Source organism: Planctomycetaceae bacterium (genome assembly GCA_041398825.1).
Classification (GTDB): domain Bacteria; phylum Planctomycetota; class Planctomycetia; order Planctomycetales; family Planctomycetaceae; genus F1-80-MAGs062.
On sequence record JAWKTX010000006.1, the window covers coordinates 346,027 to 403,697 of the forward strand.

Sequence of the window (57,671 nt, forward strand, 5' to 3'; positions counted from 1 at the left end):
GCATCGTAGCCAGCTTCTTTATGGAGGCAGCACAAGCTCAACCTGCATTGCCGGGAAGAAGTACTTGATAATGTAGTAGACCGATCCGATCCAGAACCCAACCCAAATCATTCGAACGTACCACGGAATCACGTTGCCACGATAGTGGTGGTATACGTGCTCTGCCTCCGGCGAATCCGGATCCGCAACCGCGGCTTGAGACACTTCAGTCATGGCAATCCAGCTCCCGTTCATTCTGCAGCATAAAGTGCTTTGGCTGTTCCAGATCTTTAAACATTCCATTGACGGCTGCCCACAGCAGCAGGAAGAAAAAGCCTGCACTGGCCAGTAGGTAATTCACGACAGGGGTTATGGCAAATCCACCTTCTGTGCCGGACTTCGAAAGATTCTTCGTCAGCTCCATCAGCTCGGCAAACTTCATCACGAAGCCCAGCATGCTCGGAATCAGAATCAGGATTCCGAAGCCAATTGTCACGGTCCAGGCCATCGAGCGATTGTTAATCGTCCCCGGCGGCATCGATTCCTGTTCGTTATTCATTTTCATCTTCGCCTTCTGCATCAGGCGAGGCCAGTTTGGTTTCGACATAGGCCTCATAGTAGGGATACTCATCCAGCCACGACCCAAGCCACTGAATGTAGGTCAACATCGCCAGGCCCTTCTTGTTCGGCTTGTCGGGAGCGCCGTCGAAGAACCACGGGTACTCCGGCATCGGAGAGCCTTCCGACAAGTCCAGCGGACGGTAGAAGTGCACCGCATGCCAATCGTTTGATCGGCGTCCACCTTCGCGGCTGAGGTCCGGACCGACCCGACGAGTTCCGAAAAGAACTGGTCGCTGAAGTTCGTTCTGGTATTCCCACGAGTGCGAGACCGGCCCAAACCGCTCTTCCTCATTTGAGACAGGTCGGACGAACTGACTGTGGCAGTGCCAGCATCCTTCTCCAACGTAAATCTTGTGTCCGTATCGAAGTGCTTCGGCGCACTTTTCGTCCCAGAACTTTTCTGCCTCTGCCTCCGCCTCCGGAATCTCTCCAAAAGCTTCCCTGAAGGAATCGGGGAACCGACGTGCAAGGTCTTCGAACTGGTATCGCAGGTTCGGAGACACCAGTTCTTCGACGGTGAGTTCCTTTTGATTCTTGTACATCAAAGCGGGAACCAGGGCGTTGGAAACAAATGCCAGCGCGAAAAAGCCCAGGCCTGCGACGTACAGAATACCTGACTTGCTTTCAAACATGTCTGATGATCCAAATGGGCTGATTGCTTTCGCAATTCAACTGATGTCGTGATCAGAGTGGAAACAGGAGTATCTACGCGGTATCCAATTCTCAGGCGGCTGCTTTTGCAGCTGCCGCGGCTCGAGTCGTCAGCCAGATGTTCTGCAGGAACGCAATCAATCCGGCAAACATAGCCAGACCGGCGAAAACCCGGATCACCCAGAACGGATACGAAAAATCAACCGAATAGTCCCACGGTTCAAGGGCGGCCCATGACCAGCCCTGAAAAACCCCAAGCAGGATCAGGTCAGCAGCCATCAGGCCGACTCCCAGTGTGGAAGCCCAGTAATGCCATGCCAGAAGTTTCTGGCTTTCCCACGGACGTCCCAGCATTCGGGGATACAGATAGGTCATGATGCCCATGATCCACATCGAAAACACACCGAACATCACCATATGTGCGTGACCGACCACCCAGTCACTGAAGTGGATAATCTTCTGAAATGTCAGTGTTACCTGAAATGAACACTGGAGACACGTCAGGAAGTAGTAAACCATCCCCGTATAGAACCACCGAATCGGCATGTTGGTCTTTACGGCACTGGGAGTGCCCCAGAGTGTGCCGATGAAGTTAATGACAACAGTTGTCACGACAAGCTCAACTGCAATCGTTGACACCACGGCACCATACTGCAGGAACATCGGGATAGGGGTGTAGAGGAAGTGGTGGATCCCCTGAAGCGGATAGAAGAATGCCAGGCCCCCAGAAGCCAACCGGCGAAAGTCCGTGACTCCAGATGGGCTTCTTCAGAAGGATCGGCACAAAGTAATACATCCAGGCCCCAACCAAGTGGAGTTACGAACAATCCCACCAGGTCATGAATAAACAGACCGCCGACCGCCCCCGCACTTGTTCCACCGACAAAGTATTCCGGAATGAAGTTGCCCATCGCGTACGTCAGAAATGTCCAGACGAATGCGGCGAGGAAGTACCAGAGCGTGACGTAGATAGGGCCTTTCATACGAGCAATTGGCGTCATGAAATTGATGGCTACAAGCAGAAGACCCAGCTGCGCAACGGGGTCGATCCAAACCGGCGTTTCGCCCCATTCCAGTGCCTGAGCTTCGCCAAGCAAAATACCAACCGCCGTGGCCCCGACGACAATTTGCCAGGCAGCGTAGATCAACCATGAAAGCCTCTTATCCAGAACCGGCTGAAGGGTCAGTCGCGGCACAACCCAATGCAGGCAACCAAGAAATCCATTCGCCAGGAAGCCGTAGGCCACGGCGTTGGTGTGAACCATCCGCCATCGTCCGGGCGAAAACAGTTCGATCCCCTGAAGCGGATTATGGCGAATCAGCTGAAACGCCATCAGTAAACCTGCCAGCATTGATGTGGTCAGGAAGATCAACGCAGTGATGAAATAGGTCCGCACTAGCTTTTCGTCAACCAGTTCGCTGTGCGTCCTGACTTGCGTCTGAGCGGGAGATGCGATTGTCGCTTCACTCATGTCTTATTGCTCGCGTGCTGTGAATTCGTGCTCGTCAGTTCCTGACGACCGAAAGAAGAACTCAGGTTTCGAATCGTTGATGCCGCAATCTCGGTTTCCAGCCCAGGCTAGTGCTGTTCGGTCGGCCGCTGGTAAGGAATGAACTTTACCATAAGGAGCAAGCAGGGCCATGGTCCACCCAAAAACAAGGTGTGTCGACAACGCCACCCACCACGGAAGAATGCTGTTGTCCGTGATCCAGTTGCCGCCGAACAGGGCAGGCTGCAGCCAGGCAAGAATCAGGTAGTAGTTGACGAGCCAGACTGCGACAGCGAGACGCGTATCCCCCAGATCAGTCGAGGAATTACGTTACGGGTCAACGCGAATCGAGCGATGCCCCAATGGAACACCGTGCCCAGCACCATACCGGTTCCGATGTACAGACAGCACCCCAGCGCCAGAATCACACCATCATCGATCACGTAGGCACTGCCCTCTGCGGTCTGCAGTTTCAGAGCCTGCTCACCCAGCGGGAACGTCAGATAAACTCTGATGATTTCCAGGGAATGCTTGCCCGCAATCGTGGACCCAATAACGTTAAACAGCAGACTCATCATGGCCGCCACGCCACCGAGCAGGAAACCTACGGTTACATAGAAACCCGTGTAAAACTGTTCCGGATTCCATTCGCTGCCAACACTGGCTCCGCCAAGCTCTGCCTCCAGTGAGGCCATCTGCTGCCTGAGCGATTCCAGGGTTTGACGCTTTTCTTCGAGGGATGTCTGATCCGCCATATCAAGTCATCTCAGTGAAAGTAATTGCAGTGAATCCAACAATCAAACAGTGAAGGCTATTCAGCCCCACCTTCCGACGATCCGCTTTCGGCGTTATCAGCTTCTGACGACGCTGTCACAAACGGCTTCACCAGACCCGCGGGAATATCTGCCTTTGCTCGCCGCTGCCCCGATGTATGCAGCACAAAGCTGACAAGATTCCAGATGGTGTCGGGTTCACTTTGCAACGCGCTCTTGAAACCGGGCATCGGGCTTCCGTTGATTCCGTTCAGAATGCGGCGATAGACGTCGATCGGCTCCTGACCTCCATGCAGCATGCCGGAAGTCAGATCCGCAGCTCGAGTGGGGTGCCCCCAGGAATCGTTGCCGATATTGTCCTTGGTTTGCCCGCGGCCGTCTTCGCCATGACACTTGCTGCAGCCCTTGCTCAGAAAGGCCTGGCGCCCCAATTCTACCCGTTCCATCGTCAATTCAGGCTCCGGAGTCAGCGGCTGGGTGAGTGAGGATTTGGCGTCATTCCAGCGGCGAGTCACATCTTCCGCAAATTCGGGGATGTAATCCGGATCGAGCTCTTCTGCGGCTTCAGCCTCCATCGCCAACTGATACTCAAGCTCGCCACGCTGAGAAAGCACGACCACGTAATCCACCACTGCCTCCAGATCCTCCTTTGGCAGAAGATTGAATGCAGGCATTGATGTCCCCGTGACCCCGCGACGAAGCGTCGCCATCAAGTCCTCGTGCCGCGGCTTGTAGCCATACGGGGTGGAAGTGAATTTGAAGATACCACGGGTGTAATCACGAGGCCGCGGATACATAAACCTGGCAACAGGCCCTTCGCCGTCCCCATTCACCCCATGGCATTGCACACAGCGATGCATGTAGACCTTCTGGCCATGCTTGAGCGTCAGCTGCCTCGCAAAATCCGGCTCACCTTCGCTGACCAATTGCGGCTTCGAAGCCGTTCCGGCATTCCTGACGACAATTCCATGGATTTCCTCCTGGAGGTCGACATCCAGCTCCTGAACCTTCAGGCTGGACGTCCATTCCAAAGGTTCCGCACGTTCACATCCACTTGAACTCAGCAGTAACGGCACCACTAACAGCGACACCTGTGCCATCGACTTCAAACACATACAACCCGTCCAGTCTGGTTATGTTCGGACAAGATTCGCGGACGCCTGACCCAACCTGCTCATTGGTCAAGGTTAGTCTAAATGGCCGTCCCCTGCAAAACGCACACTGCAACTGTTTCCTGAAGTGAGCGATCGATGTCGTCAGCTCCTTGCATCCGTCGTACCAATTGGCAGGCGAATTTCACAACAGACTTTTGTCTCGCTGAGTCGCACCAGAATTACTGAAGAAATGCATGAGAGGAATCGGCCGCGTGAACCGTTTATTGATCAGGGGAATCCCTGCACATGTCGCATCCGGCTAAAGTCGCAACGATCAGGATCGGGACGCATGCGCGCTCATTCGCACAACCGCACACTGCAATGTTCGACAGGCGTGCAGCCCTGGACCGCATTGTCGTCTGTGTGCGGGCTCTCTGGTTTGCCCGGACGACACTGCCAGAATGGCCGCACGCACATAAGGCGGACCGCGGAATTAGTGTCTGCCCTTCGCACCGGATGATTGTGTGATTTGAAAAAGTACTTAATCTTCTGACAGTTCCGGATATTTCTCGCCAAACAAATTCTCACCACACGTCCCGCCCGCCAACTGGGCCAATGCTTCATGAGGAACCCAGCAATGGCAATCGTATTGCGTCCTGATTCCCGTCAGAAAACCCGCCGCACTTTGACAATCTTCGCTTTCTTCACCGGCATTTGCCTGTTTGCTTTGCCAGGCAGGGCTGCAGAACCAGCCAGCGGGCCTGAAATCAAAGTCTCTCAGGGAGACTGGCCATGGTGGAGAGGACCCGGGCATGACGGGATTGCCGAACCTGCGCAAACACCGCCGATCACCTGGAGTGACAAGCAGAATATTGCCTGGGTGGCCCCCGTTCCTGGTCGCGGCCATGGTTCACCGATTGTGGTTGGAGATCAAGTTGTGCTGGCTACGGCTGACAAAGACAGAGACGTGGAATCCGTACTCTGCTTTGATCGCACAACCGGAAGGCAAGTCTGGGAGTCGGTGGTCTTTCAGGGAAAACTGCCGAAGAAAATGAATGAAAAGGCATCTCTGGCTTCCTCGACAGTGGCTTGTGACGGAGAACGATTCTTCATCAATTTTCTGAATGACGACGCGGCGTGGGCCATTGCCCTGGACAGGCAGGGCGGGAAGTTGTGGCAGACTCGATTGACAGATTATGTGATTCATCAGGGCTATGGCTCCTCGCCCCTGCTTTACGGGGAACTTGTGATCGTATCAGCCGACAACAAGAGCGAGAGCGGTGGTGTCATCGCCGCATTGAATCGTTTGACAGGAGAAATTGTCTGGAAACGGAATCGACCGTCGAAGCCCAATTACCCGTCTCCGACGATTGTTCATGTCAATGGCCGCGATCAGCTGATAATGACTGGCTGCGACCTTGTCACGAGCCTGAATCCATCCACTGGTGAAGTGCTTTGGGAGATCGATGGGGCCACCACCGAATGCGTGACAACGACCGTTACTGACGGCACACACATTTTCACAAGTGGCGGCTATCCCAGAAACCATATCTCGGCGGTTGTCGCCGATGGTTCCGGCAAAGTGGCCTGGGATGAACCAATCCGAGTCTACGTACCATCAATGATCTGCAGCAGGAAACGCCTGTTCGGCGTGATGGATGCTGGCATAGCGATCTGTCTGAAGAGCGATTCCGGGGAAGAATTGTGGAAAGGCAGACTTGCCGGAACCTTTAGCGCCTCTCCCGTGCTGGTCGGCGACCTTATCTATGCGACCAACGAACAGGGAGAGACGTTTATCTATCGGGCGTGGGGCGAAAAGTATCAGGAAGTCGGTCGCAACCAACTGGGTGACAGCGTGTTCGCCACTCCCACCTTCTGCGGAAATCGCATCTATATGCGGGCCGCGAGTACTGTTGATGGGAAGCGGCAGGAATACCTCTACTGCATCGCCGAATAGCCGCCACCTTCAGAAACGTGGTCTCAATCGCATCGACGACTTGGGTGCGGCCCCATACGACCAAATTCGTGACGAGGACAAGTCGTTTTTCTCCCGCAGAGATGCCTGCAGGCGTCTGCGGGATCAAATCCCTTTCCAAATGTTTCGAATGCAAGCCCTGAGAATCGCCCGCGATTCCATTGGTTATTCTGAATGGTGAATTGCGGTTGCCATTTGGTAATCGACGGAGACCACAAATGCATGACCAACGAACGCTGCCGAAAAACATTGCCGGATACCAATCGTGGAGCGACCTGACCTTTCTTCACTGGAGAATTGAACCAGAATCTATCCAAAAGCTGCTGCCGCCCGGATTGACTGTCGAGACATTCGATCATAGCGCGTGGGTTGGTATCGTGCCTTTTTCGATGGAGAAAGTTCGTCCGTGGTGGGCACCAGCCGTTCCGGGTATTTCATGGTTTCTGGAAACCAACGTCAGAACGTATGTGAGGCATACGAACGGCGACACAGGCGTTTGGTTCTTTAGCCTGGACGCAAATTCTCGCTTGGCGGTCAGGGTCGCGAGAACTTTTTGGCGACTTCCTTACTTTTACTCTCGCTTGAAACGTTTGAGTGACACCACCGGGAAAGATGAAAGCCGGACCTACACTGGATCCCGAGCAGATCGACAGTCAACCTCTTACAAGATCCGTATCGAATTCAAACCCACCGAAGAACTTCAGGAAGCGCAGGACGGCACGCTCGAGCATTTCCTTCTGGAGCGTTACCTGTTGTTCGCAGCCGGAAAGACAGGTAGCGAAATCTATTCCGGACGCGTGCATCATGTGCCATATCAGTTCCGGAAGTGCACCGTCCATGAGTGCTCCCAGCAACTGCTGACAGCTTCAGGAATTACATGCGATAATGGCCTGCCCGTTCATGCAGCCCATTCGCCGGGCGTTGAGGTCGTTGTGTCACCCCTGCAGAAACTCTGATGTGAATCAGCGTCTACTCGATGGCCTGCATGAAATAGAGGCATCGAATGAATGATGACGCGAATGCCTCGAAAACCTCCATTCTCTTCGGCATTTGAGTCTCGTTTTCCGCGATTCGTCAAAAACGGCATTTATCTTTTAAGTGGAAAGCAACAAAATGCTTGACGAATCACACCGATGGTGGATTCTTGATGCGTCACGCATATTTTTCGGCGTCTCTGGACAACTCGATGTCTGCCTTGCTCAACATTACGACGATGATTGCATTCGCAACCCATGCCTTGCTGGGCTGTTGTCTGCACCATAGTCACCACCGATGCGTGGGTATCCTGAGCTCTGTTGACACTGAGAATTCATCCCCGGCCGCGACCAAAACAAGACCAGACGGTCATTTCCGCCAGACTGTGGGGCAGAAGCACGCGTGTCGTCATCGCCATCAGACCTGCGGTTCCAGTCGCGCCAACCCGGCGAGTGGGCAGGACGTCCCTGATAGTCCGCAGTGTCCTCACGAATGTGACGGATTTGACTGTGGCCTGGTTGCAGCGAATTCGATTCGTCACGCGGTCGATCTCGTGCTGTGCGGCCATACCGTCTGCTCTCGTCTGTGCGTCCTGACGCCTGAGATCACAACGCATTGCGCTGTCAGTGTCACCCACGATCTGGTCATTCTGGACGCACAAAGTGGCACTGCTGTGTCGCGTTGTGCGCAGAATTCTGTCTGGCGCGTCTAGAAGCCCCGCATTGATTGCTCGTGCCTCTCTCCAGCAGGCGCGACTAGCCCTCGTTGGTGTGAGCTCGAATCCGGTTCACCAGCCAGCAGCCTTCGTTCCTTCCGGCCCCACTGGCTGCACGCACATTGGTTGCTTGGGTCTGCGATACAACTTTCGCATCCCGGGCGATCATATGCTGGCATCTGTAATCAAACAGTCAGGCTGGTTTGCGCACAATTCATTTCCACGGAGACATTCCGATGAGTACTTCCAATAACGCTTCAGCAGTAAAGGCTTCGCGTGTTCGACGCGGTGTGCAGTTGACACTGATCGTGGTTTGCCTTGTTGTAGCTGCCACTTTCGTCCAATGGTATCCAACCCTGGATCAGGCGATTTCCAGAGTCATCTCCTCCCGTCGACCGCAGGCCTCGGCCCTTGACAGTCACAGCGAAGATCATGGCGGGCATGATCACGCTGGAGGTAAGCATACTGATAGTGAACATGCCGGACACGATCACAGTGCCGCGGATGCCGGGCTGGAACTTTCGGCCCAGGCCAGAAAAAACCTGGGGCTAACAAGTGACTACATCGACATGGTGAGGCTCACGAACTTCAGGCGTTTCGTCACCGTTCCCGCGATAATTGCAGCACGCCCTGGGCGAACTCAGGTGCATGTTGCCACGCCGTTGAATGGAGTGATCACGCATGTGCACGCGGTGACAGGCGAATCCGTCATGCCCGGGACATTGTTGTTCGAGATACGATTAACACACGAAGACCTTGTTCAATCGCAAACGGATTTTCTGAAATCTCTTGGCGAGCTTGATGTGGAGATGACAGAAATGCAGCGGCTTCGAGCAGCTGCACAAAGCGGAGCGCTGTCCGAAAAGACGCTGCTTGATCGACAGTATGCTATCGACAAGCTGCAATCGCTGCTGACCGCGCAGAGAGAAGCATTGCATCTGCATGGATTATCGGACCGACAGGTTTCGGAGATCGAGACATCACGCAGACTGCTGCGCGAATTACGTGTTTTCGCGCCGATGATTGATGAACATGATCATGGGGACGAACTGAAACTGGCCGACGATTCCATGATTCCGGTCGCGATTTCAAAGCAACCTGCGACCAGGGCGGATAGGCTTCGGGATGAACAGGAGGAAAGGCTTGATAAGGAGAATCAAGCCTTGGACCAATCCCTGGAGGCGACCATGGTTCCACTGGTGATTGAGCAATTGAATGTTCACAAAGGGCAGGCGGTCGCTGCCGGTGACATGCTTTGTACAGTGGCTGACTACAGCAGACTTTACATTCAGGGCGACGCTTTCGAACAGGACATTCATTGGTTGAGCGATGCGCGAAAGAATGGCTGGCCGCTGATGGCAGTCTTCGACGCCGGACAGGGTAAGCAGGAACTAAACAACCTGAACCTGTCTTACATTGGAAATGTGGTTGACACTCAAAACCGAACGCTCCCCTTTTATGTGGACCTGAAGAACGAGATTCTTGAAGATCAGTTCAACGACGAACACCAGAGATTTGTCGTCTGGAAGTACCGTCCTGGTCAGCGACTTCAGTTGCGTGTGCCAATGGAAGAATGGGTCGATCAGATTGTTCTGCCCGTTGATGCGGTTGCGCGAGACGGTGCAGAGGCATTTGTCTTCCGACAGTACGGTGGGCACTTTGATCGAGTACCGGTTCATGTGGTTTACTCGGATCAGCGGTCTGTCGTCATCGCCGCAGATGGAGAATTAAAACCGGGGGCAGTTGTTGCGTTGAAGTCTGCCCATCAGATGCAGATTGCCATGAAGATCCAGGCTGGCGGTGGTGCGGATCCACATGCCGGACACAACCACTAACAGTGGCTGGCAGCCTGTTGAAAAACGGGACCGGCTCGAGCAGGAGACCTTAAAACACGATGGTTTCCGTTCGTCCTGCGTGCCTGCCCCGGTTTTTCAACGGACAGCCAGCAGTTTATCTGCCACTTATCAGTAACTGATTTGTTGAATTACTCCATCGATTGGATGCGAGATCATGTTAAATGCGATCATTCGCTTCGCTCTACACCAGCGATTACTAGTCATTTGCTTCGCTGTGCTGATTAGTGGTGCGGGCATGTGGCTTTCGACACAAACCAGCATCGATGTGTTTCCGGACTTGAATCGTCCGCGTGTCACGGTGATGACCGAGGCCCCCGGGTTAGCTCCAGAGGAAGTTGAAGCACTCATCACCTTCCCGTTGGAGACGGCACTCAACGGAGCCAGCGGCGTACAGATGGTCCGCAGTTCATCGGGAGTCGGGATTTCGGTGATCTATGTTGAGTTTGACTGGGGGACAGACATCTACGTTGACCGGCAGGTCGTGAATGAGCGAATTCAGCTGGTTCAGGATCGTCTGCCGCCAGGGATCCGTCCGCAACTCGCACCGATCTCCTCCATCATGGGGCAGATCGTGATGCTTGGAATGTGGGCCGATCCTTCAGCAAAGAATGATCTTTCAAGCGATTCTCCTTCCTCTGGTCCTGAATCGGCGAAGGGGGGAACATCCGTCATGGAGCTGCGTACGCTCGCCGACTGGGTGGTCGCTCAACGGCTGCGCAGCATCGATGGTGTTTCACAGGTCTTTACGATGGGGGGACAGCGAAAGCAGTTTCAGGTACTGATCGATCCGGACGCTCTGATTCGAATGGGTGTGACTTTGCAGGAGGTTCGAGATGCGGTCGTGAAGAGCAACGTAAACACGACGGGAGGCTATCTTGACGAGCAGGGTCCCAATGAACTGCTTGTCCGTGCAATTGGTCGCGTGCAAACAGTTCAGGACCTGGAAAAGGTTGTCGTCAGCGTTCATGATGGTCGCCCCATCGCTTTGACGCAGGTTGCACGTATTGTCGAAGCCGGACAGGTCAAACGTGGAGACAGTTCCGCGTTTATTCGCAACGAATCTGATGGAACCTTCTCCGGTGGAAAGGCCGTCGTGCTGACCATCAACAAGCAGCCGGATGCAGATACCAGAACTGTCGACCAGGCGGTGAGAAAAGCCGTCGAAGACCTGCGAGTGGCACTGCCTGAAGACATTCGTATCGAGCCGCTCTATGCACAGCGATCATTCATCGAACGTGCCATCGCGAATGTTGTGGAAGCTTTGCGAGATGGTGGCATCCTGGTCGTCATCATTCTGTTTCTTTTCCTGCTGAATCTGCGGACAACACTGATCACGTTGACGGCAATCCCCTTGTCGCTGGCGATCACCGTCATTGTGTTTCATCTGTTTGGTTTGTCCATCAATACGATGACGCTGGGAGGATTAGCGGTCGCCATCGGGGAACTTGTCGACGACGCGATTGTGGACGTTGAAAACATCTTCCGGAGACTGAAGGAGAATGCTGAAAAGGAACGCCCCGAAAGCACGCTTTACGTTGTGTACGAAGCCAGCCGTGAAATTAGAAATTCCATTGTCTTTGGCACCATGATTGTCGTTCTTGTCTTCCTGCCACTATTTGCTTTGACGGGTATGGAAGGTCGGCTGTTCGCTCCGATGGGAGTCGCCTACATTGTCTCAATTCTTTCGTCGCTGCTGGTTTCGCTGACAGTAACTCCCGTGCTTTCTTACTGGTTGCTTGGAGGTCAGAAAAGTGAGTCGGAACACATCGATGGATTTGTTGTTCGGATTCTGAAGCGGGTGGCGGATCACGTGATTCGGTTTAGTCTCGCCTGGCCACGCCTGAATCTGGTTGCAACCACCATTGCAGTGACTGTCGCTGCGATGTTTGTTGTGCGCCTGGACCGCGACTTTCTGCCCCCGTTCAATGAAGGTGTGATTCAGCTGAACGTGGTGCTGCCGCCGGGCACGTCGCTGCGAACCTCCAATGAAATCAATGAGGTCGTGGAAACGCGTTTGCAGAAAATTGAAGACATTGTTCGCTGTAGTCGGCGCACCGGACGTGCTGAACTGGATGAGCACGCGGAAGGCGTCAACATGACAGAATTCATCATCGAACTGAATCCTTCATCCCCCCGCAGTCGCGAAGAGCAGCTTGAAGAAATCCGCGAGGCGATGGCTGACATTCGCGGGATTGTGACCGCCGTGGAACAACCGCTGGCCCACTTGATCTCCCACATGTTGAGTGGTGTGAAAGCTCAGATTGGAATCAAAATCTACGGTGATGATCTGGACGTGCTTCGTCGCCTGGCCAATACCGCACAGCAGAAGATCAGCACCGTCGCCGGAGTCAAAGATCTAATGATTGAACCACTGGTTGTGATTCCCCAGCTACGCATCAAACCGGATCGCGACAAATTGCTGCAGTACGGCTTGAACATGGCGGACGTCAATCAATTTATTCAGACCGCCATGAACGGCGAAGTTGTTTCAGAGGTTCTTGCCGACCAGCGTACATTCGACCTGCTGGTTCGCCTTGATGATCGCTTTCGGGAAGATAAGACCGTGCTGGAACGGCTAACGATCGAACTGCCTGACGGCGGTCATGTTCCTCTGTCTGCGGTTGCTTCCATCATTCCGTCAGGCGGGCCAAATGCAATCAATCGGGAAAATGTCCGGCGAAGAATGGTGATTCAGTGCAATGTCAGCGAACGAGGCGTGGTGGACGTTGTGGGAGACATTCAGGCCGCCCTTGCGGAACTTAACGAGGATATGCCGGAGGGTTATTTCATCGAATATGGCGGACAATTCGAGAGTCAGCAGGCAGCCAGTCGCGTGATTGGTGCCTTGTTTCTCGTATCGATGTTTGCCGTTTTTCTCGTTCTCTTCAGCATGTTTCGTTCCGTCAATCTGTCACTTCAGGTGATGGCCGCGCTTCCGATGGCTTTCATCGGCAGTGTTGCTGCTCTTGTGTGGACAGGTCAGACGCTCACGATTGCTGCCATGGTAGGATTCATTTCGCTGGCCGGAATCGCTTCACGAAACGGAATCCTGCTGCTGAACCACTACCTGCACCTGGTTCAGCACGAGGGCGAACAACTAAATTCATCCATGATTATCCGAGCCGGAAAGGAGCGACTTGTTCCCGTCCTGATGACGGCGCTGACGTCCGGAATTGGATTGGTTCCACTCGTGATGTCGCCTGGTCAGCCCGGACGAGAAATTCTTTACCCTGTAGCCACGGTCATTCTGGGTGGATTAATTAGTTCCACGATGCTGGATTTCTTCGTGCATCCGGCACTCTTCTGGCTGTTCGGACTTAAGTCGGCCAGAAGCGTGATTGATTCAAGCGAACAGGAATTCTGATCGGGGAACGATCTACTGTGCCGTTCAACAAATGCGTGGAAAGGGCGGCTTCAAATTCAACTTCAAACAGTACCCCCACTGATGAATTCGGTTTGGTGTGCAATATTCAATGGTTTCGGTAACCTGTTCATCAAGCGACTCCATTGGCGAGTTGGCTCAGGTAGTTCCCATTCATCTCAGGTAACTACCATTGATATCGAACTGGGAAACTTCGCCGGGAAGCGATGGAGACGAATCAAATGGCCGGATATGACTGTGTACGAACCTTGCCTCCCGGAAGACGGATTCAGGCACTGATTCGACGACTGATTCTGTCTGTGTTTTGCCTGACGACCGGGGCCATTGCATCCGAGCGACCCAATTTCCTGTTCATTCTGACAGACGATCAGTCCCCGTACACTCTGAGCACCTACGGGAACAATGTTTGCCAGACGCCAAACATCAACCGGATCTCAACGGAAGGCATGACGATTGTAGACGCCCATCACATGGGGTCGTACACAGGAGCTGTTTGTTTGCCGTCCCGGACGATGATCATGACAGGCCGAACCGTGTGGCGAATTCCACACCGCAGAAGTGGGCGCAATGCGAAGCAAGATGATCCGCAGGCGTCACCAGACTTCATTGAAGAAGCTGCCGGAAACAGCATGGCGGCTCTCTTCAACAATGCAGGCTACGATACGTTCAGAACCTGTAAAAAAGGAAATACATTTGGACCAGCCAACCAAAAATTCAAAGTTCTTCACGAGGCCGACAAACGGGAAGGTGACGATGAGAATGGAAGTAAGTGGCATGGAGACCGTGCGGTTGATTTTCTGAAGCAGCGAATTGCTGACCGCGACGACGATCCTTTCCTGATGTTCCTTGGATTCTCTCACCCGCACGACCCTCGCAATGGCAAACCAGAGCTACTGAAGAAGTATGGAGCAGAGAATCTCAGACAGCCGCCATCTCGACTGAACCCCGCGGCGCCGCCGCTACCTGTTGAATATCTTCCGGCTCACCCTTTTCACCATGGCCACCCCGGCCTGCGCGATGAAACGACGGTGCAGGGGGTTCTGACAGATCGCTCGGAAGCGACCATTCGTAATGAACTTGGACGCGAGTATGCCTGCATTGAAAATATCGATGTGCAGGTTGGACGCGTTCTGGATCTCCTGCAGCAAACGGGGGAATTGGATAATACGTACGTATTCTTCACATCTGATCACGGCATTGCAGTTGGGCGGCATGGACTTACCGGAAAACAGAATCTCTACGAGCATACCTGGCGGGTTCCATTCCTTGTACGTGGACCCGGCGTGAAGGCAGGAAGTCGCGCCTCCGGGTTTATTTATTTGCTGGATGTGTTGCCGACGATGTGTGATCTGGCCGGAATTCATCGCCCGGAAAAGATGGAAGGTCTGAGCTTTCGAAATGTGCTTGATGGCAGCCAGAATCGGATCCGCGACACACTCTACGGGGTGTATTGTGGGGGCACAAAACCGGGGATGAGGAGCGTCAAGACAGCCGATGGATGGAAACTGATCAAATATGATGTCATGGATGGACAGGTTCGTGAAACCCAGTTGTTCAATCTGAACGAGAACCCTTTCGAACTGCTGGGCGATCATCATGCATCGACGGTGATTTCGATCACGGGAAATACTCCGCTGCCCCATCAAAAAAATCTCGCGGATGACCCGCGATTTGCGGCAAAGCGTCTTCAGCTTGAGGCGGCTCTTCTGGCGGAACAGGTTCGGCTGGACGATCCATACAGACTTTGGGATCAGCCACAGTTACCTCAATAGCCGTTGTGCGTTCGTTGAATACGCCTCCTGAATCAGGAAAGCACATCGGAAGGAGTGTCTCCCGCACGACGGGCCGGTCCGGCTGTTGCGCCGAACTGGGGCATTATCGCTGTTTAAGTTAACGGCGCAATTGCGACTTCCGTGCGCAGTTGCTAAACCTGTCAACCAGTCCGTAGTGGATGAAAGTTTATCTCTGTGCTTCTAAACTGCTTCGAAGGATTTCATTGATGAAGAGTCTCAACCGGCGCGGCTTCACTCTCATTGAGTTGTTAGTCGTCATCGCCATTATTGCAATCCTGATTGCCCTCTTACTCCCGGCAGTGCAACAAGCTCGCGAAGCAGCGAGACGCACACAATGTAAGAACAATTTGAAGCAACTGGGACTGGCGCTTCACAACTACCACGACGTCTACAATCATTTCCCAATCAACTACAGCACCACGTTCACACTCGACAACACAACCATGAGCTGGCTGGTTGGAATTCTACCCTACATTGAACAGGCGAACCTGTTTAATCAGGTGGACCCTAACTTCGGAATTAACAACGATCCTCGGTCACCGACCCCGAACACCGTCACTCCCGTCAACCCAAGCAATGGATGGGTTGCAAAACAACCGATTCCGGCATTTCGCTGTCCGTCCGACACCAGTGATGCACTATTGGGTGGTCGAGCGAATTATGGTGGCACCTGGGCGGTCAACAGTTACAAGGGTGTTGCAGGAGCCAACTGGGCGTGGGGCAGCTGGACGTCGCCAGCAGCATTCAACAACACGCGGTGGGGGACCTCAAACAACGGACTGGATCGAGGAAACGGTATCTTGTTCCGGGGCAATGGATTTCCCTACTCAAATAACATGAGCAAGATCACTGACGGGACCAGCAATACACTTGCGATCGGTGAAGTGGTTGCTCGCTACTGTACGCATACCTGGTGGTGGTGGTTCAACGGAAGTACGGCAACGTGTTCAATTCCACTGAATGCCCCCGGGGTCTGTGCCGGCGCCGCCAATGTCACCAAGGATCAGGGTTTGGTAAACTGTGCAGGCGACTGGCCGAACAACTATTCATTCAAGAGTCAGCATGTTGGTGGCGGGCAATTTGCTTTGTGCGATGGATCCGTGAAATTCATCAGTGAAAACATCGACCTCAACCTGTACCGAAGTATCGCGACCATTGCAGGCGGCGAGACAGTCGGCGAATTCTAGCAGCCTGTTGAAAAACGGGACTGGCTCGAGCAGGAGACCATAAAAAACCATGGTTTCCAGTCGTCCTTCGTGCCTGTCCTGGTTTTTCAACGGACAGCCAGCTTCTTCGGAATGCTGAAGCGTACCTCGCATTCGGCCCTTGCGGCTGAGTTCTCCCTGCGCGGACGGGGAATGGTTCAACGGCGGGCGACTCTGCATCGCCCGCTCATTTTTTTAACCAATCGTAACACGGTAGATGTCCATGAATCGTGCAATCCTGACTTCATTCCTTTGCTTGTGCAGCATTGCTGGCTGCGGTGAGGCGAGTGACGCTCCCGCGACGGCCCCAGTGAGCGGAGTGGTCATGCTGAATGGCCAGCCACTTCCTGAAGCGGTTGTGACCTTCCATCCCGAATCTGGTCCGTCAGGCATTGGCCTGGCTGATGCGAACGGCAAATATACCGTGAAGACAAATGGTCGCAACGGAGCTCCTGTTGGTAAGTGCAAGGTGACCGTGGCTGTTGCGAATGGCCCGGAAGGCTTCCCGGAAGCTGATGGAAACGAAATTCAGCTGCTGGAAAAACCTCGACTGAACGCCAAGTACTCCAACCCGGACACCACCGACCTGATCGTGGAAATCACGGCAGAAGGTACGAAGGATCTGCAACTGGATCTTGATAGCTGATCCAGTCCGACGCTCAAAGCAGGCCTCAGGCCGTTGGAAATGCCCAAATCTTTCCTACGGCTGCCGCTTTTCTTCCGCGTAACTGCGGCGGATGTACAGCGGTTCCAGAGCGTTCACGTTTTCGACAACGTCCTTCAGTCGCTGAGCGGCTCCGATCTGTGCGACCGTGTATGCTCGCGGCTGCCAGAACCTGGCGTCGACAACTTGAAATCGATCGTTGAGAGAAACCTGTTTCGTCAGTGCGGGCCCGGAAAGTGGAATACTCGTAGATAGCTGCCCCGGGCCAATGATGGTGACGGGGTGGTTTGAACAGCGCAGCTGACTTTCGGGATCAAAGCCGTATTCGTTCCAGAACAATTCGCCACGCTGAGCATCGCTAATGGCGGCAACGACCGGGATATCAGCCGGGACCTGCTGTGCAATTGCCTGCAATGTGTCGACGGTCACCAGTGACGCTTTGTTGATCCAGGCAAACGTCTTTGCGAATGTCAGCCCCACGCGAAGCCCGGTAAAGCTGCCCGGCCCGATGCTCACTGCGACGGTGTGAATTTCCCCCGGAGTAACACCCTGCTCGCACAGCAGCCTTTGAACATCCGCCACAAGAGTTTGGGCGTGTCGGCGTCCTTCTGAATCCAGAAGGAGTTCAATGATCTCACCATCATCGCTTCGCAACGCGATGGAACCAATCATTCCGGACGTTTCCACAGCCAGCAGATAGCCAGCCTCACCATTGGTACCATTCGGTGGCTGATGCACGCTATTCACCGACCGAAAGTATCTCATTGAAGATGAACGGCTGAACGCCGGTATCCATCGAATCCGTCATCTCGCCAGCATGATAGCTACTGCGAACAAAAGGTCCGCTGGCGACCATTCGGAAGCCCATTTCGCGAGCGATTTGCCCAAGCTCGTTGAATTCCTCCGGCGGCAGATATCTTTCGACGGGAAGGTGATCGGGAGTTGGCTGAAGATACTGGCCGAGCGTAAGAATATCACAGTCGACAGCGCGCAGATCGGCGAAGACCTGAATCAATTCTTCCCGAGTTTCACCCAAACCCAGCATCAGGCCGCTTTTCGTTGGCATTTTCGGAGCTTCGCTTCGAACCTGACTCAGCAGGTCTAACGTTCGCTGGTACTCAGCATTCCTTCGAACACGATGATAAAGCCGCGGGACTGTTTCTGTGTTGTGATTAAACACGTCCGGCTGAGATTCGATGACGCGGCTGATAGCCGCGCGGTTTCCCATGAAGTCTGGCGTCAGCACTTCGACCTGAGCTCCCGTTCGGCGGCGGACCGCAAGGACCGTCTGGTACCAGTGCTCTGCGCCGCCGTCTTTCAGATCATCTCGCGTGACGGATGTGATCACGACATATTTGAGGCCCAGCCGTTCAGCTGCTTCAGCAACACGTTCAGGTTCATCAATCTGAAGTTGTTCTGTCTTGCCACGTGGTACCGAACAGAAGCCGCACGGGCGAGTGCAGACGTTTCCGCCGATCATGAATGTGGCGGTTTTCTGCGACCAGCATTCTGTGCGATTCGGGCATTTAGCACTTTCGCAAACCGTCTCCAGTTTCAGGTCTTCGATGACATCATTCGTGTATGCCATGCCAGCCTGAGGCAACGGCCGTTTCAGCCATCTCGGCAAACGTCGAACGTGCCCCGTCGGATTGGAAGCCTGCAGCTGACTCGATACTTCAGGATTCGCCGTGGCGGAGCAACAGTCTGATCCACTGCTGCACTGCCCACCCGACGAGCATGAGCCGGAATCAGACGGATTAATGATCGGTAAACTTGTCATTGACCTGCACCCTGGTTCTCTTCAGGAATGGATGCCCCGAATGAATATGATATTCAGGGTAGCCGAGTTCTTCACATAAATTCTGAATCAGCGACGCCCGTACTTGTGACATTTGAGTGGGCCGCACTCGCTCTGCGTCGAGAGATGAGATTTTCTGCCCGAGCAACCCCCGACCAATCTCTCGCTGTTCATCAAGTCGACTGCTTACGTTCAGGCAGATCCCAAAACTCGTAACACCGTCTTCGACACGAATGCCGATTTCGCTGATCACTCCGTGTCGACCTTCAACCACGGAATCGTCCGTCAGACCGGGGCGGGCTGAAACCTGCTGCTCTCGACATGACAGTACAACCGCACGAAGGAGATGGTCCCGGTATTCCGCTGCGTTCATTCCACACTCCGGAAGCGAAATCACGACATAGGCGATCAGTTGCCCGGGTTGGTGCAGGATCGCATGGCCATCGCGTTTGACGCGGTGAACCGAAATTAATCGTGCTTCCAGCTCTCGTGGATCTGCCGGCAGTTCCAGCAGGTTGCTGTCTGCCCCCATCGTCACAGCCGGTGGATGCTCGCACATCAGGATGGCCGCATTGATACGACTTTGGGAGCGTACTTCATGCACCATCAGTTTCTGCAGCGCCAGCACTGACATCACGTCGACAAGTCCGAGGAGTCGGACTTCCGCGATGGTTGCGGTCTTACTGGTAAATGCTTCCCAATCGATGGTCATGCGGGTTGAAATAATACGGGATGGACCGAGCGACGATCACCGAGGCGCAACCTGTTAGTCAGGGTGGTCACCCGGTAAGAAAACGGCATCATGCCGACATGCCGTGATTCTACCACGCACAACGACTTCAACCCAACGGAAGTCTGTGGTTCCATTCAGATTCGAAGCAGGGATCCGCTATTCCAGGTCTGATTCTCAGGCATGGTATGCCGATCCCATGCTGGGCGGCCGCGTAAAATTGCATCCAGGAACGCGTAGCGAGGGGTAAAGCACCTGTCAGGCGTTGGCGTGGCCTGCTGATTCTGTCACGTGCAAAACGTCTGTAATTCGGCTCGAAGCCGGGTGATCCGGCCCCCGGATGACGATCCGGAGGGATACCAAATCAGATCACAGGGCCAGCAGTGGAGTTCGCTATCGAATAATTGTGGTCAGCTCTTTCAGGACTTCATCGGTCACAGTGATTGTTCGCGCATTGGCCGAAAAGCCCCTCTGAGCAACAATCAGTCGCGTAAATTCCAGAGCCAGATCGACATTTGAGCCTTCGAGCTGTCCGGCTCTGATGGCACCACGGCCTCCGTTCAGAGCGTTCCCAATAACGGCTTCCCCGCTGGCAAGCGATGCCTCGTAATAGTTGTTTCCGGCACTGACAAGTCCATCGACATTACGAAACGACGCGATGGCAAGCTGGCCAAGTGCCAGCATCAGTCCGTTGCTGGTCAGGCCAAAGATTGTACCGTCGGAGTCGATCTGTACGTCGGAAAGTTGCCCTGGCTCATATCCATTTGCAGCGGCAGAAAGCGATGCGCGTGAGCCTGCTTCGGTCAGACCTTCGAAAGAGCCTGGTTCGCCAAAGGAAAGGGTCACTGTCTGCGGGGAAGGTACATTGTCAAATTGAAAGGTGATATCAATATCCCCGGACGCGGTCCCTTTCACCTGCTGAAAAGAACCATCCTTGTTGAAGGCGATACCCTGAACGGAATTATCCAGCATGACCCCTTCCGTGGGATCGATGACGGCTTCCATATCCCAGTCGTTGTCCGCTCTTTTCGTAAATTTCAGATTGACCGCGTGCCCCACTCCACGTTCATCGAACACTTCGGTGGCTCGATAGTAGGAGTCGGCATTCTTACCGACCGATCGTGTGATAAAGCTGTAGGTTCTGAAATCAAAATCACCGATATTCCCCGGGATATCTTCAATCGACACGTCCAGCGATGAAGGGCCGGTGCTGCCAGCCGTGACTTCGATGTGTCCCAGCGAATCCAGACTGAACGTTGCATCACCGTATGCCGTTTGCAATTCAGTCATCAGACCGGCCACGGTTGTTGTGCCATCCACCGAAATCTCAGACGGAAATGGTGGAGTACCGTCAGATCGTGTGCCACCAAGAATCAGCTTGTCGCCTGCGACATACGGAATGACGCTTCCGTCGAGATCATTCAGAAAATCCGTTCCGCTCGCTGCCGTGCCGCCCTTAGTGAGCGGAACCGAAAGTCGGAGCCTCTGAGCTACCGGCCCTGTGGCTGTCGACGGAAAGTTGCCACCAACTGTAATTTCGTCAGTGACTTTACCCGGAATTGCAACGCCCTTCGGCACCAGCAATCGATCGTCGCCCGGAGTCTGGAAGGATGGATTCACTCCGTCCGGTTCTCCAACGGTTCCAAATCGCTTGATCAGATTCCCCGTGGATGCGTCCACAAGATAGCCGTTCTCATCCAGCGAGAAAGACCCCGCTCGTGTGTAGTAAGTCTTTTCGCCCGAAGTCGCAACGAAGAACCCGCCGCCATCGACGGCCACATCCAGGTCCTGCCCGGTGGCTTCCAGATTGCCCTGTGAGAAGTTCAGATCGACAAGCGAAATGCGACTTCCGGTACCAATCTGAACAGCATTCACGCTGCCCAGCAAGCCGGTAGAGGCAGACGTGGAACCACGCTGAAGTTCGTACATCAAGTCTGAAAACAAAGCACGCGAGGATTTGAATGCTGTCGTATTCAGGTTTGCAAGATTATTGCCGATCACTTCGAGCATCTTTTGATGCCCGCGAAGTCCGGAGATTCCGGTCAGGAGTGAATTTGCCATCGCTCAATACCCTTTATTTTATTGCGACTTAGTTTAAGACGCCGGTAATGTCAGCCAGTGAAGCAGCGATATGTTCCGTCTGATTGGGCACTGCGATGGACATCCTTACGCTCTCGCCGAACCTTGCGACTGTATCTACAACGCCTGAGACTCCACCACGAATCTGCACCGTCCTGCCCAGCAATGATGATGCCACCGAGAGGTCGTCGAAGTTGTTCTGCGACGATGACGGGACTTCGCTGATCGTATTAATGTCTTTCACAGGAACGGATTCGCCATTCACGGTCACCATCACGCTGCCACTCCGCTGAATAACGCCTGATACGATGCCCGAATAAGAGTTGCCCTCCGGGTCCTGCCATCCCACTTTCTTTCCCAGCCACGCGGTGTCGCCGATTGCAAGCGCGGTCGCGGGTTCCTCTGGCGGCGAGGACTGAAGTTCGATCAACTTGTCGAGTTTCGTATTCTGTGTTTCAATCCCCTCAACCATGGAAAATTGAGCGAGTTGAAGCAGGAAATCTTCCTGTTTGGTTGGATCGAGTGGATCCTGGTTTTTCAGTGTGGTGGTGAACAGTTGCAGGAACTCGCTGCGCCCGGATTCCGCCGTAAATGATGTGCTCGCCATTTTCTGCTCAACTGATTTGTGGGATGAAACTCAGGATTCATTCAGGCTCGAAAACTCAGCCGGTCGTTCTCGCCTGATCGATGGTCCCTTGCCGAAACACTACGATCAGACTCAGAGGCATTTCGAACCGCGCGGCGCCCCGTCCGCGAAATGCCTCGATGCGAGTCGGGATGACCATCCCCATGGGGATGGTGCCCGCGTCCGTGATGGCCGTTGGTGTCTGCCGACAGGAAATCAAGCGAACACAGCCCCATTTCACTGTTCCGCAGTTGCTGTTCAATTTCACTTCCGCGTGCCTGTAACATGTCCATCGTCACAGGCTCGAGGGCGGTTACGCGAATGTTCAGGCCCTGTTCTGTCCGACTCATCTGGATCACCAGTTCTCCCAGGTCGGGAGGATCCAAACGCATCGTCATTGACGATGGATCTGTTCGGTGCTGTTTGTGGACGTATTCATAGATTGCTCGGGAAACCTGAGCAGACAGAGGTTGCCGTAATTCCGCCGTGACCGATTCCCCGATGGAATTTCCCGCCGGGCCGACAATGACTTTGTTAAATGACGCCGGGGCCGCCGCATCGTCTGTGCTCGGTACTTTCGCATCCGTTGTCTGACGCCCATCAGAGGTCGGACTGGGGCGATCGAATTGAATGGAATTGGGAATCATTGCAGACATGGCCCGCAATGGATCGGCTGCGATGGCCGGATTGATCGCAGAAGGGCGACCCGTCGCGCCACGACCGTTCATCGATACGATGCGGCCGATATCCCGGCCAACAGCGTCGGCAAGCCTCGCGAACGAAACTTCTGATTTCTCCGGCAACCGCGGGGACGAACGGAGGTTGTTCCACAATTGAGGACTGGAACTCGAATCCCCAAAGTTCGAACCACCATGGTGCCTGTTAAAAACGGAATGGTGACCTTCGTTCGCGCCAGGAATCGCTCTGATGTTCAGGTTGCCCTCGCGTGCCAGACGCAGCCCTTCTGCTCGGGCCTGATCAGCGGGACTTGTCCTTAGCGCCTCGATCTGAAATGGAATGGATCCGTCCTTCAACCCCTCCAGAATTCGCTCCAACGAATGTACCGGAGCCCCCTGCGAGGCATCGCCGGCATCCACCGTTGATGCCGCCGCAGAAGGACTGATCAAACGATGAACATTCGTGTGGGCTGACACATGTTCGGGTGAATCGTTGACCTCCGGTACATGCCCAGAATTCTGCACGTCTGAATCAAGTGTTGCGATCGCTGGTCTGCTTCCCACGGCCGACTTTGTTAATGGTACAAAGTTCGTGGACGAAGACGTTGCTGATTTGGTCTTCAGCAACGGGAGTGATGGCTGCTCTGCATTTGATTGTCCCTCAGTCAGCACTGCGCCGTTTATTCCTGGTAGTTTCGGCTGAGCGTCGCTGTTCTTGTTACTTTGCTTCTGCTGATCCCCGTGCGAAATTGTCTGGACGAAACTAGCGATGTGGTTTGAATCTTCGCCGGATCCCACCGTCGGCTTTTGAACAGCCGTTGCCGCTGTGTTTGCGTTAATCAGCAGTAACTGAAACTCACATTTGCATGAATGCTCTTTCCTCGGACGTGTTCCTTTTTCAGCGCGCTTTCGTTCGTCCGCCGCACTCGCTTCGCGTCGTTCGGCTCGTTGTCGCGCCCGCTCACGATCCGATGACCTGTCGGATTCCTTCTCCGAAGCAGTGGTCGGAGTCCGAATAGTGTCGCGTTCCACGGAACGATCGATGCCTTCAGCTCCCCGAAGGACGGGAATTGAGTTTGTAACAGGAATTGGAAGCAGCGATGTCATGATTCTGTACCAACTGGGTCCGCGACGAAGACCCACGTTCCTCGCAGTTTGAATCCGGCTGCAGGAACGTGTTCTTCTTCCTTCGTCATTTCACTGCAGTGCCACTGGCGAAGAATTGCCATGAAAATGGGGCACTGCGACGAATCCCCATGGGCACAAGCACCCACATAAACCGCACAACGCGCGTAATCAAACGCGTTAGAGATTCGAACAAGGGAGTGCCGCGTGGCTTTGCAGGTCAAATACCGTATCATGCCCCCCCGCGTCACGACGCGACTTCATCCCATGACCTGCCCCTACCAATCAAAGTCTGTTCAGACCGTGGCATCGGAAATTCCTAATCAGCCAGACCCTCGAACGAGGGGTGATCGCCGTCAATCGTCGCTGAACGGAGACCTTATTCTGTTTCTGGAGTCCCTGACGGAAAGTCTGAAACACGTCATCTTTCAGCGTGCGGTACTGAGTCGTCCATCGTCAGAAACGGCAGAATTCCCCCGAGTCGATATGCGATTGGTGCGTCTGAAGTCCGGAGAACATCTGCAGGTAGCACGACGTACGAAAACGCAGGAATTCCATACGAATATCCCCCTGAATCCCTCAGATTTTGATACATCGCTTGCGTCTCTGGAACAGTTGCTCTCTCCTTTTATCTGGCAGGATTTTCGGATTGTTGGTCGTACGGCAATTGTTGAATATTCAAAGCAGAAGAACACACTATGGAAATCTCGTCGCAAAGAGATTGATGACTCCGCCTCACTGACAACAACGCAGTCCGATCACAACAGAAAGCGTGCGTATTTAATTCCGGATGGAACCCCGGTGCCCTTCCTTGTCCATACAGGAATCATGACGGAATCCGGGCAGGTCCGCGCCCGTCACTATCACAAGTTCCGACAGATCAATCGGTATCTCGAGTTCATACATGATGTCGTGGACTCCCTGCCGCAGGAGGGGCTTCGCGTAGTCGATTTTGGAAGCGGTAAAAGTTACCTGACTTTCGCCACGCATCACTTAATCAAACAAATTCTCAATCGCGATTGCGAAATCGTTGGCTTAGACCGCCGTGCCGATGTGGTTGCGACCTGTGAAGCGATCGCGAGGAAGCTGAATCTGGCGGGAATCCGTTTCGAAGTGGGAGAAATTGCGGGGTATCAGCCATCCGGGGCCGTGCACCTGGCAATCTCTTTGCATGCCTGTGACACGGCGACAGACGATGCCATCCAGCAGGCCGTCGCGTGGGAGGCAAACGTTATACTGGCCGTTCCCTGCTGTCAGCATGAATTGGCTGGCGTGATGGCTGGGAATGCACTTCCCGTGCTGACTGAGCACGGGATCCTGCGAGAGAGATTCGCGGCGATGACAACGGATGCAATGAGGGCTGAGGTATTGGACGGGGTCGGTTATGATGCATCGCTGATTGAGTTCATCGATATGGAGCATACTCCGAAAAATATCCTGATCCGGGCCATTCGCCGGAAGAACGCGACGGATGCAACACGGCGTCAATCTGCAATCGAACGACTCACTCACATGCGACATTTACTGAATATACCGCCGCTGAAGCTGGAGCGAATGCTGCTTCCGTCATGAATCGAACGCTGATCACACTCTGTACTTACAATGAACGAGAAAACATTGAATTGCTCATACCCGAATTGCTGAGCACAGTTCCAGACATCTGCATTCTCGTAATCGATGATAATTCGCCTGATGGCACAGGTCAGTACGTGGATCAATTGTCCGAATCAAATCCTCAGATTCGAATCATCCATCGAGAAGGAAAACTGGGGCTTGGCACTGCCACCGTTGCGGGATTCCAGTACGGTATTGAGCATCAGTTTGAACTGCTGATCAATATGGATGCGGACTTCAGCCACCAGCCCCGCCATATTCCTGAGATGTTGTCGGAAATCAAAAAAACGGATGTTGTCATCGGCTCACGATATGTCGCGGGCGGCGGTGTCGTTGGATGGAGTCTTCGACGGCATCTGATGAGCCGCACAATTAATCTCTGGGCCAGGCTGTTGTTAGGATTGAGGACCAGAGACAACAGTGGCAGCTTTCGGTGTTTCAGGGTTCCCTGTCTGGCGATGGTTGACTGGTCAAAAACCGTATCAAAAGGATATGCCTTTCAGGAAGAGATCCTTTACCGTCTCTCGCGGGCTGGGTGCAGCTTCTCAGAAACACCGATCCGCTTCGAAGATCGGCGATTCGGTACAACCAAGATCAATATGTACGAAGCGATGACAGCTGTGATCGATATCCTGAAAATGGGTTACCGTCGGCTGCTTCGGCAGGACTAAACGATCAGGAGTTGCTGTCTGCTACAACGCGCCGCGGCATAAGAAAGATCCGTCAGCCTCATCCCCCGCCTACGCTACCCGATCTGACGCGTCGGTCAGAACCTGCGCCCAATTTCGCGCGGAATCTCATGCGCTTGCAATTCGAATGTGGCCGCGTCAATACTTGTCGGGGATTTGGCGCGTTGATTCCTTTCGAGCGATAGCAGGTGATGAGATGAAGAACGCAGCTGTATGGCAGGTGCTGATACTTGTAACGTCGATTTCCAGTCCTTCTTCGGCGCTGTTCGGTCAGGACCAGCTTCCGCTGGTCATGTCTGTAGAACGACAGCCGCTGACGGCAGCAACGAAGCGAATCATCGAAGCAATGGAGTTTGCAGGCGCGCCGATCGACGTCGCTACGCTGGCCAAACTCGATCAGGCATTTACTGCAGATCGTGATGCAGACGCGATTGAACAGATACAGAAAGCGCTCGACCCACTTTGCGTGGCAATGGTAAACATCAACGCCGAAAGCAGAGTCAAAGTCTCTGAAGGTCCTGCTCCAAAAGAACTGATCGAGCAGGGCTGGACAGCCTTTCTTGTCAAGGTTCACAACGAGGCCGGGATTAACCCTCCACTTCAGGTCGAAAGCCCCAATGCTGCTCCGGTTTATCAGCAGGGAAAAGGGGCTCGCCAACAGCCTCGAACCGATCAGAATCTGGTTGACGCCAAAGATGTGCCGGACCGGTTCCTTGATCTCCGAATGCTCACGAGAGAGCCGCTGAAGCCGCGACTTTCCGGCCTGGCCCTTGAATACGCCGTAGTAGAACTTTACTCACGAGATGCCGGAAAGCGAGAAGCAGCGATTTCATTTCACGTCGGAGCTGGTACCCAGGACATTGGTTTTCGAAATGCCGTGCCAATGCTGTTTGAATGCAAGCCCGCCGTTGAGGTGAAGTTTTCGATCCGGGATAGTGACGGAAGCCCCACGACCGCTTCGCTGATTATTCGGGATACGCAGGGCCGCATCTATCCACACCCTTCGCGGCGGCTTGCACCAGACTTCTTTTTTCACCATCAGATTTATCGAAACGATGGCGAATCCGTTGCACTGCCACCAGGAAGGTACGAAGTGATTGCGAATCGAGGTCCCGAATACCTGCCGCAGATTTCGACCGTCGAAATACCAGCAGATGTGAAAGAATTCGGGGTACCAATCCGTTTGAAGCGATGGATTCATCTTGCGAGCCGGGGCTGGTATTCCGGTGATCATCACGTCCATGCGGCAGGCTGCGCTCATTACGACAGCCCAACAGAAGGCGTCGGCCCGGAAGATATGATGCGTCATATTCTGGGGGAAGACCTGAACGTTGGATGTGTCCTCAGTTGGGGGCCCTGCTGGTACACCCAGAAGCAGTTTTTTGAAGGAGAGGTTTCTCGTCTTTCGACGAACCGCTATCTGATGCGTTACGACGTTGAAGTGAGCGGTTTTCCATCATCGCACGCTGGCCATCTTTGCCTTTTGAAACTCAGGGAAGATGATTTCCCGGGTACAACCAGAATTGAGCAGTGGCCAAGCTGGACCATGCCAGTGCTTCAATGGGGCCAGCGACAGGGTGGCATTGTCGGCTACAGCCACAGTGGATGGGGACTGGCGTTACCGGACTATATGCCGGATGGTTCACGGCAATTCACAAAGCGACCATGGGGAGGCGCTGGAAATGAATGGCCTGGTCGAGCTGCCGATCGGCTTCCCGATTACGCCATGCCGGTCTTCGACGGCATTGGCGCGAATGAATATATCGTGACGACGGCTCACGGTGCGTGCGATTTCATTTCTGCTGTCGATACGCCCGCCATCTGGGAACTGAATATTTGGTACCACACCCTGAACTGCGGAATGACAAGTCGCATCAGTGGCGAAACGGATTTCCCCTGCATCTACGGTGACCGTGTCGGTTTGGGACGAATCTACGTGGGTTTCGATGATGATGAAGAGTTATCGTATGACACGTGGGTTGACGGACTGAAGGATGGGCGAAGCTATTGCGGCGATGGACTCAGCCACATCATTGATTTCAAAGTCGATGACGTATCGGTTGGCGCTCGTTCGGCGGATCAGTCGAGCGTCAGCGAACTGCAGATCAGTGAAGCCCGATCGGTTGTTGTCCAGTTTGACGCGGCCGCCCTGCTGGAAGAAACACCAACTGAGCTGTCTCGGTCAATTCGGAACCGTCGTCTTGATGAAAAACCATACTGGCATATAGAACGATGCCGAATTGACGACTCGCGAGATGTACCTGTAGAGATTATTATCAACGGCGAAGTTGCCGCCACCAGAAGGCTGCTCGCTGACGGGCACATCGAACATTTTGAAGTGCCTGTTGAAATCAGTCGATCATCCTGGATTGCCATACGTATTCTGCCGTCGGTGCATACCAATCCGATCTTTGTGAAAGTGGATGGGAAACCAATAAGGGCCAGTCAGCGAAGTGCCGAATGGTGTATCCAGGCTGTTGATACGTGCTGGAATTCAAAGAAAGGCCAGATTCGTGAATCAGAAAAAGCCGATGCAAAAGCGGCCTACGATGCCGCCAGAGAAATCTACCAGCAGATACTGACAGAGACGACTGCTCAGTAGCCGGGCGTCACGACCTTCATTCGCCGGAAACGAAAACAGGCTGATCGCACGGCAGCAACCAGCCTGTTCCTGAGTCAACAGTTTCGGCAACCACTACTTTTCCGGCAGTGCGTCCACTTTGATGCTGAGATCCCTGAGCTGCCGATCGTCGACTGCGGATGGAGCACCCGTCAGCATATCGGCTGCTTTTTGGGTCTTTGGGAAGGCGATCACATCGCGAATGTTTTCGTCACCCGCCAGAAGCATGACCCATCGGTCGAGTCCCAGTGCAATCCCCGCATGCGGTGGAGCACCATATCGCAGGGCCTCCAACAGAAATCCGAATCGCTTTTCAGCTTCATCTGCACTGATCTTCAGTAAGTCAAAGACTTGCTGCTGAACGGCCGAATCGTGAATACGGACACTGCCACTTGCGGCCTCATAGCCGTTGACGACCAGGTCATACGAGTCTGCTCGTACTTTTCCGGGTTCGCTTCCCATCAATTCAACATCTGCCGGATTGGGCTGGCAGAATGGATGATGTTCTGCATCGTAGCGCTGTTCATCAGGATTCCACGTCACCAGTGGAAAGTCCACGACCCAGTGACAGCTGAATTCAGAGGGATCGTAGAGATTCAGTTCCTTCGCCAGTCGATTCCGCAAAGCTGAAAGTGCAGCTGAAGTGACTTTGGGCTGGTCTGCGACGAAAAGCAGAAGGTCTCCGTCTTCTCCGTTCATTCGACTGATGATCTGCTGCTGCTGCTCATCAGTGAAGAACTTCGCGATTGTCGATTCCAGCTTGCCCCCGACTACTTTCATATAAGCCAGGCCTTTGGCGCCGTAGTCTCCAACGAAGTTCTTCAGGTCGACATCCAACAGTCTTCGGCTGTATTTTTCTGCCGCCGCTTTGGCATTGATGCCACGGACCCGGCCGCCGCCGGCCATCACATTTTTGAAGACACCAAAGTCACAGACCGATGCGACGTCACCAATATCGATCAGTTCCATTCCGAATCGAAGGTCTGGTTTATCAGATCCGAAACGCTCCATCATGTCGGCATAGGTATGGCGAGGCAGCGGTGTTTTTACGTCGACGCCACGGACGGCTTTCATAACATACGCAACCAGCCCGTCGATCAGATTGAGGATGTCGTCGCGTTCGACGAATGCCATTTCGACGTCGATTTGTGTAAATTCCGGCTGGCGATCTGCTCTCAGGTCTTCGTCTCGAAAGCAGCGTGCAATCTGGTAATACCGGTCAAAACCCGCCACCATCAGAATCTGTTTGTAGATCTGTGGGGACTGTGGCAGTGCATAAAAACTGCCGGGATGCACGCGACTGGGCACCAGGTAATCTCGTGCCCCTTCAGGGGTGCTTCGTCCCAGCATGGGAGTTTCGATTTCCAGAAACTCCCGTGTGTTGAAGTACTCGCGAACAGCCTGCGTTAATTGGTGACGCAGGATAATGCTCTTCTGCAGGTCCGGTCGGCGAAGGTCAACAAAACGGTATTTGAGCCGCAGTTCTTCATTCGGCAGGTCGCTACCATCAATTTCAAACGGAGGAGTCTTGCTCTTGCTGAGCACCGTCAGGGACCTGGCAAGAACCTCAATTTCGCCGGTTTCCAGTTTGGCATTCACGAGGCTGTCGCCGCGATACCTCACTTCTCCCACGACTTTGACCACGTCTTCACGACGAAGCTTACGTGCCAGACCATCCATTTCGGAGTTGTCGTCTTTATTGAAGACAACCTGAGTCTTGCCATAGCGATCTCGCAGGTCAACGAACACCAGGCTGTCGCCGTGGTCGCGATAACTATGAACCCAGCCGCTGACCGTGACGGTTTCGCCAACGTTGGATCGTCGAAGTTCTCCGCAATGATGAGTTCTGTGCACAGAATGTAGTCCGAGGCAGACGAGGAAAAAGGCCATCGAAGATTCAGCACGTTAACGCAAACAGGCTGAAATGAGTCCTCGATAATTCCGGAAACGGGCAGTATAGAACGCTGGCCAGCGAACCGCAAAGAGGCGGTCATGTTGGCCTTACAGTGAGAATTGGCGTGAGAGAAACAGTGAACGGCCGAGGTGAAATGGCATCTCACAGGTTTCACTGGCTTCTTGCGGAAACTGTCGCCACTGGTTTACGCAGGCTACTGGTTTACGCAGGCTGAAACTGATTCAAATACGGAATCGTCGCAGCATGTGCAGTGACCTGATCTGAAGCCGACAACAACTGCCCCAGGTAATCCCATTCACCGGTAATTAGTGCTGTCTGAACACTGGCTGGCAGAGAAACGGAAATTCTGATGTCGCCAAGACTGACGGACAGTGATTCCAGATCGACTGTGAGTTCCGATTCTGGATTCGTGCTGATTGCCGCTGCGAGTTTTTCCAGGTCTGCCCGACTGGCCTTCAATGCAGGAATGCCGAGCGAGCCGCAATTTCCGAAGAAGATCTCCGCATAAGTTTCGGCAATGATGGCCCTGATCCCCCACCGCATTAACGACTGCGGTGCGTGTTCACGGGACGACCCGCAGCCGAAATTTCGGCCGGCAATCAGGATTCCAGCTCCCTGGTACTCAGGCTTGTCAAACGGATGGTTTGGGTCCTGCTTTCGATCATCCTCAAATGCGTGTTCGCCGAGCCCGTCGAATGAGACACATCTCAGAAAACGCGCTGGAATAATGCGGTCTGTGTCGATGTCATCAAGCATCAATGGAATGCCCGTTGCTGTGATCGATTTGATTTCGTTCATTTAAATCTTCTCAAATTGTATTTGTGTTCGGTTTGAATTGGGTCTCACACAGATCGGCGAAGCTGGCAGCCTGTTAAGAAACGGGACTGGCTCGACGACAGCTAGACGGCCGCTCCGGCAAACTCGCGAATGTCAGTGACGGATCCCTGAATGGCTGCAGCCGCAACCATCGCGGGGCTCATCAACAGCGTTCTGCCGGTCGGGCTTCCCTGACGTCCCTTGAAGTTTCGGTTGCTGGAGGATGCGCAGAGTTCGCGCCCCTGCAGCTTATCCGGGTTCATGGCGAGACACATGCTGCAACCGGCTTCACGCCACTCAAATCCGGCTTCGGTGAAAATCTTATCCAGCCCTTCCTGCATTGCCTGATCTCGCACCAATTGAGAGCCGGGGACGACGATGGCTTTGACACCAGCAGCAACCTTATGACCTCTGGCAACGCGGGCGGCTTCACGCAGGTCGGAAATACGCGAATTTGTGCACGATCCGATGAATGCGACATCGATCCGCGTGCCATGAATTGACTGACCGCCTTCGAGTCCCATGAATTCCAGTGCTTCACCGATCAGAGTTCGTTCATCCGGAGAGACATCTTCCAGACGCGGTAGCGGCTGGCTGATCCCCACCGACTGTGCCGGTGTAATGCCCCATGTCACTGTGGGTTCGATGTCCGCAGCGTCGAACACAACTTCGTCATCAAACTCAGATTCTTCCGCGGAAGCCAGTGAAAGCCACCACTTTGCGGCACGGTCGAATTCGTCCCCCTGGGGCGAGAATGGTTTGCCGCGCAGGTATTCGACAGTCTTCTCGTCGGGATTGATATACCCGCAACGAGCACCTCCTTCGATGCTCATATTGCAAACCGTCATTCGTTCTTCCATTGACATCGCATCGAATGTCGTGCCGGCAAATTCGTAGGCGTATCCGACTCCGCCCTGAACGCCCAGCTTCTGGATGATGTAGAGAATAACATCTTTTGCGTAGACACCGGGGGCCAGATCGCCATTGACGACAACGCGACGCACTTTGGGACGGCTCAGAAACATGGTCTGGCTGGCAAGGACTTCGGCCACATTGCTTGTGCCAATACCGATGGCAATGCTGCCGAACGCGCCATGAGTGCTGGTATGGCTGTCACCACAAACGATTGTCATCCCGGGTTGTGTTAAACCCTGCTCCGGACCAACGACGTGGACAATGCCCTGACGTTTGTCTTTGAGATCCAGCAGCGTGACGCCAAATTCGTCACAGTTCTTTTCAATCGCCGACATCATCTGTTCGGCAAGTGAATCCTGGAATGGACGTGACTGGTTCGCTGTGGGGACAATATGGTCGACGGTCGCAACTGTGCGTTCCGGAAATGCCACCTTCAAGCCCCGGTCTCGCAGGATCTCAAAAGCCTGAGGGCTTGTGACTTCGTGAATCAGATGCAGCCCGATAAACAGTTGAGTGCGTCCCCCAGGCAATTCCCGAACCGAGTGAAGATCCCAGACCTTGTTGAACAGATTGCGTTTGTCGGACATGAACATGCTTCATTGAAAACGGTGTGGAAACGAATCAACCGCCGCAGCCGTTCCCCTGCTCCCGACCAATTTCCATGAGGAAAATGGAGCTTCCGGGGATGGATCGAAAGAAACACGCAGCGGCGAGCCCTGCAGCATCGGGGGACTCCACTTCGCCTTCTGCGTCAATCACGCGCACAGCGATTTCGGCGTCACCCGGGAGAGCGTACAGCGACCGCGTCATTGTAACGCATCATTGACTCGGATTCAGCGAATAGGTTCACCGAGACCGAATTTCTGCGGCGACTTCTCATACAACTGAACAGCCTGGGGCACCAATTCTCGCAAATTGGCGGATCGTGTCGAGTCCGACGGGTGCGTCGACATCCATTCCATGGGCTGACCACCCTCCTTCATTTCGGCAAAACGCTGCCAGAACTCCGGAGCCGAAGAAGGATCGTAGCCAGCTCTCGCCATCAGCATGATTCCAATGGAATCCGCCTCAAGCTCGTGTGTACGGCTGTACGGAAGAATCACACCATATTCCGATGCAGCGCCATATGCGGCGAGGACGATCTTCTGTTTTTGTTCGTCCTGAGTCTGGGTGACATATCCCACAGCTGCTTTCCCAAGGTTCTGTGCAGTCTGATAGGTCATACGCTCGCCACCGTGCCGTGCAATCGCGTGAGCAACTTCATGCGACATCACCACTGCCAGCCCAGCCTCGTCTTTGCAAACAGGAAGAATGCCCGTGTACACCGCCACTTTGCCACCAGGCAGACAAAACGCATTCTGAGTCTCTGACTCGATGACGTTGAATTCCCAGTCAAAATCCGGGCGATTGGCGACAGCCGCGATGCGATTTCCGACGCGGCGAACCATTTCGACGTAGGACTGGTTGGATGTAACCTTTTCAGTTTCAAGGACCTCCTTGTAGGCGGTCAGTCCCATTTCATTCTCTTTGGACTCGGAACTCAAAAGGACAAGCCGTTTACGACCGGACTCCGGCACTTGCTGGCAGCCCGTCACGAACAGCGTTGTCACCACCGGAACGAGCAGAACCATGGCGAAAATCGCACTTCGAGCCCCGAAGCGACGCGTCTTGCCGTTGATCTTTCCATTGATCTGACTCTGCCACGACTTGCTCATCACAGACCCACTTCCGTTTGGATCAGTCACCGAATCACCTTTCAACAACACCCGTTTCCTGAGTGTTGGGTGGTTTAGCACTCGAAGCCGATTCGTTGCAATATCTGAAGTCCCCAGCCGACGGCGAACAGCTCCACCGAGCCACTTGAATTGAGCGGCGTCCTGATGAATCGGCAGTTTACGCGGATTGGGTGAACAGTCCGAACCCGCTTCACGTCGAGGATCCGGAATGGGCACGCCGAATCTATTCTTTGGACATGACAGCTGGCATGACCTCAAGCAGCTGATCGACTTCTGCGTCTGTGCCGACCGTGATCCTGAGTCCGTCAATTCGCGGAGACTCGGGGGTGGCCCCGTCAAATGACATGTAACGAACCAGAATTCGGTTTTCCTTCAGGCCTTCGTAGATCGACTTGTGGGGCACAGCCGGGTGTGTCACCCAGATGAAATTTGCTTCACTGGGATGTGCAGTGAAGCCCATACCGACCAGAGAATCCGACAATCGCTGGCGCGTGGCCAGAATTCTGGCTTTGTTTGCCAGCATCCAGTTCTGATCCAGCAAAGCCGCCGTTGCAGCAGCCGTCGCAACGGCATCGCAGTTGTAGCTGTCCTTGACTTTCTGCATCCCCTGAATCAGATCCGGATGGGCAATCGCAAATCCAAATCGAATGCCTGCAAGACTGTATGACTTGCTGAATGTGCGCGTCACAATGATTCGATTTTCGAAGCTGTCAGATCGCAACAACTCGCCCCGGTGAGGGGTCTTACAGAAATCGCCATAAGCCTCATCCAGAACCAGGACTCCTCGATCCGGCAGCAGTTCCAGAAGTTGTGGATTCGTCCAGCGATTCCCCGTTGGGGAGTTGGGGTTCGGCACATAAAAAATCCGACTTCGCTCTCTGAGCGACGCAGCAGCACCCGATTCCCATTGCCAGTCAGCGTCCAGTCGTAAACGTTCGACATGACACCCCTGGATATTTGCAAGGGATTCGTAGAGGACATAGCTCGGGTAGGGGTAGGCGATGGTTTCGCTTGCATCACAAAATGAGCGTGTGATGATTGTCAGATTCTCGTCGCTCCCATTCGCGGCAAGAATCCAGTCGGGACCAACACCGAACAGTTCGGCCGCGACTTCCCGAAACTTTCTCGCTGTCGCATCCGGATAAATATTCAGGCGACTTGTCGCGGCGCTTCGAATCGCTTCCACAACCATCGGCGACGGGGGGTAGGGATTCTCGTTTGTATTCAGCTTTATCCAGCCGGAATCCTGCGGCTGCTCACCAGGTGTGTATCCGGCCATACGATCGATTGCCGGACGAAAGACGGATGTCATGTCAGTGAATACTCAAGTTAAAAAGCAGTCCCTGGCATCGCGACATGCGAACACTCAGCAGACCACGCCCAAACAACAAATCGCGACAGCACAGACGACAATGCTCAAATCGAAAGTCTTGAAACGAAAAGACTTTCAGATATGGTAGCGGTCAGTGAAGCAGACACAAATCTGCTTCAGGATTTCAGATTTACGGGAGTCAGCGGGATGGAAGAGTTCGTTGGGCAAAATGTCGTGGTCGACGTCGAATCGCTCTTCGTCTTTCTGGGCCGACTGAAGGAGATTCGTGACAAAACACTGATACTAAAGAGCGTGGACGTTCACGATCTGCGAGATTCAACCACGACGCGAGAGGCCTATGTTCGGGAAGCAAGGGTCCACGGAATTCAGCCGAACCGCAACAAGGTACTGATTCGCCTGGAACAGGTCGTCAGCGTATCGATGCTTGATGATGTCATCGAGTAATGAGGAGACAACAGGATGAATAACTACCGAAGTTCCGGGAAATCATCTGTCCCATCGGTGGTCGGCTTTGCGACGACGCGGAAAGTCTCCTGAAGCAGAGTATCACCTTGAAATTCCATTCTTGCATCAGATACGAATTCTCCTGACCGAGTTGCCCTCATTCGCAGGGGCAAAGTTCGTACCTGCATGGGTTCGAGTCGTTGCACACCGTTCACGACCTCTCGCTGGTTGGGGTCACTACGCTGAACGTGATGGCGAAGTCCGTCCTGCAACGTAACCCTCAGCCCGACATTTTCAGCAGGGGCAGTGCCCACATTCTGCACCACAAAATTGATTTCAATGACTTCGCCGACAGTGACGGGGCTGACTGGCTCCTGAATGGTCATTTTCAATTCGGGCCGCCGAGCAATTCTTCTTGTGGGTGCCTGACCAACAACATCGGTTTGAGCCTTTACGGCAGTGACCGCTGAAACTTCCGTCACCCATTCAAAATTCAGGCTGCGTCCTCCGCTTAATGCTGCAGAATCGCCGGAGACAGTGTACTCCAGAACTGCTTCGTCGAATGGTCTCAGATCGTTAACCAGCCAGGTAATGACGCGCCCTCGAAGCAGGCCGCGACCATTGATGTCACGAATCTGACACCCCGCTGGCAAATACTCACGAACAATCAGCCCGCTCACGGCAACCTTGTCGGCATTGCTGATCCGAATGGCGACGTCCACACTGCCACTGTCTGAACGCACAGGTGCCACCTTCGTCACCCGCAGGCTGCTTTCCGAAAGCAGTTGACCAGGGATAACTCGCACCTGACGTTCAAGGTTTGCAAGCTCCTGAACCGTAGATTCGCGGACGAAAGCTTCATTTGAATTCTCGTAGATCCCGCCCCTGACAATGCCTCGGCCAATCGATTGCATCCACGCATCCTGGTTCAGCTGACGGATGGCTGTGTTGATGAAGTTGATGTCGGGCTGGCTGACCACAAGTCGCCCCGGGGTCCGGGAAACCGTGTTGTCATCAAAAACCGTTTGTCGCTGACTGACACGTTCGAAACTGAGTCTGAGCTGTGGTTCCGCCTCGGGCTCCGGATCGGGCAGATCAAACGGATTCTGCAGGACTTCCGGTCGTCTCCGTGTGACCATGACAGGACGGTCGTAACCCGGGTCGAGAAATACACGGTAGGGAGCTCCACGGGTCTGCCAGACCAGATTGGCTGGATCCTCATCCACGACGGCGGGCGTCAGGAGCGTTTCGGCCAGCTTTGGGCTCGTCGCAACCTCAGGAACCTTGTCGATGACACTGCCTATCTGCAGAGGTGCTATCAGGTCACGGTGAGTCGCGGCGGCATCATCTGCCATTCCGCTGAACATCAAAAAGGCGACAATAAACAACCCCGCTGTTCCGGAGACCGTCGCCAATACCCAGGAAGAATGCCGTTCGACAAACAGCAGGATCTGATTCAGTCCCTCGCCAAGCTCTTCGGAGACAGCGTTCACGAGACGACCGATCGGTTCCAGCCAGCGTCCCTCGAACAGAGAGACCATGGTGAACTGATCGCCGTAAATCATCCCGATGAACATCAGGCAGAGTATACCGCAGAAGAAGAGTGCCCAGGCGGTAATCATTCAGCACATCCTTGCCGATCGAACAAGACCAAAAATACGTTTGGTACTTCGGTGGTTTAGCAAATCTGAGCGATGCAGGGAACATCGCACCGGTAAATTTGGCGGATGATTGCGGTAACTTCCCGTCGATTTGTATAGCCTGCCGGAGCCGTAGAGCATCATCTCCAAAGGTACCAATGGCCAATGATGTCTCCAATTTCGTCGAGAATCGATTCGCGCTGGCAAGTACTTCATCTAGCATCCGGGGCATCGAATTGATCCCCACAACATTCAAAACGCTGTTGAATCGACTTATGAGTGAATTAGCGATCGAAATTCCGGCGTTCGAGCCTGAGAACGGACAAGGCAGGCAGGCCGACGAACCAATACGATTCGTGGTCCGATACGGCACAATGCGTTTGCTCGGTGATTTCGAAGCAAAGCGCCAAACGCTCCGTCGGGGCGATGAAGTTGTTGTTCGTTCTGATCGCGGAATGGAATGGGGAACAATCCTGTGCCCCGCAACAGAAAATACGTCCGAATGGCTTGGACAAAACAAATCCGCCGGCGGCAGAGTGCTTCGGCTGGCTTCAGATGAAGATCGGAAGTCGCGTTTTGAGAATTCAGAGAGAGAGAAGAGGTATTTTGCCGCCGCCGCTCAAATGATCAAAGACCGATCGCTGCAGATGCAGTTGATCGACGTTGAGCAGATCTTCGGTGGCGAACGGATCATCTTCTACTATCTCAGTGAGAAGCGAGTCGACTTTCGGGAACTGGTCAAGCAGATGGCGCGCGAATTCAATACTCGCATTGAAATGCGCCAGATTGGAATTCGCGACGAAGCGAAACTGCTGGCCGACTACGGAGATTGTGGAAAGCCAGTCTGCTGCAACACGCATCTTCAGGAAATGCCACCAGTTTCCATGAAGATGGCAAAGCTGCAGAAAGCCACACTCGACCCGAACAAAATCTCCGGTCGCTGTGGCCGGCTTAAGTGTTGTCTTCGGTACGAATACGATACCTACGAAGAGCATCGTCGCGAATTGCCGCCAATTGGCAGCACCGTGATCACGAAGGCAGGGCAGGCACGCGTGATTGGTCAGGAATTACTCGCCAGAAAGCTGCTTGTCTCTTACGAGGACGGCCGCAGGATCATGACCGATGAATCCGACATAGTCACCGTAATCTCGCGAGGAGGTAAGGGGAGAAAAAACCCCAGACAGGAACAGGAGCAAAATGAGGAATAGAGTCTTCATCCCAGTGGAATCTCGTTGTAGAATCGCCACGCATTCTTAACAAATTGAGGCGTTTCGGCATCCTCTCCGCGGATACAGCGAAAATGACAACTGTCAGAAACCAAATCGGTAAGTCAACATATCACGCGAACGCCTACCGTTTCGTCTTCTCTGCGCTGCGTTTTACTCAGGAGCAGCTTGGTCGTGATCGGGAACGAGAAGAAACGGGGCACATTTCAGGCCCTGAACTGCTCGACGGAGTCCGCCAGTTGGCACTTCAGCACTTTGGAATGATGGCGGTACCAGTATTCAACAGTTGGGGAATCCACTCCACCGACGACTTCGGGCACATCGTGTTCGAGCTGATCGAACGCGGCGAAATGCGAAAAACTGAGCATGATCAGCTCAGTGATTTCTTCGGCGTCTTCGACTTCCACAAGGCATTCATGGATGATTACAGCATCGACACCAGTTCGGTGTTCGGGAAATGAAGCATCCAGGCCCCTTCACTGATCATTCGCCAGCCAGCAACGATTGAGTCGACAGTTTTTGTCTGATCATGACATGCTGGAATGCGGACCGCTTCTGCAGTAGAAGTGCATTCCGAAAAGTATGTTGGGGCCGTCCGGTCCTGGTTTCTTCAGGCTGTTCCACACGCCTTCAGGAACAGACTTTCGAACTGAGGGTCTGGCAGCAGACAGGGATGCTTGTATTGTTCCACGCTTCCGCCCCCCCGCTGCGTTCGACTTGCAGTGAATTGATCCCACCGGGCGCGATCGAGAAGCTGGCACGTCACCGGCGCCAATCTTCCGGTTTCGCGTTTCTCGCGATACTCAAGATTTGCATTGCGTAATTCGGTGTCAGTTCCAGCCGCCAGTTCGGCAAGTTTGTCAGTGTCTACCCTCAGCTGTTGCTGGTCAGGGTAATCGACCAGATCGACAAACAGAACGTATCCGGGCGGTTCGTTCCATTGCGGGGTCATCGTAAAGAGTCGGAGCTGAAGCTGAAGGGCGTCTGCCGATGTCCGCACCGCCTGAACCACCTGCGATTCGGCAATCTTCTCGCCTGTGATACTCGAAATGTGCGCGCCCTTGTGCAGGAACTCCAGCATCGGGGTTGAGCCATGAAAGCCGACACACCTGACAACATCCTTGATGTTGTACCGATACAGCCCGGAGCTTGTGGTCAGCAGAATGAAGTATTCCTGCCCTTCCTGAAGTTCCTGTGCCAACAGGGTTACCGGCGTGCTGCTCTGGGATTCCGCAACTGGCAGGAACTCGAAGAAATGGGTTTGTACTTCCAGAACTCCGGCGGAGGAATCGTTGTGAATGGGCATCGTCATTCTTCCTTCGCTCGCATGAAGTCCATGATCCCTTACGACGATTCCGGGAAAAAGCCGGCGCAGCCGCGAAACGTAGGCGCCGGCACTTCCACCACACCAGACCCCCAAAGCAACCAAATCGGGCCACACGTCCATTGGAGAAAGTGTCCCGCGTTGCGTCAGAAGTGATTCCAGTTGCCGGGATCGGTTTCGATCGGGACGCAGTTTCAGTCTGGCGGCAGACGCAGCGGCTGCATCAGTTGGGTTTTCAAGGCAACCCGTCATCGTGCCATCGTGGATGTCCCGAACGAGCCACTCGGCTTTTGATTCCAGTAACTCAACCATCTGAAGCACGGTGCTCGGGTTGGCAGTAATGACCATGCCCACAAATGGGTCCTGAATGGCGTACTTCAGCGCGGCGTACTTCTTGACATCCGAATCTGTCACGTGCGCAATTTCGGATGGCACCGAATACATTGAACGCACGATTCGGCCCTGCATGGCAGCGACCAAACCGCTGATATTTCCACATGGTGTGCCGTCAGGGGCAAGAAAACGCTTATGACTGCTTGTGATCTGCACCATATTCAGGGGTTGAAGCTGAGGGTACTCGAAGTAAAGGCCGATCCCCCAGTTCTGCCATCCCCGACGATAATCATTGACAAACTGCTGTGTGACCGGAATCAACTTTGAATCTGCAGTGGTCCCGCTCGTCAGTGCGAACATCAACAGCTTGTTGTCTTGACCAAGCAACGCATTGTGCTGGCCGTTCTTCACCTTCTCCACGTACGGTTGCACGAGCTCGAACCCTGCAACAGGGACCTGACGACGAAATTCCTCAACGGTCGTTCCCGCGTTCAAGCCAAAATCGCGCGAGAACTGTGTCCCGGAATTGAGTGCCAGAAGGCGGTTGAGTGTCGCTGTCTGCTCCGCCGCACAGCCGATTCTCGTAGCCTCCAGAAATGAGTCTCTCTGCCGAAGAATCGATCGCCGATGGGATGTGCCCAGGATTTGTCGAAGGCGATTTCTGAGGGGGAGGTTCGTCATCAGTGTCTCCGCGTCGTCAGGTTCAATGCCGCGATAATTCAACAAAGAAAGCCATCTCCGGTTATGAAACCGAACATGGCTTTCCTGCAAATCCACTTCTGTTCGTCAGATCGACGCGAACAGATTACTTCTTCTTTTTCTTGGCGTCTTTTTCGTCGCCCTCTTCTTTTGTCTTCTTGGGTTTCTTGCCGGTGACGGCCTTTGCAACACGGACCTTCGGAAGGCCAACCGGACTTCGTCCAGCTACCCAGCGATCCTCCTCGATCAGCTGTGCAATCCGCTCACCACGCGTCAAAACGTTCCGCGTGCGAGACAGGCCAACGCGAGACTTCAGGGTCTTATCAATCGACACGACTTCATACTCCAGTTCAATTCCGCATCCGAGTAACGCAAGGGCCGGGAGTGTATCGTCCATCCTGCGACATCTCAACTAACACTTTCCCGCTTTTTTGACCTAATTCCAAGGCTGGCAAAGAGATTTGGTCCTGATTAGCAGCCTGTTGAAAACGGGACTGGCTCGAGCAGGAGACCTTGAAACACGATGGTTTCCACTCGTCCTGCGTGCCTGTCCCGGTTTTTCAACGGACAGTTAGCATCTGGCCTAGGGTGTCGCTGACCCTGAACCGGCATTCGGTACCGGGGCATCCTTTGGGTCATGCGCTTCCACAACAATAATCTCAACACTGTATGAATTTCCACCCGCACCACCCCCGGGTGCGCCAAATTCACCGCCACCGTAGTTCCCCTGAGCTGGGCCGGCCTGCTGAATAACAACGTCCATTGAACGGCGATTACCATTGGGTTCCGCCTTAACGCCGTCCACCCAGAGAATCCCCCGTTGCTGGTTCGGGCGAACGAATCCAGTTGCTCGCGATTCATAGTGTTCGACCAGCGCCTGCTGGTCCTTCACGTTTGCAGGAACGAAACTGGCTCGCGCGTAGTAGACTTTGACGGGATCAGGAGCAGAACTGCCCAGCGCATTTCCGCTTTCTCCGGGCAGATGCAGCAGGATGGCCGCTTCGAGAACCGCATTCTTGTGCAGGCGAACGGGGATCACCCCATCGTATCTGGGCTGACTGAGGGCCGCTTGTTTGAGTCGATCTCTCAGGTTCAGAACCATATCTTCAGACGCTGTCGTCCACGAGTCAGGAGGCGCCTGCTGATTTGCGTTCCGGGCTGGTCTGGCCCGTGGAAGTGCTTTCAGTGCCAGAAGCAGGCCAGGATCTTTTGCCAATTGGCTGAAAAGACCTTTGGCAGACATGCCGGTTGCCCCGATCGCATGCCATCGGGTGAACGCCTCAAATATGGCGTGACGGATCTTATCCGAGGGCATGGTTGAGGCCAGCACCAGCACGTCGGCCGCTGACTCCGGGTCGCTGGCCCCGGCAAGTTGTTGAAGGACAAGATCCGTGATTTCGGGTCTCCAGAGAAATGCTGACGCTTTCGAAAGTTGCTCCGCGGTCATTGGGACTTCAGGAAGATCCGGGACAACCTGAGCTGTCTGATTTCCCTGTGGACTGCCATACATATCGCCGCCATCGTACATCTCTCCTCCGCCTGAACCACTGCCCATATCCGGCGGTCCCATACCCATTCCGGGAGCACCAGAGCCCATCCCGTATCCGTATCCATTCGTGGAACTGCCTGCGGGGTTCGTGGCCGACGTGGCTGCAGCCTGTCCGGGCGTGCTCATGCCACACAACGTTTCCATTGATTGGCCGGAAACGGCGGCAATCGTTCTCAATACCGCTGACTTTGAAACTGGCGGCAACGGCGTGGAACCATCCAGAAGTGCGATAATCGCCTGCGATGCATTTGGAGAGGGACCTTCGAGTCGATTCATCAAGTCGAATACGATCAGTTGGATCGACTCCGTTTGGTCAATCGGAGTCTTCACCTGTTCGGTGAGAATTCCAAGCAGTCCCTGCCACGCGGCAGGGCTGTCATTGTTCAGCAGACCGTGAACCACAGACTCTACCAATTGACGATCCGTCAGTTTTCCAAGTGTTCCGCTGGACGGATTCTGTCCACCATAACCACCATTCGAAGGATACCCTCCCTGCATACCCGGGTATCCGCCGCCATAACCGTAACCGGGCTGCGTACCTCCGCCGCCCTGACCACCGGACGTCCTCGTCTGGCCGCCGTTTGACCCGGCGCTCAAAGGAGGCTGCGGCATGTAAGCGACGGATGCCTCCAGAATCATCGCAGTGATTGAATCCACAGGAACATTGTCAGCAATTGTTAATCCCTGCAATGGAATTGTCGTTCCCGGGCGATAGAACGACTGCGGGGTAGAAGCCCCGCCACTGTTTGACGAACCGCCACTGTTTGACGAACCGCCACTGTTTGACGAACCGCCGCTGGCGTCAGAACGCAGTGGAGGGCGTCCGGGAAGACCACTTCCGCCGCCACCGCCATTTATCGCCCCGGGAGCCGGTCCCATTCCAGGATAGCCGGCGCCGGGATTGCCAATCGCGGCCGCACTGCCGCCGGATGAATCTCCCATTTCTCCCGAACCCATGGCCCCCGGAACGCCACCTGGACCATACATATCGCCCTCTCCACTTCCGGCATATCCATCATACCCGCCGTTATAACCTCCGTTGTTTGTGTTCTGTCGCGGGGATTCCAGACTGACAGCCAACAGGCTCGTGAGCAACTCAGCCACCCCGGCATCAGCCGGTTTCGACTTGACCTTCAGCTCAATGGCATCAACCAGTTGTTCGTCTCGTTCACGGACCGCATTCCTGAAATCCTCATCCGACCAGGAAGCCAAATCTGAAGGACGTGCTGGCAGTGCAGGCTGCGTTGGAGGGGCACCGCCGTAACCGGAGCCCGGTGGATCGTACCCGAACTCGCCGCCCGGAGGATCGTATCCACCGCCGCTCATGCCTCCCGGAGTCATATCTCCCATACCATAGCCACCAGCGTCATGCCCTCCGCCGCCTCCCATGATTGCGTCGGGAGTTTCACCTCCCCCAGCGTCTCCTTCACCCCCCGGCATACTCATGGTTTCGGCCATATCTGCCGCGGGGCCTCCCGCTGCTGCAGCTGCCGAATCAGCAGCTGCCGGCTCCGTGGAGTCGCCACCCCCGCAACCTGTAATTCCAAGGGCGCACGCCAGTAGCACAGGTGTCAGCTGTCGACAGCTCAATAAATCAACTTTCACAACACGTGCTCCAATTGGACAGTTCAGACACGACGGCCGAAGAGTGGTTTTCCGCGAGATTGGCATTCGCAGAAGCCGCATGTTAGCCGAGCGTAAGCGGATCCGACCAGCGATTCAAGGTTTCGCACGACTTTCGTGGCAGGTTCAGTCATTCGGCCAGTTTGGCCGCCGGAGCGACCCGGAGTGCTGCTGATCGCCGAAACGCTCCCCAGTACGATCATCGGTCGTTGACAAAACTGCAGCATCACCAATCCCATTTCAATCGCACGTTGACGTGTTTTACTCAATTGGGGTACGGTTATTCCACCATTCAATCCGGGGCGGCGGCGAGTCGCAAAGGTCCCGTGAGGTGTTCTGACAAATCAGGTCCATGACCGTCGCAGGATTCCAGCTGATGTGTGGAATTGTTGGATACGTTGGATTTCGTGAAGTTGCAGATTTTCTTCTCGAAGGACTGCATCGCCTTGAGTACCGCGGGTATGACAGTGCCGGAATAGCGGTGCTGAAAGATGGCAGCATCGTCACTCGAAAGAAAGCCGGTCGCGTCGGAGAACTGGGCCTGCTTGTCAGTCGGGAACCCGTCAGGGGTACGATTGGGATCGGTCACACTCGATGGGCCACGCATGGGGAACCGACGGATGTAAATTCCCATCCACATACCGGTGGAGACGGTGAAGTCGCCATTGTTCATAACGGTGTCATTGAAAATTATGACTCGCTGCGAAAACAATTGCTGGCTTTAGGGTACGTCTTCAGGTCACAAACAGACACTGAGGTCATTGCTCACCTCATTTCGCACCACCTGGCAGAACAGGTAAAGCTTGGCGAATCACCTGACAACAGCATTACCTGCACCAGGGCCGTTGAAGCGACGATCGAACGACTCAAGGGAACCTATGGCCTGGCTGCCGTCTTTCGGGACTGCCCCGAAACACTGATTGCGGCTCGGTGTGGAAGTCCGCTGGTCATTGGTGTCGGAAAAGGAGAATTCTTTCTCGCCAGTGACGCCAGCCCGCTCGTTGGTTACACCACGGAAGTCGTCTACCTGGCGGATAACGAGATTGCCGTTCTGAAGCCGGAAGGGATGCAGATTGACCATCGCGACACTGGCAACATCCGTCCATCAATCCAGACGCTGGATCAGGTAACCTCTGATATTGAGCTGGGTGACTTTGAACATTACATGCTGAAAGAGATCTACGAACAACCCCAGACCATTGAAAACGCCATGCGTGGTCGGCTCGATCCTGAAGCCGCAACCTCTGTGATGGGGGGCCTGAACCTTTCCGCAAAGGACCTGCGGCGAATCGATCGAATTGTTCTGACCGCCTGTGGAACAAGTTGGCATGCCGGGTTGGTGGGTGAGTACCTGCTGGAAGAATTTGCACGAATGCCCACCGAGGTCGAATATGCGAGCGAACTTCGATATCGCAATCCACCAATGTCAGACAGGACGCTGATCTTTGCGATTACACAAAGCGGCGAGACTGCGGATACACTGGCAGCAATGCGTGAATGCAAACGCAAAGGGCACCCGACTCTTGCCATCTGCAATACAGTTGGATCAACAATCGCTCGCGAAGCAGATGGTGGAATTTACCTGCATGCAGGCCCTGAAATTGGCGTTGCATCGACGAAGGCCTTTACGTCACAGGTCACAGTGCTCACCCTGCTGGCGCTGCATTTTGCAAGAATGCGACACATGTCGTACCCCGCGGGCAACAGAATTATTCGTCAACTTCGGGACATGCCTGAAGTGATGCTCCGGACGCTACAGTGCCACTCCAAAGTCAAGGATGTGGCCGAGCGGTACTACCATTTCAACAACTACCTGTATCTGGGACGGTTGTACAATTTTCCGGTTGCCCTGGAAGGCGCTCTGAAGTTGAAGGAGATCAGCTACATCCACGCAGAAGGCTATCCGGCCGCCGAGATGAAGCATGGGCCGATCGCATTAGTTGACGAACAAACCCCCAGCGTGTTCATTGTGCCTCGTGGTGGCATCTACTCCAAGGTCATCAGCAACATGGAAGAGATCAAGGCTCGGCGCGGACCAGTCATTGCAATTGCCTGCGAGGGGGATAAGGACGTTGCCAGAGTTGCTGACGAAGTCATCTACGTTCCGGAGGTTGAAGAATACCTGCAACCACTGGTCTGTGCAGTCCCTTTGCAGTTGCTCAGTTATCACATCGCTTTGCTTCGAGGCTGCAATGTCGACCGCCCCCGCAACCTCGCAAAAAGTGTTACGGTGGAATAAGCCGACTGCTTTGCTGATTCACAGAATCGGAGACCATTCAGGCAGCGTCGCGGCGATTCCGAGCCAGAGTCGTGGGTTCGCGATACGTTCGTACCGCAGAAATCCCTGCGGATGATACGCTACAAGGTTTTTCTACGGAGTTGTTCCTGCTGGATTGCGGCGAACAACGCCAGATAGTCCTTCGGTGGGTTCCTGCGGCTGGAATTGAATGGATCAGAAAAGTGGATTCCCAGCTTTCCCTCTCCGGCGTGCACAATTTCTCCGCGGCAGCACGCCTGAAAATTTTCATGTGGCGTGAGTAATTGAATCGACACGCCAACGGTTATACCAGGCAGGAATCGAGGCACGCCCTGTGGCGGGACTGTCAGAATTCCTGTATGGCTGATATTCAGTACGCGAACCCCAAAGCTCACAGTCTCCGTGCGTATCTGACAGAGAAGCGGAAATCCTTCCTCCAGCTTCACACGGAACGCCGACCGGCGGCTTGAAGCGAGTTGACCAGGTATGTTCATGGCAGCTATTCCGAATCGTGAACCAGTACACCGTTCCCCTGTGACTCAGTCTCGAAACCCTAATACTTAAACTGACCGTCGGAGCGAGTGTTGGTGGTGACTTGCATTTTTTTTGTGACTTTCCTGTCGTCGCCTGGGGAAAGTATGTAGAGCAAATCGCACTAGGGGTGACACTTTATTCAGGAGTGGAGACATGTGTTTTGCCATCCAGACGGCAGTGGACGATTTGAATCGCCCGGACATATGCCATTTGTTATCCCGCCCGTTCGCGCTGCTCGTCAATCGAGCCTCCATCGACCAGCGTGTTCACCGCAGCAGTGATTTGATCCATGCTCGATTTCCCGGGTTTCTCAAGTGGCTGGTGACCCCGCAACATGGCATGTTTGGCCAGCAACAGGCAAACATGGTTGAAACTGATCATGGGGTGGATCTTGTCAACAACCTTCCCATCCTGAGTCTGTATAGCGAGACTCGCAGACTTCTCCCACAGGTTCTGGAAGACATTGACTGCCTGGTTATTGATTTGCAGGACGTTGGTACGCGAGTTTACACCTACATCTGGACGTTAATGTATTGCCTTCAGGATTGCGCGAAGGCGGGGAAATCTGTGGTCATCTTCGATCGACCGAATCCAGTCACAGGCCTCTATTGCGAAGGTCCTTTGCTGGACCCGGCCTTTCGCAGCTTCGTAGGTGAGGCCGCAATCCCGATGCGTCACGGACTGACGATTGCAGAAATGGCCGATTTTCTGAATCGGACTCAGGCCATCGGTGCCGACATTTCTGTCGTGCCGATGACGGGCTGGAAGCGATCGATGTGGTTTGACGACACCGATCGTCACTGGATCCCGCCTTCACCCAATATGCCCACAATTCAAACGGCGACTGTCTATCCGGGTCAGGTGCTGCTGGAAGGAACAAATCTTTCAGAAGGAAGAGGCACGACTTTTCCGTTTGAGGTGGTCGGGGCACCGTACGTCAACGCCGAAAAGCTCGCTCATGACATGAATGCTCTGGCGCTGGAAGGTGTCCGATTTCTTCCCACGTACTTTACCCCTGCGTTTGATAAATGGCGTGACTGTAGTTGTGCTGGTGTTTCCATTCATGTCACAGATCGAAATGTCTTTCAAAGCTACGCCATGACGGTCCACCTGATCGCGACCTGTGCCGGGCTCTGGCCATCTGATTTCAGGTTCAATGACCCACCCTACGAATATGAGACAGTCAAACCGCCGATCGACATCATCAGCGGCAGTGATGAACTTCGCAACGCAATCTCAGAAGGACATATGGAGCTGGATGCCGTGATCGGACACTATAATTGTCCTGCCGCCCCAAACTGGCATCCGGTACTGGAAGAAGTCTTAATTTATGATGTGCACTGAATAAGCCCGAGCGCAAGAAGAAAGCCCGGGGGGTGGCCCCGGGCTGACGATTGTTTCAGGGAAGTGAAATTTTCAGTCCCAGCTCAAAGAACCAGCGCTTTGATACTCAGTAACGCGAGTCTCAAAGAAGTTTTTCTCTTTTGACAGGTCGATGGTTTCGCTCATCCATGGGAATGGATTTGATGAGCCATACTGAACCGGAAGGCCGATTCGTTCCAGTCTTCGGTCGGCGACATGCTGTACATAGTCCCGGAACAGTTCGGCGTTGAGTCCAAGGACACCACGTGGAAGACAGCCCTGGGCATATTCAATTTCCAGTTCCACTGCCTGACGAATTCGATTGATCATTTCCTGCTGGAACGCTGGTGTCCACAGATCAGGATTCTCTGCCTTGATTCCATTGATCAGGTCCACGCCGAAATTCAGGTGGATCGTTTCGTCACGGAGAATGTACTGGAACTGCTCACCGACACCCTTCATCAGATTGCGTCGATGGAAGGACAACATCATCACGAATCCGCTGTAGAAGAAGATTCCTTCCATGATGACATAGTAGCCAATCAGATTCTTCAGGAACGCCTGACGACCTTCAGGCGAATCCGTTGAGAAATCCGGATCCAGAACTTCCGCCGTCAGTTCCATTTCGAAAGCATCCTTCTTTGCGATGGTCGGATTCTCTCGATACATATTGAAGATCTCGCCTTCATTCAGACCGAGACTTTCAACGATGTAAAGAAACGTATGCGTGTGAACGGCTTCTTCAAACGCCTGTCGAAGAAGATACTGACGGCACTCTGCGTTCGTCACGAATTTGAAAATGGCAAGAACGAGGTTGTTGCCTACCAGCGATTCAGCCGTTGAGAAAAATCCCAGGTTGCGCATGATCACAAGACGTTCGTCGTCTGTCAGCCGGTCCGACTTCCAGACTTCAACGTCCTGGTTCATCGGAACTTCGGTCGGCATCCAGTGATTCGCACAACCATTCAGATAATGTTCCCATGCCCAGCCATACTTAATGGGCATCAATTGATTGACGTCCACCTTTGCACAATTAATGAGACGTTTTTCAGTCGCCTTGACACGACCATCAACGCCAATCAGCAGCTCTTCAGCATCGGGAATAACTGTGGACATAACAGATACCTCATTCCATGAGTAAGATTGGGGGGGATTTCATTGCTCGCAACAATCGCACAATCAATTGCGCTGAGGCGCGCAACTCCGCACGATCTTATTGTCCCGCCGAAGTGGCACCCGTTTAACCGGGTGCCGCAAACAACGGCCGGATTCTCAGATTACTGACACGCTTCGCAGTCCGGATTATCCAGACTACATGCCTGCACATTTGTCATATCAGTCGCAGGCACGGCATGAGGGGCAGCGAGGCCGCCTTCCGGACCATCGGGACGAGCCCGATCGTCTTCGCGTGACATCTGAATATCGCTGGATGCACTCTTGTTCTTCATCCAGCGAGGCTGAACACCAAACTTATTGACGTCGACTGTTGACTTTTCAACCTGAGTCGCTGCCAGCGTACGCAGGTAGTAAGTGGTCTTCAGACCTTTTCGCCAGGCAAGAAGGTACATGTCGTGCAACTTGCGCCCGCTGGCTTCCTTCATGTAGAGGTTCAGTGATTGTCCCATGTCAATCCACTTTTGCCGCCGAGCCGCACATTCAATCAGCCACTTCGGCTCCACCTCAAATGCGGTCAGATACCGAGCTTTGATATCCGGTGGAACTCGTTCAATCTCCGTCAGAATGCCGTCATAGTACTTGAGTGACTCAAGCATGTCTGCATCCCACAACCCGCGAGATTTCAGTTCATTCACCAGGGAAGTATTGAGGTGCGTGAACTCGCCGGAGAGATTGCTCTTCACGTACAGATGTTTGTACATCGGCTCAATCGACTGTGACACGCCGATTATCGTCGAAATGGTGGCGGTCGGTGCAATCGCCATGCAATTGCTATTGCGAACACCATTGCGGGCGACTGCCTCGCGTACCGGCGTCCAGTCCATGCGGGAAGCTCGATCGACATCGATCCCGATTCCCCGTTGTTTTTCCAGCATTTCCATGGTGTCGATTGGCAACAGACCACGGTCCCATTTCGAACCTGCGTAGGTCCCATAGACTCCACGCTCGGCAGCCAGTTCACTGGATGCCAGAATCGCAAAGTACGAAATGGCTTCCATGCTGTAGTCTGCGAATTCAACGGCCTGCTGGCTCGCATAGCTGATGTTCATCGCAGCCAATGCGTCCTGGAAGCCCATGAGCCCCAGTCCCACAGGTCGATGCTTCTGGTTTGACTCCCGGGCTTCGTCGGTTGGATAGAAGTTGATATCAACGACATTATCCAGCATCCGCATTGCGGTGCGAACCGTTTCCTCCAGAAGTGGCAGGTCAAGTACCCCGTCCAAGACATGGGCAGGCAGATTCACTGAACCAAGATTACAGACCGCCGTTTCAGCGGCAGAAGTATTCAGCAGGATTTCTGTGCACAGATTACTGCTGTGAACCACTCCGCAGTGATCCTGTGGAGACCTGATATTCGAGGGATCCTTCCAGGTGATCCATGGATGGCCCGTTTCGAACAGGCGAGTCAGCATTTTCCGCCAAAGCTCCATTGCCGGAACTCGTCGGAACATGCGCACCCGTCCTTCATCCGCCATCCGTTCGTATTCGAGGTACCGATCTTCAAACGCCTTGCCGTACAAGTCATGCAGATCCGGCACTTCGTCCGGACTGAACAACGTCCATTCCGCTTCCATCTGGACTCGCTTCATGAACAAGTCGGGGATCCAGTTGGCAGTGTGCATGTCGTGGGTACGACGGCGATCGTCACCTGTGTTCTTACGCAGATCCAGGAACTCTTCAATGTCCAGATGCCACGTTTCAAGGTAACTACAGACAGCGCCTTTTCGTTTTCCACCCTGATTCACTGCTACGGCCGTGTCATTCACGACCTTCAGGAATGGAATCACGCCCTGACTACGACCATTGGTACCCTTGATGTAAGCGTTGGTCGCGCGGATGCTGGTCCAGTCATTGCCCAGCCCGCCAGCCCATTTGCTTAGCTTCGCATTGTCCGAAACACATTTAAAGATGTGCTCCAGATCGTCCTTAACCGTCGACAGATAACAGGAACTCAGCTGAGGATGGTTGGTTGCAGAATTGAACAGCGTCGGCGTTGCTGAAGTGAACCGCATTGTCGACAGGATATTGTAAAACTCGATTGCCCGATCTTCGGGGTTCTCTTCGTTCAGAGACAAACCCATAGCAACCCGCATCCAGAAGTACTGCGGGGTTTCAATGCGACGACCATCGATGTGCAACAGGTATCGGTCGTAAACGGCCTGAAGTCCCGGGTACTTGAACAGCGAATCACGTTGTGGCTGAAGCGCAGCGGCAATCCGAGTCAGATCGAAGCGACGCAGCTCCGGAGTCAGGCGATCAGCGACGATTCCGTCGATGACATAATGTTCAAACTGATTGCGATAGAGTTTGTTGTAGTCTTCAGAATCGGCGGGAGAGCTGCCTAATGCTTCATTGCAGATCACCATCCGCAGCAGACGAGCGGCTACAACATCGTAAGCAGGATCACGTTCGATGCGACAGCGGGCTGCAAGAATCGTTGCCCGATAGATCTCTCCAACGGAAATACCGTCAAAGACGGATTTCATCACTTCCTGAAGCAGATCGCCAGAATCACACTCCGGCAACCCCTGACACGCCAACTCCAGACGACGACGGATGCGATTGCTGTCAAATGGAACCCGGACGCCATCATCCAGCTTGACGAACAGGCGAGGCTTAACGGTTTGATCGTCATCAAGTGACTCACTTGGCTGCAGCGATCGAATCTTCTCATGCTCTGCCCGATAGACGATGTAACGACGCGCCACCCGGTAGTGGCCCCGTTTCATCAGTTCGATCTCCACCATGTCCTGGATGGATTCGACGCTCACTCCGCTATCTGTCGAGGCGTCCGACGAAATGTCGTTCGTTACCTGCTCCGTGATCGTGATGATCTCGGCCTGCAGGTTTGGATCAAGATCGTCTCTGGAAGATCCGGTTTCTGCAGAGAAGGCATTCGTGATCGCTCTGTAAATCAGCTTCGAATCGAACGGGGCCGTGCGGCCATCTCGTTTACGGACAATCCATTCAGCGCGTGCTCGAATCATTCGGCAAATCTCCCCTTCTTCCAGGTGAAAGCCACGCTTCTTGCGCGGTCAACTCCATCAATCAACAGTGAACAGCAAAACCACATTTCAAACTTTTGTTCCGCCTTGATCCTATGCACCAGATCTTCGATTTTTACTCAGACAATCCGCTCTCCGCGCAGCCAACAACTTCGCCATGCGCATAGCGCAGCAGCAACGGAATTGGAAACTGGGAGAGTTCAGTCAGAAGGGATCGACTGACTTAGCCGACAGCAGGTCGGATGTGAAGAAATGAATGCAAGAGAACAAGATCGTCAACCTCCTGTTGAAGGGGGGCGTCCTTACCGACGACCGGCAGAATACTGTCCCCGACTGGACTGTCAACAAACCATTCCGACGCTACACAAACCGTTTCAAGGCTTCACGTTGCGGTCAGTCCGGGTCGTTCATCTGAACTGTTTATTAACAGTCGGGGACCGCAATATAAAGTGTCCTTCCAGACTGTCAACACTAAATGTTGTATGAAAGCAAGATCGGAGCCCAGTCTCATTTCAGCGCAGGAAATCTTGAAATTTTAGGAGAATTCCATTCCTGTCGTTCCGTTGCGAAGCGGAAAAATCCCGTCCGTCGGGCAACCGCTGACCACTCTCAATACTTTCCAGACAACTCGTTCACTCTGACTTGAAACGGCCTGCTTCGCGCGTCAGAAGCGTACTCTGCCCGGCAGAGCATTCCCCCCCGGGATCAGGCTCCGGCATTTTCTGGCAGGCCGGTTCATTTGCGGTGCCAGTAATGCCTCCTACAATTCGGTCCCAACCCGTCTGAGGAAGTGAATGTTAGTCCCTGTCGGGACCGGCCGGCCGGCGTTGCCGCGTTTCGGTCCCGGGCCGCTTTGCAGTGGCCAATCCATTCGAATCTCCTGTCTGAAGTTATCAAAATGCTGGATCGCCGCGAACTGTTTCCCAACGTTATTGAACTCAACTATCAGGCGCGCCGACGATTCGGTTGCTGCGTGTATCTGGTCTACTCCGGAAGCGACTGGATGCTGTTTGACATTGGCTACGAAGATACAGTCGATGAGTTGATTCATCTGATTCGCCAGATGGATTTTCCACTCGCGAATTGTCGCTATCTGGTTGCGACTCACGCAGATGCCGACCACGTCCAGGGATTTCATCGCGCCAAGGAATTGCTGCCAGGCTCTCAACTCGTTGCCCATCCCGAAGCAAAACGCATTCTCGAATCCGGCGATCGTATCGCCTCATTCGCCGAGATTCCTGCTCAGGAGATATCAATCTCCATGCCTCCCTTTCACGTTGACCGTGAAGTTAGTGAGGGCGACACGCTCGAGTTGAATGGTATTCAACTGGATGTCTGGGATACGCCCGGACATGCAGTCGGGCAGCTCGCTTTCCGTTTTGGGAATCTGCTGCTGTCCGGTGACAATATTTTCAGAGATGGATGCGTGGGAAGCATTGACGCGCACCATGGTTCTGACATTCCGGCATTCATTGACTCGTTGAAGCGAATCCAGGCAAGCGATGTGGACTGGTTGCTGCCCAGCCATGGTCCTGCTTTCCGAAATGACAAAGCCCTGCTTCAGTCGGCGATCGACCGTCTCGACGGCTATCAGCACATGGCGGACTTTGGAACGTGTGCTGTTGACTGGCCTCTGCTGGATGAATGGGAAGATGAACTTGCCAGGGGAGTGGCCCCTGAATGATGGGGTCCATTGGAGCGATGATCCCTTGCGACGGCTCTTCTGCGGAACAGTCACCAATACAAAACAGGCACCGATGCAGAACAGTCACCTGTCGGAGAGTGGCGGCAGGAAGCGATAACATGGCTTCAGAATCAGAAGTTGTGCCAGGATCTTTCCGGGGCACTCGGGCAGATCATTGGATGCCAACCAATGCTCGATGACTGTTCATCGTGCCCGTCGACGACAATTAGTCGCGAATAACAACGGTTGAACCGATCGAAAGCAGATTAAACACCTCTTCGATGTCTCCATCAGCAAGGTGAATACATCCACGGGAGCGGGCAGTTCCGATCGAATCGGCATCAATGGTCCCGTGGATACCGATGTGATCGCCAAGCCCCAGCCAGAATTCGCCAAGGGGATTCGACGGATCATCAGCGTCCACGACCCCACCGTCCGGATTGTACCAGGTGGGATTCTCCAGTTTCTCTTTGACCTTGAATTCGCCTCTTGGAGTTCGCTCTTCCTTGCCGATCCCCACCTGATAACGGTGGATAAACCATCCCTGCGCATGCACTGTCAGAGAGAATTCGTCGAGATCAACCAGCGCAGAGAACGGTCCACTGATGACTTTCAGCGTCTGTCCGGCCTGCAGGTCCCGAGGGGCGATGTTGTTGAGCCTGGCAAGGTAAGTCCACGGGACATTGTGTCGGGCCGCGATTGAATTCAATGTCTCTCCGAATTCCACGATGTGTGGATCTTCCAGCTGATAGTCCGATCCGGCAAAGATTTCTGCCGCCGTGTGCTCCAGACGGGATTTGATGAGCCGCCGATAGGATGGTTGTTTCCAGTAAATCCACGAGAGTCTGGCATGCGCTTCTGCAATATTTCCATCGCGGAAAAGCATATCAATCGCTCGAAGCCGTTCCGCGAGCTCCGCGGGAATGACACCCATTTGAGAATCACTATCGGCGTCGGAACTCGACTGCGCTGAAAGATCGGTGGGTTCTGCCAGTTCAAAAGATGCCGGACGAACCATCGAATCCTGCCGAAGGCTGTTTCGAGTGTTTTCGGGGACCACTGTCGTATCGAGAGGTTCGGACTGCATGGCGAGCGCAGATTGCAGCGGATCGGCGGCATCATTCCGCGTGGGCTGTAAATCCGCACTTCTGTCGACAATTTCATCCCAGGATGCGTCGAGCGGCGTTACTGCGTGCAGACTTGACGACGTTTCCGCCAGTGTTCCGGATGATGCGGGCCGTAACCGCGGAAAGTAGTCGAGTTGCCATGCGACCAATGCTGCAAACAAAATCGCCGCGATGACCCACGGTGTGGCAGGCTTCTTTGAATTTTCGAATGCGAATGGTTCCATCATCCCTGATCCTGCATCTGTTTTCCGTGACAGATTGCCCATCTGACTGGTTCATAGGAACCTGATTGCCGCCAAACAACTTGTGGTTCCGACGGTTGTTTTCTCAGCGTGGACGTCGGATTCTGGCATGAACAGGCGTTCGCTGCTATGCGAATTCTGCTGCCTGCCAGCAACATGTTCAAATGCCGGCGACAAGCGTTCCCGCCGACGATTCCCACGCCGCAGCGCAGCAAATCGGGCGAAGTGGAATATCGGCCGATGTGGCGGTGGCCGTCCGAGTCTTCAACGCGTTTCTTTCCTGCGTTTCGAGTGGTCACAGAATAATCCCGTGACTCGCGTTCTGCCCATATGTTCACGCGAAGCAGTGACCGATTGCTTTCGGTTCCGCCTTCCGGAGAACAGATCGAACTGCATTGGAACTTTGGCCTCAATTGCATTTGCGAAAATTTATTTCCGGTTTTTGTGTCACGACCGGACTTTCACTCCGTACCAACTGTGGACGTGGGTAGACCGTGTTCCGTCTCCCCGTTCTGCTCGGCCAGTTGTCTGTTCACAACTCTTCGATGGAGCACTCACTTCACGAGTCTGACGCTGAGTCAGCGTCAAGGGGTGACTGCGCGCTGTCGCAGCCACCATCGTCACTTGCGGCTGAAATCGTGTTTCATTCCCAAATATTCATTTCTCTGTAGAGGTCCCAATATGCTCATTTCCTGGCTTAGGCAGCAGTCTCACATCCTGGCGCGTCGAAACCCAGGATCCCGATCATCAGCTTCCTTCCGGAAACGATTGAGACGACGCGCTGCAGCGAACACTTCGCCCGGGGCGTGTATCTCCGAAGGTCTGGAAGACCGACTTCTGCTGACTGCTTACGTAGTCGACACTGTGGACGACTCGGCGCTTGTCGCGGACGGTATGTTGAGTTTGCGGGAAGCGATTACGGCCGCCAATACAAATCTGCCGTACCTGGACGCGGCGGCCGGTGAAGTCGGTCCGGGGGTGGTTGACACCATTACTTTTGCTGCGTCCCTCAGCGGTCAAACGATTACGCTCAACGGAACGTCTCTTTTAATCCTCGATGATTTGTCCATTTCGGATTCAAATGGCTCGCCGATCACCATCGACGCTGCGGATGCGAGTCGCATCTTTGAAATTGGAACCGGGACGGGATCTGTTTCAGCCGCCATCTCCAACGTAATGATAACTGGTGGGCAGGAAATTCGCGGTGGGGGTATCTTCGTCGGCAGTGGAGAGAGTCTGGTACTGGACAGCGTAACGATAACTGGGAACTCAGCCATTGGCCCAATCGGGTCAGATGGTGGCGGTGGCGTGTATAACGATGGCGGGACGTTGACGATCAGCAACTCGGTCGTCTCCGACAATCTTGCGACCGGAGTCTCCGGCAGTGGCGGTGGGCTATTCTCCGCAGGAGGCTCAGCCATCATCATGAATTCCATCTTTCAGGGGAACTCAGCGAACCGAGCAGGCGGTGGAATTGAAGTCCTGAACGGGGATGTCTCAATCCTGGACTCCGACCTTTCGGGGAATGACGTGAGCGGCGGCGCTGGTACCGCCAATCCTGGTAACGGTGGTGGTCTTCACATCACAGGCGGCGGAATGGT

45 protein-coding genes and 1 pseudogene (2 of these 46 only partly in view) are annotated in these 57,671 nt (G+C 54.0%); 18 read left to right on the forward strand and 28 right to left on the reverse strand.

Annotation, left to right across the window (positions count from 1 at the left end):
* From R3C20_13345 to R3C20_13380, 8 genes are all read right to left on the reverse strand, one after another.
* A protein-coding gene (locus tag R3C20_13345; protein MEZ6041485.1) for a cation-translocating P-type ATPase crosses the window boundary here: on the reverse strand, positions 1-4 show its 5' end (the start). 2,282 nt of this gene lie to the left of the window's left edge; only the first 4 of its 2,286 coding nucleotides appear in the window; its start codon is at positions 2-4; the stop codon falls past the left edge of the window.
* Positions 5-18: 14 nt separating this feature from the next.
* A complete protein-coding gene (locus tag R3C20_13350) occupies positions 19-213 on the reverse strand; it encodes a hypothetical protein (GenBank protein ID MEZ6041486.1) in 195 nt (64 codons plus the stop codon).
* Complete coding sequence (locus R3C20_13355) at positions 206-538, reverse strand: hypothetical protein (GenBank protein MEZ6041487.1); 333 nt, start codon at positions 536-538, stop codon at positions 206-208. The genes R3C20_13350 and R3C20_13355 overlap by 8 nt, the downstream gene beginning before the upstream one ends.
* Positions 531-1,232, reverse strand: coding sequence for a cbb3-type cytochrome c oxidase subunit II (locus R3C20_13360; protein ID MEZ6041488.1), 702 nt, complete (start codon positions 1,230-1,232; stop codon positions 531-533). Before R3C20_13360 ends, R3C20_13355 begins: the two co-directional genes overlap by 8 nt.
* A 91-nt stretch (positions 1,233-1,323) precedes the next feature.
* Positions 1,324-1,971, reverse strand: a complete 648-nt coding sequence (locus tag R3C20_13365) for a cbb3-type cytochrome c oxidase subunit I (protein ID MEZ6041489.1) — start codon at positions 1,969-1,971, stop codon at positions 1,324-1,326.
* A complete protein-coding gene (locus tag R3C20_13370; protein ID MEZ6041490.1) occupies positions 1,860-2,723 on the reverse strand; it encodes a cbb3-type cytochrome c oxidase subunit I in 864 nt (287 codons plus the stop codon). The genes R3C20_13365 and R3C20_13370 overlap by 112 nt, the downstream gene beginning before the upstream one ends.
* Positions 2,724-3,001: 278 nt before the next feature.
* The gene (locus tag R3C20_13375) at positions 3,002-3,496 is read right to left on the reverse strand and encodes a hypothetical protein (GenBank protein MEZ6041491.1); all 495 of its coding nucleotides are present in this window, start codon (positions 3,494-3,496) and stop codon (positions 3,002-3,004) included.
* Positions 3,497-3,552: 56 nt separating this feature from the next.
* Positions 3,553-4,629, reverse strand: a complete 1,077-nt coding sequence (locus tag R3C20_13380) for a c-type cytochrome (GenBank protein ID MEZ6041492.1) — start codon at positions 4,627-4,629, stop codon at positions 3,553-3,555.
* A 616-nt stretch (positions 4,630-5,245) separates the two neighbouring features.
* Here R3C20_13380 and R3C20_13385 point away from each other — a divergent pair.
* From R3C20_13385 to R3C20_13420, 8 genes are all read left to right on the forward strand, one after another.
* Positions 5,246-6,565, forward strand: a complete 1,320-nt coding sequence (locus R3C20_13385; protein ID MEZ6041493.1) for a PQQ-binding-like beta-propeller repeat protein — start codon at positions 5,246-5,248, stop codon at positions 6,563-6,565.
* Positions 6,566-6,801: 236 nt separating this feature from the next.
* Complete coding sequence (locus R3C20_13390) at positions 6,802-7,539, forward strand: DUF2071 domain-containing protein (protein ID MEZ6041494.1); 738 nt, start codon at positions 6,802-6,804, stop codon at positions 7,537-7,539.
* Between the two features lie 230 nt (positions 7,540-7,769).
* Entirely contained in the window at positions 7,770-8,270 is a 501-nt protein-coding gene (locus R3C20_13395) for a hypothetical protein (GenBank protein ID MEZ6041495.1), read from the forward strand.
* 239 nt (positions 8,271-8,509) lie between these two features.
* Complete coding sequence (locus tag R3C20_13400) at positions 8,510-10,108, forward strand: efflux RND transporter periplasmic adaptor subunit (GenBank protein MEZ6041496.1); 1,599 nt, start codon at positions 8,510-8,512, stop codon at positions 10,106-10,108.
* Between the two features lie 175 nt (positions 10,109-10,283).
* Positions 10,284-13,493 carry an efflux RND transporter permease subunit gene (locus R3C20_13405; GenBank protein MEZ6041497.1) on the forward strand — a complete coding sequence of 1,070 codons (3,210 nt, stop codon included), beginning with the start codon at positions 10,284-10,286 and terminating at the stop codon, positions 13,491-13,493.
* Positions 13,494-13,717: 224 nt separating this feature from the next.
* The gene (locus R3C20_13410; protein MEZ6041498.1) at positions 13,718-15,283 is read left to right on the forward strand and encodes a sulfatase-like hydrolase/transferase; all 1,566 of its coding nucleotides are present in this window, start codon (positions 13,718-13,720) and stop codon (positions 15,281-15,283) included.
* 227 nt (positions 15,284-15,510) lie between these two features.
* Positions 15,511-16,491, forward strand: coding sequence for a DUF1559 domain-containing protein (locus tag R3C20_13415; protein MEZ6041499.1), 981 nt, complete (start codon positions 15,511-15,513; stop codon positions 16,489-16,491).
* Between the two features lie 241 nt (positions 16,492-16,732).
* Positions 16,733-17,155: a hypothetical protein gene (locus R3C20_13420; protein ID MEZ6041500.1), complete on the forward strand. Its 423-nt coding sequence runs from the start codon at positions 16,733-16,735 to the stop codon at positions 17,153-17,155.
* A gap of 54 nt (positions 17,156-17,209) precedes the next feature.
* On the opposite strand, the gene tsaB is transcribed toward R3C20_13420, so the two are convergent.
* The 6 genes and pseudogenes from tsaB to R3C20_13450 all read right to left on the reverse strand — a co-directional run bounded on the left by tsaB (position 17,210) and on the right by R3C20_13450 (position 24,189).
* Positions 17,210-17,911, reverse strand: coding sequence for a tRNA (adenosine(37)-N6)-threonylcarbamoyltransferase complex dimerization subunit type 1 TsaB (gene tsaB / locus R3C20_13425; protein MEZ6041501.1), 702 nt, complete (start codon positions 17,909-17,911; stop codon positions 17,210-17,212).
* Position 17,912: 1 nt separating this feature from the next.
* Positions 17,913-18,953, reverse strand: coding sequence for a lipoyl synthase (gene lipA / locus R3C20_13430; GenBank protein ID MEZ6041502.1), 1,041 nt, complete (start codon positions 18,951-18,953; stop codon positions 17,913-17,915).
* Positions 18,931-19,683: a hypothetical protein gene (locus R3C20_13435; GenBank protein ID MEZ6041503.1), complete on the reverse strand. Its 753-nt coding sequence runs from the start codon at positions 19,681-19,683 to the stop codon at positions 18,931-18,933. The genes lipA and R3C20_13435 overlap by 23 nt, the downstream gene beginning before the upstream one ends.
* A gap of 411 nt (positions 19,684-20,094) precedes the next feature.
* Entirely contained in the window at positions 20,095-21,762 is a 1,668-nt protein-coding gene (locus R3C20_13440; GenBank protein ID MEZ6041504.1) for a flagellar hook-basal body complex protein, read from the reverse strand.
* Between the two features lie 28 nt (positions 21,763-21,790).
* Positions 21,791-22,396: pseudogene (locus tag R3C20_13445) on the reverse strand (flagellar hook capping FlgD N-terminal domain-containing protein).
* Positions 22,397-22,428: 32 nt separating this feature from the next.
* Positions 22,429-24,189 carry a flagellar hook-length control protein FliK gene (locus R3C20_13450; protein ID MEZ6041505.1) on the reverse strand — a complete coding sequence of 587 codons (1,761 nt, stop codon included), beginning with the start codon at positions 24,187-24,189 and terminating at the stop codon, positions 22,429-22,431.
* Positions 24,190-24,414: 225 nt separating this feature from the next.
* On the opposite strand from R3C20_13450, the gene R3C20_13455 reads away from it, so the two are divergent.
* From R3C20_13455 to R3C20_13465, 3 genes are all read left to right on the forward strand, one after another.
* Complete coding sequence (locus R3C20_13455) at positions 24,415-25,779, forward strand: SAM-dependent methyltransferase (protein MEZ6041506.1); 1,365 nt, start codon at positions 24,415-24,417, stop codon at positions 25,777-25,779.
* Complete coding sequence (locus tag R3C20_13460; GenBank protein ID MEZ6041507.1) at positions 25,776-26,492, forward strand: polyprenol monophosphomannose synthase; 717 nt, start codon at positions 25,776-25,778, stop codon at positions 26,490-26,492. The genes R3C20_13455 and R3C20_13460 overlap by 4 nt, the downstream gene beginning before the upstream one ends.
* Positions 26,493-26,706: 214 nt before the next feature.
* Positions 26,707-29,112: a CehA/McbA family metallohydrolase gene (locus R3C20_13465; protein MEZ6041508.1), complete on the forward strand. Its 2,406-nt coding sequence runs from the start codon at positions 26,707-26,709 to the stop codon at positions 29,110-29,112.
* A 93-nt stretch (positions 29,113-29,205) separates the two neighbouring features.
* On the opposite strand, the gene aspS is transcribed toward R3C20_13465, so the two are convergent.
* From aspS to hisC, 6 genes are all read right to left on the reverse strand, one after another.
* A complete protein-coding gene (aspS, locus tag R3C20_13470; GenBank protein ID MEZ6041509.1) occupies positions 29,206-30,984 on the reverse strand; it encodes an aspartate--tRNA ligase in 1,779 nt (592 codons plus the stop codon).
* A 262-nt stretch (positions 30,985-31,246) separates the two neighbouring features.
* Entirely contained in the window at positions 31,247-31,843 is a 597-nt protein-coding gene (leuD, locus tag R3C20_13475) for a 3-isopropylmalate dehydratase small subunit (protein ID MEZ6041510.1), read from the reverse strand.
* Positions 31,844-31,944: 101 nt separating this feature from the next.
* A complete protein-coding gene (gene leuC, locus R3C20_13480; GenBank protein ID MEZ6041511.1) occupies positions 31,945-33,363 on the reverse strand; it encodes a 3-isopropylmalate dehydratase large subunit in 1,419 nt (472 codons plus the stop codon).
* A 34-nt stretch (positions 33,364-33,397) separates the two neighbouring features.
* A complete protein-coding gene (locus tag R3C20_13485; GenBank protein MEZ6041512.1) occupies positions 33,398-33,586 on the reverse strand; it encodes a hypothetical protein in 189 nt (62 codons plus the stop codon).
* Positions 33,587-33,609: 23 nt separating this feature from the next.
* Positions 33,610-34,521 carry a M48 family metallopeptidase gene (locus R3C20_13490; protein MEZ6041513.1) on the reverse strand — a complete coding sequence of 304 codons (912 nt, stop codon included), beginning with the start codon at positions 34,519-34,521 and terminating at the stop codon, positions 33,610-33,612.
* 214 nt (positions 34,522-34,735) lie between these two features.
* Positions 34,736-35,824: a histidinol-phosphate transaminase gene (hisC, locus tag R3C20_13495; GenBank protein MEZ6041514.1), complete on the reverse strand. Its 1,089-nt coding sequence runs from the start codon at positions 35,822-35,824 to the stop codon at positions 34,736-34,738.
* A gap of 141 nt (positions 35,825-35,965) precedes the next feature.
* Here hisC and R3C20_13500 point away from each other — a divergent pair, with 141 nt between their 5' ends.
* Positions 35,966-36,289, forward strand: coding sequence for a hypothetical protein (locus R3C20_13500; protein ID MEZ6041515.1), 324 nt, complete (start codon positions 35,966-35,968; stop codon positions 36,287-36,289).
* Between the two features lie 23 nt (positions 36,290-36,312).
* Here the strand turns inward: R3C20_13500 and R3C20_13505 are convergent, their stop codons facing one another.
* Positions 36,313-37,911 (reverse strand): hypothetical protein, encoded by a 1,599-nt coding sequence (locus tag R3C20_13505; protein MEZ6041516.1) that lies wholly within the window; start codon positions 37,909-37,911, stop codon positions 36,313-36,315.
* A gap of 176 nt (positions 37,912-38,087) precedes the next feature.
* Here R3C20_13505 and ricT point away from each other — a divergent pair, with 176 nt between their 5' ends.
* Positions 38,088-39,137: a regulatory iron-sulfur-containing complex subunit RicT gene (gene ricT, locus R3C20_13510; protein MEZ6041517.1), complete on the forward strand. Its 1,050-nt coding sequence runs from the start codon at positions 38,088-38,090 to the stop codon at positions 39,135-39,137.
* Positions 39,138-39,229: 92 nt separating this feature from the next.
* Positions 39,230-39,616, forward strand: coding sequence for a hypothetical protein (locus tag R3C20_13515; GenBank protein ID MEZ6041518.1), 387 nt, complete (start codon positions 39,230-39,232; stop codon positions 39,614-39,616).
* Positions 39,617-39,765: 149 nt separating this feature from the next.
* Here R3C20_13515 and R3C20_13520 read toward each other — a convergent pair whose 3' ends face one another.
* The 3 genes from R3C20_13520 to R3C20_13530 form a co-directional block, all read right to left on the reverse strand.
* Positions 39,766-41,493: a GH3 auxin-responsive promoter family protein gene (locus R3C20_13520; protein MEZ6041519.1), complete on the reverse strand. Its 1,728-nt coding sequence runs from the start codon at positions 41,491-41,493 to the stop codon at positions 39,766-39,768.
* Positions 41,494-41,617: 124 nt separating this feature from the next.
* Positions 41,618-41,908, reverse strand: coding sequence for a small basic protein (locus tag R3C20_13525; protein ID MEZ6041520.1), 291 nt, complete (start codon positions 41,906-41,908; stop codon positions 41,618-41,620).
* Between the two features lie 186 nt (positions 41,909-42,094).
* The gene (locus tag R3C20_13530) at positions 42,095-44,665 is read right to left on the reverse strand and encodes a hypothetical protein (protein ID MEZ6041521.1); all 2,571 of its coding nucleotides are present in this window, start codon (positions 44,663-44,665) and stop codon (positions 42,095-42,097) included.
* A 370-nt stretch (positions 44,666-45,035) separates the two neighbouring features.
* Between R3C20_13530 and glmS the strand changes: the two genes are divergently transcribed.
* Positions 45,036-46,922, forward strand: a complete 1,887-nt coding sequence (gene glmS / locus R3C20_13535) for a glutamine--fructose-6-phosphate transaminase (isomerizing) (protein MEZ6041522.1) — start codon at positions 45,036-45,038, stop codon at positions 46,920-46,922.
* Positions 46,923-47,041: 119 nt separating this feature from the next.
* Here the strand turns inward: glmS and R3C20_13540 are convergent, their stop codons facing one another.
* Positions 47,042-47,434 (reverse strand): PilZ domain-containing protein, encoded by a 393-nt coding sequence (locus R3C20_13540; protein ID MEZ6041523.1) that lies wholly within the window; start codon positions 47,432-47,434, stop codon positions 47,042-47,044.
* 193 nt (positions 47,435-47,627) lie between these two features.
* On the opposite strand from R3C20_13540, the gene R3C20_13545 reads away from it, so the two are divergent.
* On the forward strand, positions 47,628-48,818 hold the full coding sequence (locus tag R3C20_13545; GenBank protein MEZ6041524.1) for a DUF1343 domain-containing protein: 1,191 nt from the start codon (positions 47,628-47,630) through the stop codon (positions 48,816-48,818).
* Positions 48,819-48,890: 72 nt separating this feature from the next.
* Here R3C20_13545 and R3C20_13550 read toward each other — a convergent pair whose 3' ends face one another.
* Together R3C20_13550 and R3C20_13555 are read right to left on the reverse strand one after the other, a co-directional pair.
* The gene (locus R3C20_13550; GenBank protein MEZ6041525.1) at positions 48,891-49,952 is read right to left on the reverse strand and encodes a ribonucleotide-diphosphate reductase subunit beta; all 1,062 of its coding nucleotides are present in this window, start codon (positions 49,950-49,952) and stop codon (positions 48,891-48,893) included.
* A 161-nt stretch (positions 49,953-50,113) separates the two neighbouring features.
* Entirely contained in the window at positions 50,114-52,999 is a 2,886-nt protein-coding gene (locus tag R3C20_13555) for a ribonucleoside-diphosphate reductase subunit alpha (GenBank protein ID MEZ6041526.1), read from the reverse strand.
* Between the two features lie 916 nt (positions 53,000-53,915).
* Here R3C20_13555 and R3C20_13560 point away from each other — a divergent pair.
* Entirely contained in the window at positions 53,916-54,701 is a 786-nt protein-coding gene (locus R3C20_13560) for an MBL fold metallo-hydrolase (GenBank protein MEZ6041527.1), read from the forward strand.
* Positions 54,702-54,927: 226 nt separating this feature from the next.
* Here the strand turns inward: R3C20_13560 and R3C20_13565 are convergent, their stop codons facing one another.
* Positions 54,928-56,094 carry a L,D-transpeptidase family protein gene (locus tag R3C20_13565; protein ID MEZ6041528.1) on the reverse strand — a complete coding sequence of 389 codons (1,167 nt, stop codon included), beginning with the start codon at positions 56,092-56,094 and terminating at the stop codon, positions 54,928-54,930.
* A gap of 744 nt (positions 56,095-56,838) precedes the next feature.
* Here R3C20_13565 and R3C20_13570 point away from each other — a divergent pair.
* On the forward strand, positions 56,839-57,671 hold the 5' portion of the coding sequence (locus tag R3C20_13570) for a hypothetical protein (GenBank protein ID MEZ6041529.1). It continues 97 nt past the right edge of the window; 833 of the gene's 930 nt are visible here — the first part of the coding sequence; the start codon lies at positions 56,839-56,841; the stop codon falls past the right edge of the window.

Excerpts from the sequence above, each read along its gene's own strand:
- R3C20_13350 (MEZ6041486.1), bottom strand. The coding sequence starts at position 213 with ATGACTGAAGTGTCTCAAGCCGCGGTTGCGGATCCGGATTCGCCGGAG.
- R3C20_13355 (MEZ6041487.1), bottom strand. The coding sequence starts at position 538 with ATGAATAACGAACAGGAATCGATGCCGCCGGGGACGATTAACAATCGC.
- R3C20_13360 (MEZ6041488.1), bottom strand. The coding sequence starts at position 1,232 with ATGTTTGAAAGCAAGTCAGGTATTCTGTACGTCGCAGGCCTGGGCTTT.
- R3C20_13370 (MEZ6041490.1), bottom strand. The coding sequence starts at position 2,723 with ATGAGTGAAGCGACAATCGCATCTCCCGCTCAGACGCAAGTCAGGACG.
- R3C20_13375 (MEZ6041491.1), bottom strand. The coding sequence starts at position 3,496 with ATGGCGGATCAGACATCCCTCGAAGAAAAGCGTCAAACCCTGGAATCG.
- R3C20_13380 (MEZ6041492.1), bottom strand. The coding sequence starts at position 4,629 with ATGTGTTTGAAGTCGATGGCACAGGTGTCGCTGTTAGTGGTGCCGTTA.
- R3C20_13385 (MEZ6041493.1), top strand. The coding sequence starts at position 5,246 with ATGGCAATCGTATTGCGTCCTGATTCCCGTCAGAAAACCCGCCGCACT.
- R3C20_13390 (MEZ6041494.1), top strand. The coding sequence starts at position 6,802 with ATGCATGACCAACGAACGCTGCCGAAAAACATTGCCGGATACCAATCG.
- R3C20_13395 (MEZ6041495.1), top strand. The coding sequence starts at position 7,770 with ATGTCTGCCTTGCTCAACATTACGACGATGATTGCATTCGCAACCCAT.
- R3C20_13400 (MEZ6041496.1), top strand. The coding sequence starts at position 8,510 with ATGAGTACTTCCAATAACGCTTCAGCAGTAAAGGCTTCGCGTGTTCGA.
- R3C20_13405 (MEZ6041497.1), top strand. The coding sequence starts at position 10,284 with ATGTTAAATGCGATCATTCGCTTCGCTCTACACCAGCGATTACTAGTC.
- R3C20_13410 (MEZ6041498.1), top strand. The coding sequence starts at position 13,718 with ATGGAGACGAATCAAATGGCCGGATATGACTGTGTACGAACCTTGCCT.
- R3C20_13415 (MEZ6041499.1), top strand. The coding sequence starts at position 15,511 with ATGAAGAGTCTCAACCGGCGCGGCTTCACTCTCATTGAGTTGTTAGTC.
- R3C20_13420 (MEZ6041500.1), top strand. The coding sequence starts at position 16,733 with ATGAATCGTGCAATCCTGACTTCATTCCTTTGCTTGTGCAGCATTGCT.
- lipA (MEZ6041502.1), bottom strand. The coding sequence starts at position 18,953 with ATGACAAGTTTACCGATCATTAATCCGTCTGATTCCGGCTCATGCTCG.
- R3C20_13435 (MEZ6041503.1), bottom strand. The coding sequence starts at position 19,683 with ATGACCATCGATTGGGAAGCATTTACCAGTAAGACCGCAACCATCGCG.
- R3C20_13440 (MEZ6041504.1), bottom strand. The coding sequence starts at position 21,762 with ATGGCAAATTCACTCCTGACCGGAATCTCCGGACTTCGCGGGCATCAA.
- R3C20_13450 (MEZ6041505.1), bottom strand. The coding sequence starts at position 24,189 with ATGACATCGCTGCTTCCAATTCCTGTTACAAACTCAATTCCCGTCCTT.
- R3C20_13460 (MEZ6041507.1), top strand. The coding sequence starts at position 25,776 with ATGAATCGAACGCTGATCACACTCTGTACTTACAATGAACGAGAAAAC.
- R3C20_13465 (MEZ6041508.1), top strand. The coding sequence starts at position 26,707 with ATGAAGAACGCAGCTGTATGGCAGGTGCTGATACTTGTAACGTCGATT.
- leuD (MEZ6041510.1), bottom strand. The coding sequence starts at position 31,843 with ATGAACGAAATCAAATCGATCACAGCAACGGGCATTCCATTGATGCTT.
- leuC (MEZ6041511.1), bottom strand. The coding sequence starts at position 33,363 with ATGTCCGACAAACGCAATCTGTTCAACAAGGTCTGGGATCTTCACTCG.
- R3C20_13485 (MEZ6041512.1), bottom strand. The coding sequence starts at position 33,586 with ATGACGCGGTCGCTGTACGCTCTCCCGGGTGACGCCGAAATCGCTGTG.
- hisC (MEZ6041514.1), bottom strand. The coding sequence starts at position 35,824 with ATGACATCCGTCTTTCGTCCGGCAATCGATCGTATGGCCGGATACACA.
- R3C20_13500 (MEZ6041515.1), top strand. The coding sequence starts at position 35,966 with ATGGTAGCGGTCAGTGAAGCAGACACAAATCTGCTTCAGGATTTCAGA.
- R3C20_13505 (MEZ6041516.1), bottom strand. The coding sequence starts at position 37,911 with ATGATTACCGCCTGGGCACTCTTCTTCTGCGGTATACTCTGCCTGATG.
- ricT (MEZ6041517.1), top strand. The coding sequence starts at position 38,088 with ATGGCCAATGATGTCTCCAATTTCGTCGAGAATCGATTCGCGCTGGCA.
- R3C20_13515 (MEZ6041518.1), top strand. The coding sequence starts at position 39,230 with ATGACAACTGTCAGAAACCAAATCGGTAAGTCAACATATCACGCGAAC.
- R3C20_13520 (MEZ6041519.1), bottom strand. The coding sequence starts at position 41,493 with ATGACGAACCTCCCCCTCAGAAATCGCCTTCGACAAATCCTGGGCACA.
- R3C20_13525 (MEZ6041520.1), bottom strand. The coding sequence starts at position 41,908 with ATGGACGATACACTCCCGGCCCTTGCGTTACTCGGATGCGGAATTGAA.
- glmS (MEZ6041522.1), top strand. The coding sequence starts at position 45,036 with ATGACCGTCGCAGGATTCCAGCTGATGTGTGGAATTGTTGGATACGTT.
- R3C20_13540 (MEZ6041523.1), bottom strand. The coding sequence starts at position 47,434 with ATGAACATACCTGGTCAACTCGCTTCAAGCCGCCGGTCGGCGTTCCGT.
- R3C20_13545 (MEZ6041524.1), top strand. The coding sequence starts at position 47,628 with ATGTGTTTTGCCATCCAGACGGCAGTGGACGATTTGAATCGCCCGGAC.
- R3C20_13550 (MEZ6041525.1), bottom strand. The coding sequence starts at position 49,952 with ATGTCCACAGTTATTCCCGATGCTGAAGAGCTGCTGATTGGCGTTGAT.
- R3C20_13555 (MEZ6041526.1), bottom strand. The coding sequence starts at position 52,999 with ATGATTCGAGCACGCGCTGAATGGATTGTCCGTAAACGAGATGGCCGC.
- R3C20_13560 (MEZ6041527.1), top strand. The coding sequence starts at position 53,916 with ATGCTGGATCGCCGCGAACTGTTTCCCAACGTTATTGAACTCAACTAT.
- R3C20_13565 (MEZ6041528.1), bottom strand. The coding sequence starts at position 56,094 with ATGGGCAATCTGTCACGGAAAACAGATGCAGGATCAGGGATGATGGAA.